Here is a 54638-nt window from a genome sequence, read left to right on the forward strand (position 1 = left end):
TTGACCCGTACTCCGTCACCGGACCTCAGCCCTGCGAGCGATCTCGCAAAGGCGTCTGAAGTTAATCACCCGGTCGAGGTGCTCCCGGACTGCCTCGAGCGGCGGACCTTTGCGGATGTCTTTCCACAGAGTGGATGTCGGGGTTGCATAGATACCGAATGAGATGTTCATAAAGTTGGCTCCTTCGTTTGCAGCGGACCATTCCGCTAAGTTCCTCGAACATGCGTTCTGCCCGTTGGAGACAGCGTGTGGGAGAACATGGAAATGCGGAGCCGCCCGGCAGCCTATGGCGGCTAATCGAGCGGCACAGTGTAGGTTGTTGCGGTGCCGGACAGGCAAATCTCGCCTGCCGAGTTTGCGACGGTGGTTGACAGTGTGCAGATCGGCTTGTCTTCCCGCACGCTAAGCACCTCCGCGCGTGCGACGATCTCCTCGCCGATACCGACGGCCTTGAGGAACTTCCACTCGACGCCAAGAAAGACGCTGCCGGGTCCCGGTAAGTCCTCGGCCACCAGAGCATTGAGAAGGCCGGAAGTGACACCGCCCTGAACTATGAGACGGCCGAATACGGTGCGGGCGGATAGGACATCATCGAAGTGGAGTGGGTTTCTGTCGCCGGTCATGTCGCTGAACGCAATGATGTCGCTAGCCCGAGTGATGCGCCTTCGCTCTGCACTGGCCCCGACTTCCGGTTGTCCGAACCGGACTCCGGACCATCCGGATCGTATGGTCGTTTGCATAGCCTTGCTCCTTGTTTTGTGTTTCAGATTGCCTCTAGCTGCGACGTCGCTAGCCCTTGCGGGAGAGGCGGAACCTCGCGATCGCGCGCCGCCCGGGCCAAGAGCACAGCGACTTCGGATTTCATCGCCTCGCTGAAGCGCTTGTGGCGTTCAGGTAGCTCTTCGATGGACCAGTCGAAGGCACTGATGGCGTCCGTGGCCTCAAGGATGGGCAGCGCGAGGCTGTCGCGTACTTCCTGGAACTCCCGCAATGCGGACTCGCGACAGGAAAGTATTGCCGTCGCGGCCCCTTCGGCATCACGCAGGGCGTCGGAAATACCATGCGAGGTCAGCGGATCGCGGAAGAAGCCGGCATCGCCGACCAGCATCCAGCCAGGGCCGTATGCCTGCCGCAATCGGCCGGGCGTGCCGCGGAAGGCCTTCAGACGTTCGCCACCATTGCCGAAGACCCGCGGTTCCAATCCGGGTGCCAGCGCTGCCAGGGCAAGCTGTGCGGCGGAAAGATCGAAACGGAACTCCGCGTCAAACCGCTCGGTCGGAACGGATGCGACGATACAGGCAAGCCCGTCATTCGTCGGTATCACGCCGCCGGATAAGTTCCGGCCGAAATACCAGTGGTATCCAGAGAACGCCGGCGCGGGGGCGTAGCCGAAGACATGTGCCACCGAGCACCGCCCCTGCACCAGCGTCCGTGCCTCGACCTTGCGAGCGATAAACGAGCCGAGCCCGTCTGCTCCAACCACGATATCGGCGCTTATCTCGCGAGTTTGGCCGCCGGCATCTCTCAATGTGACGCCGCGAACACGGCGATGTGCGTCGAACATGAGATCATGGACCGGAGTGTCGTGCATAATCGTAGCTCCAGCGGCTCGTGCTGCATCGACCAACATGCGATCAAGCACCGTGCGGCGTGGAGCGATCAGGCCCGGAATATCTGGCTCGGGCCGAATGGGCACCGTGACCTCCTGCTCGCCATAGTGAAAAGTGGTAGACCTGATCACCGGGGCACCGCTTTGGACCAACGGTTGAAGCAGGCCCCAACGCGAAAGCTGCATGACGGCTGGTCGCATCAGCGCGTGTGTAGACAGAGTGTCAGATCCATAGGACTGGCGGTCGACTGCCAGCACCCGCAATCCTGCCCGGGAGAGCAGCATTGCCGTCGAGGCTCCGGCGCTGCGCGCGCCGACGATGATGGCGTCGTAGTGAGAATGTGCAGGGACGACATTGGAAAGCATCGGAATGTCCTTATGCTGCCTTGAGGCCGCTCTGACCGAGATAGTGTGAGACATGGTCGGCGATCGCTTGCGCGTCCGGCCCAACGCCTCCAATGAAATTGGAATCGCGCTTGCGCAGAAAGCGAAAGCCAAGCGCATAGAGGCCGGCGACGGTCGTTATCCCGCCCTTGTGGGCCAGTTCGCCATTGGCGGTGATGGCGGGCAGTTTCAGCCATGAAAACGAGCGGCTGTAGCCGGTCGCCCATATGATGGTGCCGATGTCGTCGTTCGCGAACGACAGGCGCTTGAGGCAATTCGTCGGCAGCTCGATCGGGGCGGGGGCGCCGGCCATGGATTCGTGACCCGCGAACTGGTCGACCTGGCGAAGGAGCCGGTCCTGCTTGGCGTCCGCCGCCGTGATGCTATCTTTGAGATCATAGGCAAAGCCAATTGTCCCGTTCGAGATGCCTTTCAACCGCCCGGTGAGTTCGACCCCGATGCCCTGAAGGGTCGCCAGATCGACATTGGAGCGATCCGCCCGACCGGCAAGTTGAAGTGAAGGCTGTCGTCTGGCGCTGTCGGGATCTGTCAAATCCTCCAGCCGCTGGGACATGAATCCCATATGGTAGAGCCACCAGAAGATATCCTTGTCTCGCCAGATGCGCGGCAAACGCGTGTGCTTGCCGACGGACAGGATTACGCGTCTGCCACTGCGTCGCAGCTCGTCGGCAATCTGGACGCCCGACGACGATGCGCCGACAACCAGCACGCCGCCTGACGCAAGCTGGTCGGGACTTCGGTACTGCGAAGCGTGGACGCTGACCGGTGGGTCCGCGCTGGTATGCAGCGGGAAGGGTATGCTCGGCACGTCGCAATGACCGGTGGCCACAACGACGACTTTCGCCGACCAGTCGCCGGCGGTCGTCCGCAGCCTGAAGCCCTGCCCATCCTGTTCGCACGACAAGACATCGACGTACGAGCGCACCGGCGCTTGCGATCGATGGGCATAGCCAACCAGGGTTTCCACAAACGCGTCGCGGCTCATGTAGCCGTCGGGTTCGGAGCCACAATATGGGGAGCCTGGCAGCGCGTTCAGCCAATTGGGCGTCAAAAGGCGGAGCGAACGCCATGTCGAGGACCGCCACCGTTCGCCAATGCGCCCGCGTTCCAGAACGACATGCGAGATCCCGCGTTTTCGAAGGCAGTGGCTCAAGGCGATGCCCGCCTGGCCAGCGCCGACGATGACAACGTCAGCCTGTTCCATATTGTTTCCATCAGTTTTGGAGGGCGACGGTTCAGATACCCGTCCGAACCGCCTTTCCGGGTGGATCACTGGATGGTTTTGACACCGACCGAAACGGAAACACCGTTCGTCAGCACGTCGAAGACCGCGGACCGTGCCCGTGCCTGCTCGACCAGTTGCTGGAGCTTCTCGGACGGCGCATCGCCCTCGATTTCGAACGCCACCGTGATGTTCTGAAAGCCGTTTCGGACCTCGTCGGAAATCCCGAGGATGCCGCGCAGATCGATGTCGCCATCGACCGAGCACTGCACCTTGGTCAGCTTGATGCCGCGCGCCGCGGCGATGTTGGCGACGCCCGCCATCAGGCAGCTGGCGAGCGCATGCAGCAGCCATTCGACCGGGGTGGGGCCGTGATCGGCGCCGCACAGCACGGCCGGGTGGTCGCTGTCGGCGTAATAGGCTTTGGCATGCTTCTGTTCCTGGCCGGCGCCGTGGAAGCCGAGCATGACGCTCTTGCTGTGGGTGCCTTCGACCCACTCGTTGTGGGCGCGGAACTGGAACTTGGCCAGTTCAGGCTGGCCGGCGACAAAGTTGATCGTTGCCAGAAGGTTCGGCGTGTCGACGCCGTTCAACGGTGGCCTTGAGGCCTTGGTGGTGTGTTGCATCGTCTTCTCCAAGTGAATAGTGCGGCGAATTTGCCGGACCGCTTCCTTGTGACGGCGCTGCGTTTGAACGAGGGTGGTTGCGTTCGTGGAATTTGCCATGGAATTGCTTGATCCACATGCTTCCACGCTACGAAACGATCTGCGAGACGTGGGCCTTGTTCAAAGCGCCAAAACCCCGGCGAGGTGATCACCAGGGATTGCGCAGTTGAGTAATTCTTGTGTTGAAGGCCTGGCCCGACTTCGGGGCGTCCTCTCGTGCCCGTCGAGCCGAGCCTGTTCAGCAGGCCGGGTCAATGTGGATCAGCATCATTTCGCGTTCAAGCGACCGCGTTGAGCGCTGTTGGCAATTGTAAACCGCATGGACGTGACGTGATTGATCTCCGAGCGGCCGATGCTCATGTCGTTGAGCAGATAGTCGGGCATTGAATCTAGCGCGACTCGCCCGCTGCGCATCTTCAATGCACGGAAGGCCAGGCGGATCGCGGATTTGGCGAAGCCGATAGCGTCGAGCCTGTCTCTCGAAGCGGAATAGTTTGCGTGATCGATAGTGGTCATTTTTGTCTCCATCCTCGCGACGCGACCATTCGCGCCGTCGATTAGAGGAGGTTGCGATAAGACCAGCGGCTTGAGCGTTTGAGCCTCGGTCGAATTATGGTCGAATTCGAGGGAATGGATCTGTTAAACTGCGTATGCAACCAGGGGAATCGACAGCCACTGTCAATCGCGGCCGCCGGGCTGGGCCACGGGCGCGTTTGGTTTCAAAGCGCGAACATCGCTAACTTAAGTGCCGATTGTTCCGGCATCGGATGCCTCACGCTGCGAGCTGATCCTCGCGGGCAGCCGCGATCATCACACTTGCGAGCAACGCATAGGCTGCCTCCCAAGCCTCGCGGACCGCCGGCGTGAAGGCCGTGCCGAGGCCGGCCGCCATCGTGTCGATGAGCGCTTGCCCGACGATCGGGTAATGATGCTCCTTGAAACCGCAGGCCACATGACGCTTGGCGAGCTCGCGTACGGTCGGAAGGACGGTGTTGGCACGATCCAGTCCGCGCACGACGGAGCCCAAGCTCGCCATCAGCTCTGCGCCTTGCTTGGGCATGTCGCTCGCCAGAAACAGTGCGCGAAGATCCGAGTCGATCGCGAACAGGCGTTCATAGAACAGAGCCGCGGCTGCCACGCGTATCGGGAGGACCTCGTGGAAACTATCCTGGACAAGTCGAATCTGGTCGGGTGTCATTGGCGACGCTCCTGCGCTCCTGGCCTGCGTGCGGCTCGACCATCCGCCCAAAACGTTTCGCATGCATGTCGCCCGGCGCGTCGATTTGTTTCAGTTGTGTCTCAATTGGGGGTTCGGTTTGCGCTCAGTTGTATTCAGATTTCTTCTGTGTCCTGACGGTGCCCCGAAACCTCTCAATATGACCAAGCGTCTAGGAACATTCCTGAACAGTCCTCGGATCACAGATCATCGCCTGGTAGCTCACGGCCGAAGCTTATTGCGCCGGTGAATTTGTCGCAATCGGACCAATGTCCGCACCGGTCGTCTCCCGCCATTCCCAACGCGCAGGTAGGATTTGTCACCACCAGGATCCCAGTACCGCTTGAAAAAAAGTGGAGCCGGCCCGGGGACGGGGCCGGCTCCTAAAACCCGGTCGTTGGGGACGGGGAGGTGGGGCTCGACCGGGTTTTTGCGTCGCGTCCTTAGCGGACGCTGGCAACCGCGCCGGAGCGGCCGTCGTTGATCGTCACCCAGGCGCCCGAATTCTGGCTCGATTGGCGCTTCAGGTAGGTGTAGTCGGTGTTGGTCCAGGACAGCACCCTGGTTTCGAGGTTGTCGAGGATGAACTCTCCGAGGCTGGTGCGCACGGTCAGCACCGCGTGGCCGTCTCCGTTCGGCTGGCGCGCAACCGTCATCAGCAGGTCGCCGGCCGGAACGCCGATGTTCATCAACGCGCGGCGCTTTTCCAGCGCATAGTCCTCGCAGTCGCCGAATTCGCTGTTGGAATAGGACCAGACCTCTTCCTTGCCCCACAGTTCCATATCGGTGCGCGGCGCGATCCTGCTGTTGACCGAATTGTTGATGCTCACGATCTTCGCCCACAGCTTGCGGGTCAGCTCGATCGGCGCCTGCTTCGGCGTCCGCTGATTGCATTCCTGCGGAATCTTCTGGCAGAACGCGTAATGGCCGACCGGCTGTGTGGTGCGGCTGCCGGTGTGCATGAAAGCAGGTCCCGCTGCATACGCTGTTCCCCAGGCGGTAAGCTGCGTCGCCATTGCCAAGAGCAACAGCTTGCCCCTCGTCTTTTTCATCGTCCAGTCTCCCCGTTTGAGGAGACAATGACACGATTGGATTTATTCGACGCAAAGGCTCGAAGTAGACATTAAGTAAAACGCCCATAGAATAAACATAAAATTTGAATCATTTCAGTATAAAATTGTTGAGGCGTTTTCGCCGGGATCACATCGGCGCGGCGCGGCGCCTTGGCGCGGCATCGGTGGCAGGCTGCGTTGACCGGCGCACCAACAAAAAACCGGCCGAAATGGGCCGTCGATTGCGGGAATGTTTGTTGTTTGTCAGGCGCCGGATGCGTTGAATTCGGAATCGAGCGTTTCTGGCCTCTGGACGACCGCGAACTCGATGGCGATGCCGTCCTCGAAATGGCGCACCACCTGGCCGCGCATGGTGCCCAGCATGACCTGGATGCCGATTGCCGGCTTGACGTCGATCTCGACCGCGGCGCCCGAAAGCGACAGGTCGATGATGCGGCACTGGTACTGGCGGCCGTCGCCGAGCTGAAGCACGCTGCTCGGATTGCGCGGCGCCACGCGTTCGTGGCGGCGGTCTTCCGGCAGATCAAGCTCGTGCTTGTTGGCAAGCCAGGTCAATTGCGCTGCAAGCTTGTCCTTCTTGCGTTCCGACGCGATGACCGTCATCGCGAAACCGTCCTGCAAGATACGGGTGACGACGCCTTCGATGCGGCCGATGTGATCGATATAGGCGATGACTTTCTCGCCCGGCATGCCGATGCGCTCGGTGCGAAGCGCTACATTGCCCGGCGACATGTCGACCACCTGGCACGGATGTTCGGTGCGGTCCTCCAGCATGAAGCGCCCATAGATCTTCACGCGGACGCGCTGAAAGTTGCGCCTTTCAGCTTGGGACGGTGCGGTGTCGACCGCCGCTGACCTCATGTCTGCCTACACCCCGTTTGGCATTCCGCGCGTTGATGCGAGGAACTTCGCCGGAAAGCTACAGCGAAGTGGGTTAACAAAGGGGAAAGCCTGATACCGCTACTTTAGGATTTTGGGCTACTTTAGGTTTTTGGATTATTCCCCGCGCCCGCCGTCTAATACGACCAGATGACGGATGCGGCGCGCCTGGCCGAGCGCCGAAATCGTCTGGGACGGATCGAGTTCCGACGGGACGAGCGAGGGAACGTCGATGGCCGGCCGGTTCTTGAAGAATTTCGGTTCGTTCTCCGGATCGACGACACGGATCGAATCGATCAGGGCGTCGGCGATCGGATCCGCGCCCAGCCAGAAGGGTTTTTCAGCGGCGCTTATCACGCCGAGGCAGCGCGGATTGTCGACGCCGCCGTCGAGCGGCAGGGCGAGCAGCTCGAACTTGCTGGAACGGTCGGTGCGGCTGAAACCTTCATAGGTGATGAGCACTACGGATTTCTGATCGAAGACGCCTTGGATCAGTTTCGAGATGAGCCGCTGGTCCTTCTCGCGCCACAGCGAGGGAAAGGAAAACCCCTTGAGTTCACGGCCATAGAATGCGCAAAGCCTGGTGCCGGCGAGCCGGAATACCGCTTCGCCGCGCGTGTCCTTTTCCAGGATGAATGTGTCGGCCAGCAGCGACTTGATATCGGCCGGCTCGACTTCCGAACGCTTCGGGGCAGGGCGCCCGTCACGCAGCCGGTTCCAATAATGGAACAGCGTGATCGATCCGTTCTGGTTCATGTTATGCTGCTCCGCGCAATCTGTCGTCTGATGTCCCATCGGTGAACAGAAGGGCGCCCTCCGAGGACCTACATGCGTTGCGGAGCAGGATGCGTGCCAGCATCGTTAACACTTGTTCACGGGTCGGGGCCGTTAAGGTTAACAAGTGGTTTACGTTGCGCTCCGCCCAGGCCCGTGGCACGTTAAAACCACTCCAGAAGCGGTCGTTTCGCAGCGATCGGCAGCATTTCAGTCAAGAGTTTGGGGGAGCATGGGGGCTCGACCAGCCGTTCGAGGGCAACCTTGGACGGCTTCTTTTTGATTCGCGCCAATTTTGATTCGCGCCATTTTGAGTTGCGTGGGGCGATTCGCCCCTTTGTGAATCGGGTGACCGTGATCTACATGCTCGCGAAGTCGAATCCAGCGACTGAGTGCGAGCCATATGAGCGAACCAGCAAGCCCCTCGGAAATCGAACAGGGCGAGGGCGGACCTGTCAGCCGCGAGCCGGAGCCGCGCCGCGAGCCGGTATTCAACATGCCGCCCGTCGTGCTGGCGCTGATCGGCATCTGCGTCGCCGTTCACCTGGTCCGGTTCTACTGGCTCACCGACGACCAGGATTTTTCCCTGCTGATCCGAACCGCCTTCATTCCGATCCGCTATTCCGGTCGCTTCGACCTCGATTTCTACGCGTTTTCGAGCCCCTTCACCTATGCCTTCCTGCATGGCGGCTTTGCACATCTGGCCATCAACATGGTGTGGCTGGCGGCTTTCGGCTCACCGCTGGCGAACCGCTTCGGCGCGCTTCGTTTCAGCCTGTTCTTCGCGGCGACGGGGCTGGCGGCGGTATTGCTGTTCTGGGCCGTGCATCCGCTCGGCCAGACGCCGCTGGTCGGCGCATCGGGGGCGATTTCCGGCATGATGGGGGCCGCCGCGCGCTTCGGCTTCCGCACCGACCGCTCGTCCGGCAAAGCCGCCTTCGCCGGCGCGCCGCTGCCGATGGCGGCGGTGTTCCGCTCGCGCGGCGTTGTGACCTTTCTTGCCATCTGGATGGTGATCAATCTCGCCACCGGCCTCGTTGCCTTCGCGCCCGGCATCGACAGCCAGATCGCCTGGGAGGCCCATATTGGCGGTTTCGTCGCCGGCTTCTTCGGCCTGCGGGCTTTCGATCGGCGCCAGCAGGCGGATGAGTTCAGGGCCTGAAGCATGTCGCCCAAAAGCATGCCCCCGGTCTTGAACCGAGGCTGCGCCGCGGTTTTGCGACAACGGCATGCGATGCGCATTAAGGCGCCGCACTTGAAAACCAATCGATCGCGGCGCACGATGTCTGGCACTAGGGAAAGCCGGTCAGGGCAGGAACCGGCAAGGTAAACTGAGGAGGACGCCATGACTGTTAAGGCAATTCTCGAGCAGAAAGGCCACGACGTGCTGACGCTCGGGCCGAACGAAAAACTGAGCGGGGCCATTCGCATCCTGGCCGAGCACAGGATCGGTGCGCTGGTCATCACCAATGGCGATCACAAGATCGTCGGCATTCTTTCCGAGCGCGACGTCGTGCGGGTCCTCGCCAGGGAAGGGGCCGCCGCATTGGATATCGCGGTGCGTTCGGCGATGACCCCCAAGGTAAAGATCTGCAATGAGAACCATACCGTCAACGAGGTCATGGAGATCATGACCAGTGGCCGTTTCCGCCACCTGCCGGTGGAAAAGGACGGCCTGCTCGACGGCATCGTGTCGATCGGCGACGTGGTCAAGCGGCGCATCGAGGATGTCGAGCGCGAGGCCGCGGAGATCAGGGCCTACATCGCGACGGCGTGACGGCTAGTCTCTTCAGCCCGCCCGCTGGCATAGGCCGCCCGCACGTTGCAGCCGTGCGATCAGGTCACGGTTGCGGCAATAATCAGGCGGATCGTCCGGTTGCTCGTTTTCGTCGAGCCAATCCGTGCATTCGTCCTGATGGCCGCACGAACGGCAGCGGTCGACAGCGCGACGGGTGACCGCTGCTTGGTCGGGTACGGTTTTCAATTGCCGGTCGACGCCCAGCTTCTGCATCATGCGGCCCGTCAGTGCGGTCCGGACGTCGACTGAAATCAAATAGTCGAAAAAACTCATGTCGGTCTCTCCTGCCTCTTGGCGATCATGCCATAGTGGCAACCGACGACATTGATCTCGGTCAACAGGGGGATCTCAGTCAACAAGAGGTTCTCGATCAACAAGGGGAGTCTCTGTCAGCAGGGGCACTCCCTTGCCAGTTCCGGCCGATTGATCTAGCGAACAGTTGATTTTGTCGGCCGTCAACGCCAGACAATTTGAACAACAATTATCTGGATCGCCATGACCCTTATCGACACCCGCACACCCGACGCCAAGCGCCTGATATCAGGCGCCACCGGCGACTGGGAAATCATCATCGGCCTCGAGGTTCATGCGCAGGTGACCTCGCAAGCAAAACTGTTCTCCGGCGCCTCGACGGCTTTCGGTGCGCCGCCCAACGCCAATGTCAGCCTCGTCGATGCGGCGATGCCGGGCATGCTGCCGGTCATCAACGAGGAATGCGTCAAGCAGGCGATCCGCACCGGCCTCGGGCTGAAGGCCGAGATCAACCACAAATCGGTCTTCGACCGGAAAAACTATTTTTATCCCGATCTGCCGCAGGGCTATCAGATCTCGCAGTTCAAGCAGCCGATCGTCGGCGAGGGCAAGGTGATCGTCTCCGTCGGCCCGGACCGGCACGGCGAGTTCGAGGACATCGAGGTCGGCATCGAGCGCCTGCACCTGGAGCAGGATGCCGGCAAGTCGATGCACGACCAGCATGCAACCATGTCTTACGTCGATCTCAACCGCTCCGGCGTGGCGCTGATGGAGATCGTCTCCAAACCCGATATGCGCTCCGCCGACGAGGCCAAGGCCTATGTCACCAAGCTGCGCACCATCGTGCGCTATCTCGGCACTTGCGACGGCAACATGGACGAAGGCTCGCTGCGCGCCGACGTCAACGTCTCGGTGCGCCGGCCCGGCGGCGAATTCGGCACGCGTTGTGAGATCAAGAACGTCAACTCGATCCGCTTCATCGGCCAGGCCATCGACTACGAGGCGCGCCGCCAAATCGCCATTCTGGAGGACGGCGGCAAGATCGATCAGGAAACGCGGCTGTTCGATCCTAACAAGGGCGAGACGCGCTCGATGCGTTCCAAGGAAGAAGCGCACGACTACCGCTATTTCCCGGATCCCGACCTGCTGCCGCTGGAATTCGACCAGGCCTATGTCGATGCGTTGGCAAAGGATCTGCCTGAATTGCCCGACGCCAAGAAGGCGCGGTTGATCTCCTCGCTCGGCCTGTCGACCTACGACGCCTCGATCCTGGTATCGGAAAAGGCGGTCGCCGACTATTTCGAGAAGGTGGCCGCTGGTCGCGACGGCAAGCTTGCCGCCAACTGGGTCATCAACGATCTGCTCGGTGCCTTGAACAGAGCCGGCAAGGGTATTGAAAATGCTCCGGTTTCGCCCGATCAGCTCGGCGCGGTCATCGACCTGATCAAAGAGGGCACCATCTCCGGCAAGATCGCCAAGGATCTGTTCGAGATCGTCTGGAACGAAGGCGGCGATCCGCGCCAGCTGGTCGAAAGCCGCGGCATGAAACAGGTCACCGACACCGGCGCCATCGAAAAGGCGGTCGATGAGGTGATATCAGCCAATCCCCACAAGGTCGAGCAGGCGCGCGCCAAGCCGAGCATGGCCGGCTGGTTCGTCGGCCAGGTGATGAAGGCGACAGGCGGCAAGGCCAACCCGCAGGCCGTCAACGACCTCGTCAAGGCCAAGCTCGGGATCGAATAGGATGATGTTCGTGCGCACCGCCGGCGAGCGCGATCTTGCCGCGGTCCGCGCGCTGCTGGTCGAAACCTGGCATGCAACCTACGATAGTATTTATGGTGCTGCCAAAGTCATCGAGATCACTGATGAATGGCATTCGATCGCCTCGCTCAAGGCGCGGCTGACACGGCCGAACTCCGAATTCCTGGTCGCAGACGACGGCAAGCGCATTGGCGGCATGGCTTTCGCCGCAGCCACCACGGATGCGAAGATCGTCATGCTGAACCAGCTCTACGTGCATCCGGCCTGCCAGAGGCAAGGGATCGGCCAGGCGCTGCTGGAAGAGGTCGAGGCCAGCTTTCCGGAGGCGCGGACGCTGCGCGTCGAAGTGGAAGAGGCAAACGCTCTCGCCGTCGCCTTCTATCGCTCGAAAGGGTTTTTGCCCGCCACTGCCGACTGTGGCGTTGCCGGCGCTGATTTTGGAAAAGGCGATCGGATAGAATTGCCTGGCCTGACAGGTCGCAGTCAGTTGCGTTTTACGGGCTGCGCCGGTCGGTTGCGGGCTGAATTGCGGAATCGCGGTCAGCAAAAAACACGCCCGCAGGTAGAAATTCACCTGTGGCTAGCGCGAGGCAAAAAAGCATGGTGCGACGCACAAAAATGTTGCAATGCACTGCGGATGCCGTAACGTCAGGGCCCTAGATGAACGAGACGGCTTTTCTACAAAGGTCGCCCGCCGCAAAGGATGGAAACTATGACCAAGACCTCTGATAAACCTGCTGAAAACGTCGAAACCGCAGAAGTCCCGACCGAGGTAACCGATCAGTTCCGTGCCGTCGCCGAAAAGGGCGTCGAGCAGTCGAAAGAAGCCTTATCGAAATTGGCGACCGGCGCCGAGGTGACCCAGAAGGCTCTCAAATCGTCCTTTGAAACAGCCAAGACCGCCAGCAATGAACTGTCGCTGAAGACGATCGCCGCTGTGCGCGCAAATGTTGAGGCGAGCTTTTCTCACCTTGAAGCCCTGGTTGCCGTGAAATCGCCCTCCGAGTTCATCGAACTGCAGACGGCTTTCTTGCGCCAGCAGGTGGAAAAGTCGGTCGAGCAGAGCAAGGAGCTTCAGGTGGCGGCGACAAAAGCCGCAGAAGACGTATCCAAGCCGATCAAGGATGTCTACGAGAACGCGATGAAGGATCTCAAGGTCGCCTGATTGGCCTAATGCACGGTCGCGCAAAAGCACGCCCTCGGGCTTGAACCGAGGGTGCGAGGCGGTTTTGCGAAAGCGACATGCATCAAACAAGAACTAAAGCGCGTCGCATGAATCCATCCAAACGGCACGCGCTTTAGGCGGAGGGAACTTCCAAATTGTCGATCAGCCTGGTCTTGCCCAGCCAAGCGGCAGCGAGCAGGCGTCCGTCGCGGTTTGGCCGCCACGGCGCGAGCGTCAGGCTCTCGCGCGCCGCGACATAGTCGACTTTGTCGAAGCCAGCCTCGACCAGCGCGCGGCTGGCCTCCGCGGTCACGCTGCCTTCATCGGCGCCTGCCGCGAGTGCCGCCGCCGCCCGGCGCAAGATGGCGTTGAACTGGCGTGCCACCGCAAGTTCGGCATCGCCGAGATAGGCGTTGCGTGACGACATGGCGAGCCCATGCGCGTCGCGTATTGTTGGCGCGCCGATGATGTCCACCGGCAGATCAAGATCGCTGCAGAGCCGCCTGACGACGCAAAGCTGCTGATAATCCTTTTCGCCAAAGACCGCGCAGTCGGGCGATGCCTGCAGGAAGAGCTTTGCCACGACCGTTGCGACGCCGTCGAAGAACGTCGGCCGGAAATCCGATTCCAGCCCCGCGGCTGGCCCGCCAACCGAGATCCTGGTGGCGAAGCCGGCCGGGTACATCTGCGCCGCACCAGGGGTGAAGGCAAGTTGTGCGCCGGCCTCGGCTAGCCGATCGAGGTCGCGGCCGAGCTGGCGCGGATATTTGTCGAGGTCTTCACTCGGCGCGAACTGGGTCGGGTTGACGAAGATCGAGACGACGCAGCGATCGGCCTTTCCCAGCGCGATCCTGATCAGCGAGATATGACCATCATGCAGCGCACCCATGGTCGGCACCATGGCAAGGCTGAGGCCATCGCGACGCCAGTCGCGGATTTGCGCGCGAAGGGCGGCGACGCTGTCGACGACGAGGGGCCGGCTCATGCTTCGCCCCGGTTCATGGTTCGCTCTTGTCGGCTGCGGCCGAAAAAACGTGGCTTGGGCCGGGGAATGTCCGGCTGCGCACCTCCGCCGCATAGCTGGCTGCCGCCTGCGATATGACGCTGCGCAGGTCGGCATATTGCTTGACGAATTTCGGCACCCGGTCGACGGTCAGGCCGACCATGTCGTCGATGACAAGGATCTGGCCGTCGCAGTCGCCGCTGGCGCCGATGCCGATGGTTGGAATGGAAATGTGCCGGGTGAGGTCGGCGGCGACGGTCTCGACGGTGCCTTCGATGACCACCGAGAACGCGCCGGCCTTTTCGACCGCTTCGGCGTCGCGATAAAGGGCAGCCACGTTCTCGTCGGTCCGGCCCTTGATCCTGTAGCCGCCGTCGCTTTCCACCGATTGCGGCTGCAAGCCGATATGTCCCATGACCGGAATGCCGGCAGCGACAATCGCCGCAATCTGCCGGGCAACCGTGACGCCGCCCTCCAGCTTGACCGCCTGGCAACCGGTTTCGTCGACGACCCGCCGCGCCGAGGCGACGGCTTGGCGCGGCGTTGCCTCATAGCACCCGGCCGGCATGTCGACCACCACACAGGCCCTGGCTGACCCTCGCATCACCGCTTGTCCGTGGGCGATCATCATCGCCAGCGAGGCGCCCAGCGTGGTCTTGTGGCCATGGAGAACCATGGCGACGCTGTCGCCGACCAGAAGCAGGTCGACATGATCGTCGAGCAGGCGAGCGACGGGGTAGGTATAAGCGGTGAGGCAGACGACCGGCTCGCCGCCCTTGCGCAGGCGAATGGAGCTGGCACTGATCCGCGGATCCGCGCCGGATGCATCTGGGGCCATCGTTACCTCCCTCGACCGTCAATCAGGCTGGGTACCTGCATGCCGCGCGCAGAGCTTTAGAAAGACCGGGCAGCCTTGGCAAGGCATGCCTCGACAGGTCGCGAAAGGCTTGCCACGGTGCGTCGGTTTTCCGACGGCCATTTGCGCGGCTCATGCGGCAAAACCCTTGCCTTGGCGACGGCCTGACGCCATAAGCAGGAAACAGGCGCCGCCGCTGCCGCCGCGAGGATCTGGGCCGCGAGGATCTGGGCCACGGGGATTTGCCACGGGGATTTGGATGAAGACTTTCCTTCTGCAGTTTTTCACCTGGTGGAATAGCCAGACGCTGGGCACGCGCTTCCACACCTGGCGGCATGGCAAGAAAGTCGGGCAGGACGAGGCCGGCAACGTCTATTACGAGGGTGGTGTCGATTCGGAAGGCCGCACCCGCCGCTGGGTCATCTATCGCGACTATTCGGAAGCCTCGATGATTCCGCCCGGCTGGCATGGCTGGATGCATCACCGCGTCGATGTCCCGCCGCCGAGCGACACCTACAAGCCACGCGACTGGCAGAAACCGCATCAGCCGAACCTCACCGGAAGTGCCGCCGCCTATCGCCCCAAAGGCTCCATACTCAGCAATCAGCACCGCCCGCAGGTGACCGGCGATTACGACGCCTGGACGCCAGGGTCGTAACCGCTCGCCAGGCGCGGATCGGTCCTTTATCGCCACAATTGGCGTTTAGCTGCTTGTCGATCTGACAGCAGCGACTAGCCTTGGGCGCGACAGAATCGCCCCGGGCGCAAACCACCGGATCCCTACATGAGCATTTTCAGCCGAATTTCGATGGGCGGACTGACGGTGGCCGCCGCTTTTGTCGCCTGCGCCATGGCCGCCGCACAGACGCTGGAGCCGCCAGTGGAACCGGGGGCGCCGATGGAGCTGGAGCCGCCAATGAAACCGGGGGCGCCGATGGAGTTGGAGCCGCCAATGGAACCGGGGGCGCCGATGGAGCCGGAGGCGCAGATGGAACCGGATGCAACAGTGGACCCGGATGCGCCAGTGGAACCGGATGCGACAGTGGCGCCAGTGGCACCGGTGGCGCCGCAACGCATCACCAATCCCGTCGCCGAATTCGCCGGCATCGACAAGATCACCGGCCGCATCATCACCTTCGATGTCTATATCGACGAGACGGTGCAGTTCGGCGCTTTGCAGGTGACGCCGCGCATCTGCTATTCGCGGCCGCAGACCGAAGAACCGAAAACCGATTCCTTCGTCGAGGTCGACGAGATCACGCTGGATCGCAAGATCCGCCGCATCTTCACCGGCTGGATGTTTGCCGAAAGCCCCGGCCTCAACGCCGTCGAGCACGCGGTCTACGACGTCTGGCTGAAGGGCTGCAAGCAGAAGTCGCAGGTGCCGGCACCCGACGCGGCCAAAACCAATTAGCCAAGACCAGCTATAATGGCTGGCGTGCGGGACCGCCTGTTCGCAATCACCTACTGAGCCTTCCGGAACCGCCTTATTCTCCGTGCGTTGGTCATGGCTGGCGTACGGAGATGTTCCCATGAGGGCTATGATGGCTAATAAGAGCGAGCTTCTCGAACTCGAAAAAGGGTTCTGGACCGGCGATGCCGCCTATTTCAAAGCCAACGCCGACACCGAATGCCTCGTGGCTTTCCCAAACATGGCGCAAACGATGAGCAACGCCGATCTGGCCGAAACCGCGACGGACCCGAATCGCTGGCGCGATCTCGACATCGACCTCAAAGGCATCATCGAGCCGGGCAGCGACATTGTCATGCTGACCTATGAGGCCCATGCCACGCGCGAGAATGGCGAGCCTTATGCGGCGCTGGTCAGCACCGGCTATGTCCATCGCGTCAATGGCTGGAAGATGATGTTCCACGCGCAGACGCCTCTTGAGCCTGGCGCAAAAACCTGACCCTGGCGCAGGTCACGGGAAAAAGACCGCCTCGCCCTTCAGCGCGTCGGCCAGCATCTTTTCGTATTTGCCCCTTGGCACGTCGACCGCGCCGAAGCGTTTGAGGTGCTCGGTGGTGAACTGCGTGTCGAGCAAGGCGAAGTGTCGTTGCTTGAGGCGTTCGACCAAGTGCACCAGGCAGACCTTCGACGCGTCCGTTTCCCTGGCGAACATGCTTTCGCCGAAGAACACCCGGCCGAGAGACACGCCGTAGAGGCCGCCAACCAGCCGACCCTCGCGCCAGGCTTCGACCGAATGGCAATGGCCCATCCGATGGAGTTCGACATAGGCCTCGCGGATCGGCGCATTGATCCAGGTCGACCGGCGTTCCTCGCGCCTCTCGGCGCAGCCGTCGATGGTCGCCTCGAAATCAAAATCGAAACGGATATCGACCAGGTTTTTGCGGATCGCCTTCCTCAGGCTTTTGGGCGTGTGAAAACCATCCAGCGGGATGATGCCGCGCGTCTCCGGCCGCACCCAGAACACTTCGGGATCGGTGGCGCTTTCGGCCATCGGAAAGACGCCCGAGGCGTAGGCCTTGAGCAACAGGTCGGTCGGGATGCGATAGCCTGGCGCGTAGGGACGGGTCATCGCGCCATTATATTCTATAAGTTCACGTCCTAATCCTCATCGGCCAGATATTTTTCCAGCCAGTGGATGTCATACTCGCCATTGGCGATATCGGCATTGCCGACGAGATCGCGAAACAGCGGCAGCGTCGTCTTGATGCCGTCGACGACGAATTCGTCGAGCGCCCGCCGCAACCGCATCATGCATTCGACGCGATTGCGGCCGTGCACGATCAGCTTGCCGATCAAACTGTCGTAGTAGGGCGGGATCTTGTAGCCAGAATAGACGCCGGAATCGACACGGATGCCGAGGCCGCCCGGCGTGTGGAAGTGGGTGATCGTGCCGGGCGAGGGGGTGAAGGTGCGCGGATCCTCGGCATTGATGCGGCATTCGATGGCGTGGCCCTGAAAGCGGATCTCTTCCTGGCGCATGGAAAGCCCGCCGCCTGAGGCGACGCGGATCTGCTCGTGCACGAGGTCGATGCCGGTGATTGCCTCCGTCACCGGATGCTCGACCTGCAGGCGCGTGTTCATCTCGATGAAATAGAACTCGCCGTTCTCATAGAGGAATTCGATGGTGCCGGCGCCGGAGTAGCCGAGATCGGCGATCGCCCTGGCACAGACGCCGCCGATATGCGCGCGCTCCTCGGCATTGAGCGCCGGGGAGGGCGCCTCTTCCCAGACTTTTTGGTGGCGGCGCTGCAGCGAGCAGTCGCGTTCGCCGAAATGCACGCCGCGCCCGGCACCGTCGCCGAACACCTGGACCTCGATGTGGCGCGGCTTTTCGAGATACTTCTCGATGTAGACGGCGTCGTCGCCGAAGGCGGCACCGGCCTCCGAGCGTGCCGTCTGCAGTGCGACCACAAGATCGGCTTCGCTGCGCGCCACCTTCATGCCGCGTCCGCCGCCGCCGGCCGACGCCTTGATGATCACGGGATAACCGATCTCGGCGGCGATGCGTCTGGCTTCCTTTTCCTCGGTGACCGCTCCGTCGGAGCCGGGCACCACCGGAATGCCAAGGCGCTTTGCGGTGCGCTTGGCCTCGATCTTGTCGCCCATGACGCGGATGTGATCGCCGGACGGGCCGATGAAGGTGATGTTGTGAGCGGCGAGGATATCGGCGAATTTGGCATTCTCCGACAGGAACCCGTAGCCCGGATGCACCGCGTCGGCGCCGGTGATCTCGCACGCCGCGACGATCTGGTGGATGTTGAGATAGCTGTCGCGCGACGGCGGCGGGCCGATGCAGACGCTCTCGTCGGCGAGCCGCACATGCATGGCGTCGGCGTCGGCGGTGGAATGCACCACCACCGTCTGGATGCCGAGCTCCTTGCAGGCGCGCAGCACCCTCAGAGCGATTTCGCCGCGATTGGCGATGAGGATTTTCTGGAACATTTTTCGGCTGTTCCCGGCTCTACTCGATCACGACGAGCGGCATGCCATATTCGACCGGCTGCGCATCCTCGAACAGGATCGCCGTCACCGTTCCGGCACGGGGCGAGGGGATCTGGTTCATCGTCTTCATCGCCTCGATAATCAGCAGCGTCTGGCCTTCCTTGACCTGTTGGCCGACTTCGATGAACGCCTTGGCGTCCGGCGATGGCGCCAGGTAGGCGGTGCCGACCATCGGCGAGGCCACTGCGTTCTTGGACACATCGGCCGCTGCCGGGGCGGCTGCGCCAGCCGGCTGCGCTGCCGGCGGCGCATAGGCGGGCTGCGCTGCGGCGACCGCATGGACGGCCGGCGCCTGTCGCGACACGCGCACCTTCAAGTCGCCCAGCTCGACCTCGATCTCGGTGAGGTTGGTGTCGTTCAGTATGCCCGCCAGATCGCGGATAAGCTGCTGGTCAACACCATTCTTCTTTATCGACATTTTCGAGCCTTCTGTTTGTTGGCCGGTCATATGCGCGCGGCCAGCGCCTGCAGCGCCAGTGTGTAGCCGAGCGGCCCGAACCCGCAGATCACGCCGACGGCGACCGGCGAGACCATGGAGAGGTGGCGGAATGCTTCCCGCGCATGGATGTTGGAAAGATGCACTTCGGCGACGGGCAATGGCGCGACGGAGCGGATGGCGTCGTGAATGGCGATCGAGGTGTGGCTGTACGCGCCCGGATTGATGACGATGCCTGCAGCCTTGTCGGCGGCTTCCTGTATCCAGTCGACGAGGTCGCCCTCATGGTTCGACTGACGGAAATCGATCTCGAGCCCAAGTGCCGCACCTGCCTGCTTGCAATCGTCGGCGATCGCGGCCAGCGTCTTGCCGCCATAGATGCCTGGCTCGCGCTTGCCGAGCGCGTTGAGGTTGGGACCGTTCAGGACGAAAACCGTTTTCAAAATGCCGACCTTTTCCCACGCCGGCATCAGTCGGCGCGCCGGACCTCTATAATGGGCTTAAACGCCTGCGAAAAGAGCGCAAGTGGGTTCTTTCGCTGTCCACAACAGCTGGAAAATGGCTTTTTCCGAAGCCGATCAGAGTGCGGCCTTGGCCGCCTCGATCTTCTCCGCCAGCACGTTCTGGCCGAGCGCACCGAACACCACCTCGTTGCCGACCACATAGGAGGGCGTTCCTGTGATGGCCAGCTTGTTGGCAAGATCATAGGTCTTGGAGAGGGCCTCGGCGATCGACGGATCCTTCATCTTCTCGCGCAGCGTCGCTTCGTTGGCGCCGAGCGAAAGCGCTACCTTGATGGCCGCTGCTTCGGTGGCGCGTCCCTGGGCGCCGAGCAACGCGTTGTGGAACTCGCCGTATTTCTCCGGCATCATCAGGTGGAAGGCCATCGAGACGACGCTCGCCTTCTGCGAATCCGGGCCGAGGATCGGGAACTCCTTGAGCACGAAGCGCAGCTCCGGATCGGCTGTCGTCAGCGTCTGCATGTCCTCCATGGCGCGTTTGCAGTAGCCGCAATTGTAGTCGTAGAATTCGACGATGGTGACCTTGCCGTTCGGATTGCCGACGACGCCGTCGAAGGCCGAGTTGAAGATCTGGTCCTTGGCATCTTTGATGACCTCGAGACTGGCGACGCGCTGCGCCTCCTTCTGCTTGGCCTCGAGCGCTTCCTGAGCTTCCAGCAGCACTTCCGGGTTCTTCAGGAGATAGTCGCGGATGATGCCTTCGACTTCAGCCCGGTCGATCTTGGTGTCGGCGGAGGCTGCCTGGGCGATCTGCGCGGCATCGGCCTTTGCCGTCTGCGGACTTCCGGTCACGAACCCGAAACCCAGCATGGCGAGAGCGACTGCCACGCCCGTGGTGCCCAGCAGAATTGCCTTCTTCATCATCCCTAATCCTCTTGCCTGGTTTCCGGCCCGGTTGCCCGACCCGATTGGTTTGACGACCCGATTGGTCCGACTACCCGATTGGTTCGACTACTTGTCGCCGCGCACGGCCGGAAGGTTCACTTTTTCTTGCCTGATGGTGCGTAGTTTATGATGTCCTGCGCGCGGATCCAGCCCGGCTCGCCGCGCTTCATTTTCATCTGCGCGCGCATTGCGAAGATCTTGGCATCCTTGTAGGCGCCGGAATAGAAATGGCCTTCGGCGGTCGCAAGGTCGGCGGCCGGAATGTTGCCAAGCTCGCCATAGGCCTGCGCAAGATGGCGGTAACCGACGGCGTTTTCTCGGTCGCGCGCGAGACCCTTGTTGATCTGCACCACCGCTTTCTCCAGGGAATCGGGCGTGCCGACGGCCATCAGCGCCTGGCCGTAGGAAACCGGCAGCAGCCCGGATCGCGCTGGGTCGAGGCTGACCGCCTTGGCATAGGCTTCAGCGGCAGCCTTCGGTTTGTTCGCCTTCATCAGGATATCGCCGCGCAACTCCTGGAAATAGGGGTTCTTCGGCTGTGCCTTGATCAGCGCGTTGGTCTTGGCGAGCGCCCCGGCCAGATCGCCGAAAAGATAGCTCGTCTGCGCGGCGCCATATTGCGAGGCGAGGCTGCCCGGCATCTTGCGCATCAGCCGCGATGCGGCGGCCTGACCTCCCATATAGGCGGCGATCTTGATGCGCATCATGTCGTGCCGCTGCTGCAGCGCCGGCGGATCGACCTTTTCGACGTAGGGGCTTTTTTTGACCAGGACTTCGAGGTTGGCGATGCGTTCCCGCGGCAGCGGATGGCTGATCCGGTAGGGGTCGACCTGCGCCCCCGACAGCGAGAGCGCGCTCTGAAAGCGGCCGAAGGTCTTCAGCATGCCCAGGCCGGACTGGCCGGTGGCATTGAGATAGGTTATCGCCGAGCGGTCGGCGGTCATCTCTTCGGTGCGCTGATAAGCGAGGATACTGCGCTGCGCCATCTCGCCGCCGCCAGCTGCAACCCCCATGCCGGCGCCGGCCAGGCCTCGGCTTTTGCTGGTGGCGCCGGCAACCATGGCACCGGCGCCAAGCAGCGTCGCGATGATGGCCATCGTCTTGGCGCGTTCGAGCTGGTTGCGCAATTTTTGCTGGTGGCCGCCGGCGATGTGGCCGGCTTCATGGGCGATGACGCCAATGATCTCGTTGGGCGTCTCCGCCGACATCAGGGCGCCGGTGTTGATGAACAAGCGGGACCCGGCAACGAAGGCGTTGAAACTCTGGTCGTTGACCAGGACGATGTCGACGCCGTCTTCCGGCAGGCCCGCGGCCCTGAAGATCGGCCGCGCATAGGCGCGCACCAGCGCCTCGATCTCGGCATCGCGCACCACCGGCACGTTTTGCGCGAAGGCGCTGACGATGCTGGTCACAGCGACCGTCGCGGCAAGCGAAAGCGTCGCGAAGGCGCGCGCTGCCCTGGCTATCGTCGATTTGGGTCGGCTCAACATGGCAGGTCCACTGGTAGACGAGCGGGTGAAGGATGAAAAGTCGGCACTGAAACTTTACTGAACTTGTGAACCTCACATCAATCGGGCATTTGTGCGGCGCGGGACGCCAAAGCTCGGCGCCGGCAGCCGGCAAGCGCCGACCCGAGGGCCGATCTCAAAGGGCTGACCTAGAGGGCCGACCTAAAGGGCTGAGCCAAACGGCGAACAAGGAAATGAGGTCAAATGGTTGTATCGCTTTCGCGTCGCGGCGACGTCGAGCCGTTCCACGCCATGGACGTTCTGGCGGAAGCGAATCGGCTGAAGGCCAAGGGAGTGCCGGTCGTTTCCATGGCCGTTGGCCAGCCGTCCGATCCGGCGCCGACCGGAGTCAGGCAAGCGGCGACGCACGCATTGAAGATGGGGCGCATCGGCTACACCGACGCATTGGGTCTTGCGGGCCTGCGCGAGGCAATCGCCCAGCACTATGCCGACCACTACGGGCTGGCCGTTTCACCCGGCCGGATCGCCGTCACCACCGGATCGTCGGCCGCCTTCAACCTGGCATTTCTGGCGATGTTCGATCCAGGCGACCGTGTCGCCATCGCCGCACCCGGCTATCCGGCCTATCGCAACATCATGGCCGCGCTCGGCATCGAGATCGTCGAGATCGAGCTCGACGGTGATGCCTATCTCCACGCCGAACATCTGAAGGCTGCACATCGCGAAAAGAAGCTGAAGGGCGTGTTGTTTGCCAGCCCCGCCAATCCGACCGGGGCGATTATCCCCGCCGACGAGCTGTCGGCGCTGGTGACGACGGCACAAGAGCTCGGCATCGCCGTGATCTCCGACGAGATCTACCACCGGCTGGCTTACGCTGCGCCGGACACCACAGCACTTGCCTACGGCCTTGACGTGACGGTGATCAATTCCTTCTCGAAATACTACTGCATGACCGGTTGGCGCATCGGCTGGATGGTGCTGCCGGAACCATTGGTGCGGCCGGTCGAGCGCATCGCCCAGAGTCTCTACATCTCACCGCCGGAACTGTCCCAGATCGCCGCGATCGAGGCATTCAAGGCAACCGCGGAATTGGAGGCGGTGAAGGCGCGCTACGCGGGCAATCGCCAGCTTTTGATGAAACGCCTGCCCGAACTCGGCTTTACCCTGGCGGCACCGATGGACGGGGCGTTCTACGCCTTCTGCGATGTCACCAGGCACACCAACGACAGCATGGCCTTCGCGCGCAAGATGCTGGCCGAGGCGTATGTGGCGGCGACGCCCGGCCGCGATTTCGATCCGCTTCAAGGCCATCGAGCCATGCGCTTTTCCTACGCTGGCAGCCACGACGAAATGGTCGAGGCGATGATGCGCATCGAGCGCTGGCTGAGGTAGCGCGATGCCGGACCTCGAGCAGGCTTTGACCGAGATTGCCGCCGAAATGGCGGAGCGCACGGATCGCGGCGACGTTGCGACCTACATTCCGCAACTCGGCAAGGTCGATCCGAAAAAGTTCGGCATTGCCGCGGTGACCAATGACGGTCGCGTGCTGATGGCGGGCGACGCCGATGAGCCGTTTTCGATCCAGAGCATTTCGAAGGTGTTCACGCTGACACTGGCGCTCGGCAATGTCGGCGACGCGCTGTGGCGGCGTGTCGGGCGCGAGCCTTCGGGCAACCCGTTCAACTCGATCGTCCAGCTCGAGCACGAGAACGGCATCCCGCGCAATCCGTTCATCAATGCCGGCGCCATCGTCATTTCCGACATTCTGATCGCCGGCCACCAGCCGCGCGAGGCGATCGGCGAGATCCTGCGCTTCATCCAGTTCCTGGCCGACGACGAGACCATCATCATCGACCGCGAAGTCGCGGCTTCGGAACGAGCCACCGGTTTTCGCAATTTGGCGCTCGCCAACTACATGAAATCCTTTGGCAATCTCACCCACGCGCCGGATCTGGCGCTGGGCGTCTATTTCCACCATTGCGCCATCGCGATGAGCTGCCGGCAGCTTGCTCTGGCCGGCCGCTTCCTCGCGAATGGCGGCAAGAACCCGGCGACTGGCCATTCCGTGGTGTCGGCCGAGCGCGCGCGCCGCATCGGCGCGATGATGCTGACCTGCGGTCACTATGACGGCTCCGGCGATTTTGCCTTTCGCGTCGGCATCCCGGGCAAGAGCGGCGTTGGCGGCGGCATTTTAGCGATCGTGCCGGGCGTGGCCTCGCTCGCCGTCTGGTCGCCCGGCCTCAACGCCAACGGCAATTCCCGGCTGGGGTCGATTGCGCTGGAAAGACTGGCGAAGATGATGAACTGGTCGGTCTTTGCGCCATAAGGATTTGGGGCGCCATTAAGATTTGGGGCGGGCGCTTCAGACAAGAAAAATCCCGCGCTGTCGACAGGACAGCGCGGGATTCTTTTGGTCAAAAGATCAGGCTAAACTACCAAAAAGCCTAGAAAAAGCCTTTCCGCTGCCACCAGCCGGCACGCTTCGGCTTCTCCTCGGTCTTTTCCTCTTCGGCAACAGTCGAAGACACGATCGGCTCAACCGGAGCATCGACCGCTACGGGCTTGCGTCGCGATGGGCGGACCTTCGGTTTTTCGTCGACGGCGGCCACGGCTGTTTCCTCCGAAACAGGTGCGGGAGCCTCGGCAGAAATTTCAGACTCGGCTACCGGCGTCTCGGCAACGACGTCCGCCGCAGCCTTCTTCGGCTTGGCGGCGCGGCGCGGCTTCTTCGGCTTTTCGGCGCTTGGCATGTCGTCATTGGCCGGAGCAAGGTCCACAAGCTCTTCGACCGGCTTTGCTTCGACCGACGTTGCTGCTGCCGGTTCGCCGGGAACGGCTACGCCCTCCAGGACCTCGGGACGGTCAGTCGACCCGGCAGTGCCTGCATCGAACTCGCCTTCGCCGTCTTCACGGCGATTGCGCTTGCCGCCGCGCTTGCCGCGCCGACGCTTCTTGCCCAGACCTTCGTCCTGCTCCTGACCTTCATCAGGCTCCCGACCTTCCGCTTGGCCGTCATCGGACGCTTCCATCACATCAGCGACGCCGACCTGGTCCTCGCGGTCTGCTTCGGCGCCTTCATTGCTTGAGGCTTCTGAGATGCCATCGGCAGTGGCCGAGATGGACGCGCCTTCCACTGGGGCGCCATGCTCGCGGTCGCGATCCTTGCCGCCGCGCCGTCTGCGGCGCTTGCGGCGCTTGCGATCGCGGCCTTCGCCATCCTCACTGGGCCTTGGCTGCTGCGGCTGCTGGGCCTGGCGCGGTTGTTCCGCCGGTGCAACGACCTCGTCGTCCTCCTCCTCGATGACGATTTCGTCGGCGGGCTCTTCCGGTTCGACATAGGCGGGCAAGGTCCGCACCTCGACGAAGCCTTCAGGTTTTTCAGCCAGCGCGCCGCGGAAGATCGCATAGTGCTGGGCGCCGACCGTGTCGTCGGCCTCGACGGTGATGGTCAGGCCGAAGCGGTTTTCGAGCTCCACCAGCGTGCCGCGCTTGTGGTTGAGCACATAGAGCGCGGTCGCCGCCGGCGTCCGCACCGTGATGTGGCTGCGCGAATCCTTGAGCAGGAATTCCTCGATCGCCCGCACCACCATCAGCGCGACAGACGAATCGGACCGCACATGGCCGGTGCCGCCGCAATGCGGGCAAGGCTTCATCGTCGATTCCAGCACGCTGGCGCGGATACGCTGGCGCGACATCTCCATCAGGCCGAAATGCGAGATGCGGCCGACCTGGATGCGGGCGCGGTCGTTCTTGAGGTGATCCTTCAGCCGCTTCTCGACGGAGCGGTTGTTGCGGTTCTCCTCCATGTCGATGAAGTCGATGACGATCAGGCCGGCGAGATCGCGCAGCCTCAGCTGCCGTGCGACCTCCTCGGCCGCTTCCAGATTGGTGTGAAGGGCTGTGTCCTCGATCGAGTGCTCCTTGGTGGAGCGGCCCGAATTGACGTCGATGGCGACCAGCGCTTCGGTCTGGTTGATGATGATGTAGCCGCCGCTCTTCAGCGTCACCTGCGGCTGCAGCATGCGGTCGAGCTGCGCCTCGATGCCGTTGCGCACGAAGATCGGCGTCGTGTCGCGGAACGGCTGCACGACCTTGGCGTGGCTCGGCATCAGCATGCGCATGAAGTCCTTGGCCTCGCGATAGCCCTCTTCGCCGGAGACCAGGATCTCGTCTATGTCCTTGTTGTAGAGGTCGCGCACCGAGCGCTTGATCAGGCTGCCTTCCTCGTAGACCAGGGCAGGGGCCGTCGACTGCAGCGTCAGGTTGCGGACGTTTTCCCAAAGCCGCATCAGATATTCGTAGTCGCGCTTGATCTCGGCTTTGGTACGGCTTTCGCCGGCCGTGCGCAGGATGACGCCCATGCCCTGCGGCACTTCGAGATCGGCGACGACCTCCTTCAGCCGCTTGCGGTCCTGCGCGTTGGTGATCTTGCGCGAGATGCCGCCGCCGCGCGCCGTGTTCGGCATCAGCACCGAATAGCGGCCGGCAAGCGACAGGTAGGTGGTGAGCGCCGCGCCCTTGTTGCCGCGCTCTTCCTTGACGACCTGGACCAGAAGGATCTGCCGGCGCTTGATCACTTCCTGGATCTTGTACTGGCGGCGCACCGGCTTACGGCGGTTGCGCGCTTCTTCCAGCGCATCCTCGGCGCCGACCGATTCGACCTCATGGTCGTCCGGATGCGATGACTGCACCTCTTCCAGCATGCCGCGATCATTGTCGGTGGAGGTGGCTTCGCCGGCGGCATCAGCCTGCGGCACGGCTTCGGAAATCACATCCGATTCGATGCTGGCGGCGATGGAATTCGGACCGCCTTCGGAAGGCCCAGTCTCGTCGCGGCCAGTCTTCTCGTCATGACTCGTCTCGTCATGACTCGCCTCGCTATGACTGGCGACATCCTCGCCATGCTCCGAAGGTGCGGACAGCGTGTCGACTTTTTCGGAAACGGCATCGACGTTCTGCGCGACCGCATCCTCGCCGTGTTCGCCGCCCTCATTGGAACGGCTGTCGTTGGAGCCGCTGTCATTGGAATCCACAGAATCGTCCGAATCGGCCGCACCAGCATCACGCTTGTGCTCGCCTCGGTCGCGGCTCTTGCCGCCGCGGCGGCGTCCGCGCCGGCCGCGATCACGGTTCTGGCGATCGTCGCCATCGCCGTCCTCATCGTCCTCGTCTTCAGCCTCCTGCGCTTCCGCGCGCAGCAGCGCCTGACGGTCGGCGACCGGAATCTGGTAGTAGTCGGGATGAATTTCACTGAAGGCGAGGAAACCGTGACGGTTGCCGCCATATTCGACAAAGGCTGCCTGAAGCGAGGGTTCGACGCGGGTTACGCGGGCGAGGTAGATATTTCCTTTGAGCTGCTTCTTGTCCTGGGATTCAAAGTCAAATTCTTCAATACGGTTACCGCGAACGACGACAACTCGTGTTTCCTCCGGGTGGGAGGCGTCTATCAGCATTTTGTTGGGCATTATTTCGTTTCCCCCCGGCAGCCGTCATCGCTTGCAGCTTGCGGGGCAAGGCCCGCTGCTGTGGATGAACATGGGTGCCGGGCAATTGAATGTCCGCCGGCCGCTGCCTGAGCGCCATGGCGGTGCCGCCCGCAGCCATAATGGCGCGGTTTGCTGCGGACCTTTCCATGATTGCGCTTGAAGCCATCGTAACCAGCAGAACCTTTTTGAACCAAAGCCCGGGAAAACCGGACCAGCTTGTTTGCTCGTACAGAGCCGGCGCGGGACAATCCCGGCCGTTTTCCTCACGCAGGCGCTTCCCCCGCCACGGGCTCACACCTGCGAAATTCGTCGCGATCACCTGTTGCCTTTTTCGCCTGACGCGAGAGGAGCCGTCGTTCATCTCACCTGTAGCAGGAAGCTGCGGAGAAGGACGGTTCCAGGATTGCAGTGATCCACCATCGCTTTTATGATTTGGCGGGTTGGAAGGCAACCCCGATTTCCGATGCCGGCAAAATGCAGTTCCGCAACGGAAGCACGTCTTTAAGCGTTGCATGAAAAGGCTTGGTTAACCTTCTCTGTATACCAACGGTTAATCGAGTTCGCGGCCTGACCGGCGTTTCTACAAGACGACGACACTCCGACAAGCAATTGGCCGACAACAGGATTGGGCGCCTGGCGCCAAACCGGAGCGACTGGAAGAGATGGCGCTGGCAGTCTTCACGCACAACAGTGGTCGCGCCGGAGGCATTTTTTTCTACGCCGCCCGCTTCCGCACTGCTAGTCTGCTGTTGCTGGTTGTCGCTTGCCTGGTTTTTTCGCCGATTTCCTTTGCCGCCGATGCGCCGCTGGCAGTGACGAGCTACAAAATGGCCGGCGACGCCACCAAGATGCGCATCGTCGTGAATTTCGATCGCGAGCCCGACGTCAAATGGTTCCTGCTGCGCGGCCCCCACCGTCTGGTCATCGACCTGCCAAGCACGAGATTCGCCATCAATGCCAAGGACGTGAAGGCGCGCGGCCTGGTCAGGAGCGTGCGCTACGGCGATCTCGGCGAGGGGGTGTCGCGGCTGATTCTCACCGGCAAGGGCTCATTCGCCGTCGACAGGTTCGACGTGCTCAAGAACGATGACGACAACGGCTACCGCATCGCCATCGACATGTCGGCGGCGTCCGTGCGGGAGTTCGACGCCGCTCTTGCCAATCAGGCGTTGACCACCGGCTCGACGGTATCCTCCGACAAGGGCGGCAGGGTCGGCACCGGCCCGGTCTCCAATCCAGGCCATCGCTTTACCGTCGTCATCGATCCAGGCCATGGCGGCATCGACGGCGGCGCCGCGGGCATGAACGGCACCGTCGAGAAGAACGTCACGCTCGCTTTCGCCACCGAATTGCGGGACAAACTCGCCGCAGTCGGCAAATACGACGTGTTTTTGACGCGCGAGACGGACCAATTCCTGCGGCTGGACGACCGCGTGCGCATTGCCCGCCAGCACGAGGCCGATCTGCTCATTTCGATCCACGCCGACACGATCCGGGTCAAGGGCCTTCGCGGCGCAACCGTCTATACCGTCTCCGATAAGGCTTCCGATCCCGAAGCGCAGGCGCTCGCCGACCGAGAAAACCTTTCCGACCAATTCGCCGGCATGGAAATCAAGGACGACAACAAGGAAGTAACCGACATCCTGATCGACCTGATTCGCCGCGAGACGCACAGTTTCTCGATGAGTTTTGCCCAAACGCTGGTCGGCCAGCTTTCCACCAGTGTCGGCCTCATCAACAATCCGCAGCGTTCGGCCAGCTTCAAGGTGTTGAAGGCGCCGGATGTTCCCTCCGTGCTGGTCGAACTCGGCTATCTGTCGAATGCCAAGGACGAGGCACAACTGCTCAGCGCCGATTGGCGCAGCAAGGCGGCCCAGAGCATAACCAATGCCATCGCCCTGTTCGCTTCAGCCAAGGCCGGAGCCGGAACCGGAGGCTGAGACGCTCGCGCCGCCCACAACCAGAGGCAGCGTTGCACGGCGACAACACTTTGCACTTATATTTCCGCCATTCGAGGCCGAAATTCCATGCTGCCGCATTTTGCCCACATGGTGGCGACATGGATTTTCGATTACCGGTCGGGATCGTCTCGAAAGCTTGCGCGAAAGGCGGCTTCGTTTAGGCAATTCCCGAACCAAGGACTGGAGCGGGCATGATTCGTCTTATTGGCTATTTCTTCGGCATCGGCACCGCGCTGGCCCTTTTGGTCGCGGCCGGCGTGGCGATCTATATCAGCCATCTGTCGAAGGATTTGCCCGACTACGAGGTCCTGGCCAAGTATGAACCGCCGGTGACGACCCGCATCCATGCGTCCGACGGTGCGCTGATGGCCGAATATGCGCGCGAGCGGCGCCTGTATTTGCCGATCCAGGCGGTGCCGGATCGTGTCAAGGCGGCCTTCCTGTCTGCCGAGGACAAGAACTTCTACAATCACCCCGGCATCGATATGACCGGCCTTGGCCGCGCAGTCATGGTCAATCTGCAGAATGCCGGCTCGGGCAAGCGCCAGGTCGGCGCCTCGACGATCACCCAGCAGGTGGCAAAAAACTTCCTGTTGTCCTCGGACCAGACCTACGAGCGCAAGATCAAGGAGATGATCCTGGCCTTCCGCATCGAGCAAGCCTATTCGAAGGACCGCATTCTCGAGCTCTACCTCAACGAGATTTTCTTCGGGCTCGGCGCCTATGGCGTCGCCGGCGCGGCGCTCACCTATTTCGACAAGGCGGTGAATGAACTCACCGTGGCGGAGGCGGCCTATCTGGCGGCTTTGCCGAAGGGCCCCTCCAACTATCATCCCTTCAAATATGCCGACCGCGCCATCGAGCGCCGCAACTGGGTGATCGACCAGATGGTCGGCAACGGCTACGTCACGCAAGAGGAAGGCGCCAAGGCCAAGGCCGAGCCGCTCGGCGTCAAGCCACGCCGCTCCGGCACCTATCTGTTCGCTGGCGAATATTTCACCGAGGAAGTGCGTCGCCAGATCAGCGCGCGCTACGGCGAGAATGCGCTCTACGAGGGCGGCCTGTCCGTCCGTACGACGCTCGATCCCAAGATGCAGCTCATCGCCCGCAAAGCCATGCAGAACGGCCTGATGAAGTTCGATACGCTGCGCGGCTATCGTGGGCCGGTGAAGACCATCGACGTATCCGGCGACTGGGGCGTGCCTTTGAGCGAAGTCAAAGGATTGGACGACGTGCCCGAATGGTCGCTCGCCGTCGTGCTCGACAGTTCGGAGAACGGCCTGTCGATCGGCCTTCGGCCGACCCGGCAGGTCTCGGGCGATCTCGTCAAGGATCGCGTCGAAGGCACCGTCAGCCGCGAGGACATGAGCTTCGCCATGCGTCATGTGGTCGGCGGCAGGACCGTCAAGGCCAAATCGCCGGCGGACGTGCTGAAGCCTGGCGACGCCATCTTCGTGCAGAAGAAAGAAGGTACGGATGGGGCCTATATCTTGCGCCAGGCCCCCGAAGTGGAGGGCGGCCTGATCGCCATGGATCCGCATACCGGGCGCGTTCTGGCCATGGTCGGCGGGTTCTCCTATTCGCTATCCGAATTCAACCGTACCACACAGGCCATGCGGCAGCCGGGTTCATCGTTCAAGCCGATCGTCTATGCCGCCGCTCTCGACAATGGCTATACGCCAGCTTCGGTGATCATGGACGGCCCGATCACCATCAAGAGCGGCAACACGACCTGGACACCGAAAAACTACGATGGAAGGACAGCGGGCCCGGCGACCTTGCGGTCCGGCATCGAGAGGTCGCGCAATCTAATGACTGTGCGCCTGGCCAACGACATGGGCATGAAACTGGTCGCCGAATATGCCGAGCGCTTCGGCGTCTATGATCGACTGGCGCCGTATCTGCCGATGGCGCTGGGGTCGGGCGAGACGACCGTGATGCGCATGGTATCGGCTTATTCGATCATGGCCAACGGCGGCAAGTCGATCAAGCCGACGCTGATCGACCGGATCCAGGATCGCTACGGCAAGACGGTATACAGGCAGGACGAACGCGGCTGCGAAAATTGCAATGCGGCCGAATGGCAGAACCAGCCTGAGCCGGAACTGGTCGACAATTCCGAGCAGGTGCTCGATCCGATGACCGCCTATCAGATCACCTCGATGATGGAGGGCGTCGTCGAGCGCGGCACCGGCGCTACCGTCGCCGAACTCGGTCGCCACATCGCCGGCAAGACCGGAACGACAAACGACGAGAAGGATACCTGGTTCATCGGCTACACGCCCAACCTCGTTGTCGGCCTTTATATGGGCTATGATCAGCCGAAAGGTCTTGGCAAGGGCGCGACCGGCGGCGGCCTCGCCGCGCCGATCTTCAAGGACTTCATGCGAGTGGCGCTGGACGGCACGCCCAATGTCGATTTCCAGGTTCCCGAAGGCATGAAGCTGATCGCCATCAATCGCAAAACCGGCATGCGGGCCAACCCGGACGACGCCGGCGCCTTTATCGAAGCCTTCAAGCCGGGCACCGGCCCAGCCGACAGCTATTGGGTGATTGGCATGGGTGCGGACGGCTCCAACGCCTCCGGCGGCGCGCTGTCGCCACAGGCCAACCAAGCCATCCAGTCCGGCGGCGGCGGGCTCTACTGACATGGGATAGGGTATTTGGGCCGGCTTTCGAGCCGGCCCATTTCGCTTTACAGGCGGCGGTGCCGTCCCTATGTATCGCGCCAACCCAGCTCTGTTAAGCAACAGGGCACCATTCAGCACAGGACAGAACGGCCTGCCATGCGCGCGGAAACGCAGAATATTGTCGACGAAATCAGGCAGGCGATAACCCTGCTGAGGAGGCATCTTTGACTGGGATCAAGCCATAAAGCGGCTTGAATACCTGAATGTGCGTGCCGAGGATTCGAGCCTCTGGAACGAGCCGCTGGAGGCGCAGAAGCTGATGCGTGAGCGCCAGGGCCTCGAGGAAGGCATCGCCGCGGTCAAAGGCCTAACCCAGGCGCTGGAAGACAATATCGGCTTGATCGAGCTTGGCGAGGAAGAGGGCGATGAGAGCGTCGTCGCCGAGGCGGAAGCGGCGATCCGCTCGATGCGCGGCGAAGCAAAGGCCCGCCAGATCGAGACGCTGCTTTCGGGCGAGGCGGACGCCAACGACAGCTATCTCGAAATCCATGCCGGCGCCGGCGGCACCGAAAGCCAGGACTGGGCCTCGATGCTCCTGCGCATGTACACGCGTTGGGCCGAGCGGCGCCGCTTCAAGGTCGAGGTGCTGGAAGTGCATGACGGCGAAGAGGCCGGCATCAAGTCCGCCACGCTGCTGATCAAGGGCCACAATGCCTATGGCTGGCTGAAGACGGAATCCGGCGTTCACCGTCTCGTGCGTATTTCGCCCTATGACAGCAATGCGCGCCGCCACACGTCCTTCGCCAGCGTCTGGGTCTATCCCGTGATCGACGATACGATCGAGATCGACGTTTCCGAATCGGATGTCCGCATCGACACCTATCGTTCGTCCGGATCGGGTGGCCAGCACGTCAACACCACCGATTCAGCGGTCCGCATCACCCATCTCGCCACCGGCATCGCGGTCGCCTGCCAGGCCGAGCGCTCCCAGCACAAGAACAAGGCGAAGGCCTGGGAGATGCTGCGTTCGCGGCTCTACGAGGAAGAGCTGAAGAAGCGCGAGGCGGTGGCGAACGCCACCGAAGCGTCGAAGAGCGATATCGGCTGGGGCCATCAGATCCGCTCCTACGTTCTGCAGCCCTATCAGCTGGTGAAGGATCTGCGCACGGGTGTCGAGAGCACAAGCCCGTCGAGCGTGCTGGACGGCGACCTCGACGATTTCATGGAGGCCTCGCTGTCGCAGCGCATCGAGGGCGGCGCCGGCGAAGTGGTGGCCGATATCGACTGAAGCTCCAGCAGGAACATCACGCTAGAGTAACAGGCTCTTCACTGTAATTGAGCGGGTGCTTTATGGCTTTGTTTTTTCATCGAATTTTCGACAATTACTTCTGCCTCCGGGTTAGATGTTGCAGGCCTGCCGGGCCTGGCCCGGAACCACTGCGAGTTCAATCTCGTTATCCGCGCGATCCCACTGCCGGGGTTGATGAAGTCACTCTCGTCAACCCCGGCAGGCTGGTTCTGGCTGCAGATGTCGGCGCTCGGTTGCAAAGCAATTTCTTGCGCCAGCAAAGGAATCAGCCCAGCATCCGAACGCTGGGAGAAAAAGCATTTATGGCCGGACGCGGCGTATCTGCGACCTGACGAGCCGGCCACTGGGAAGTTACGTTCCAAGAACGGGCAAGCGAAACGCTTGATAACTCGGTGATAGGAATTGCGCCCATGCCTGCTTCCACAACCCGACTGGCCTCAGCCGTCAAGACGGCGCGCCGCCTCCTGAATTCGATCATTGCGGTGGTGGCTCTGACGGCCGCCGTCACTACATTTGCAGCATCCGCCTTGGCGCACGACGCCACGCCGACTGCAGCGAAGCCGCAAGGCTGGAGTTACCCATTCTCCTGTTGTTCCGGCTATGATTGCCGCGCGGTCTCGCAGACGTTGATCAGCGAGCGTCCGGAGGGCTATGTCATCAAGGGAACAGGCGAGGTCGTGGGCTACAGCGATGCACGGATCAAGAATTCGCCCGACGGCGAGTATCACTGGTGTTCGGTCGCCGGCGCCAATGACGGAAAGACCATCTGCCTGTTCGTGCCACCGTCGTCGTTTTGATGCATGTCGCCCAAAAGCTTGCTCCGAGGGCCATGGCCTGACTCGAGGGTGCGCAGCGGTTTGGGATAACGACATGCATCAAAAGGATTGAAGCGCGGCGCCACGCGTCCGACGCAGGCAAGCCGAGTCTGCTGACAGGCGGTTGTCAACAGCGCCTCTTTATGTTGCCTTACCGCATGTTGCCTTACAGCGCGGGCGGGAAGCAATCGCGAGGGAGGCGTTATGACCATAAAGGCAAGCTGCCACTGCAGGGCGACGACGTTCGAGGTTTCGGAAACGCCGCTAACCGTGACGCAATGCACCTGCTCCTTCTGCTCGAAACGCGGCTCGTTGTGGGCCTATTACATTCCGTCGCAATTCAAGCTCACCAGCCCGCTCAAGAATGTCTCTTTCTATCAATGGGGCTCGAAAACGGTAAAACATGGTTTCTGCGCCACCTGCGGCTGCGGCACCTTCACCGAAACGCCCGACTGGTCGACCGGCAAGCCGAACTTCGACAATCCGAAAATCAGCGTGAATTCTCGCCTGTTCGACGATTTCGACCTTGATCAGGTCGAGGTCGTCGTCATCGACGGCAAGAATCTCTGGTAGCCGACAGTCTCTGCTAGCGGATCGGAATTTGCGCAACAGCGGCCGTTGAATTGACCGGGAAAAGCCATGGCCAGCCGCTTTTCCCCTTCCATTTTTCGCCGCATTTCATGTTACAAGCATAGAGCGACTTGCGTCCACTTGGACGCACAAAGTACGCTCTAAGACTTTGAATCTATGCATCGTGCTTTCCGAAAATCGATGATTTTCGGGCCGATGCAACGGAAGGGCTGATGCGGCGCGCCACTGGTGGGACCGCGGACTGGAGAGGGACTACCTGATGAAAAAGACTGTGCTCGTCGCCGTGGCGACGGCTGTGCTCGTGAGTGCCTGCACCACCACCGATCCGTATACCGGACAACAGAAAGTTTCCAATACTGCGGCCGGCGCCGGCATCGGCGCGCTGGCGGGTGCGGGGCTCGGCCTGCTTGCCGGTGGCAACGATCGCCGCAATGCGCTGATCGGCGCTGGCGTCGGCGCGCTCGCTGGCGGCGCCATCGGCGCCACGATGGACCAGAACGAGGCCGAACTGCGCCGGCAGCTTCAGGGTTCCGGCGTCAGCGTCACCCGCAGCGGCGACCAGATCATCCTCAACATGCCGTCCGACATCACCTTCAACGTCGACCAGGACGCGGTGAAGCCCGGCTTCTATCAAGTGCTGAATTCGGTCGCACTTGTGCTGAACAAGTTCCGCCGGACCACCGTCGACGTGTTCGGCCACACCGACTCGACCGGTGGCGACGAACACAATTTCGACCTGTCGCAGCGTCGCGCGCTGGCAGTCGCCAATTATCTGTCCGGGCAGGGCGTCGATACCCGCCGCTTCGCCGTCACCGGCTTCGGCAAGACGCGTCCGATCGCCTCCAATGCAACGGCCGCCGGCCGCGCCCAGAACCGCCGCGTCGAGATCCAGCTCTCACCGCTCACCTGAGCAAGACAAATAAGAAGACGGCTTTGCACATGAAAACGGCCCCGCAAGGGGCCGTTTTTGCTAGCCTTTGAGAATTTCTGCTGTGATCAGCCCAATTTTTGTTGTTAGCCCTTGGCGACGATGCGCATGAACGCGGGCATGTCGTCACCGAATCCGACGGTCCCATCGTTGTCTTCCTGGCGATGGCGGGCCGGGCGATTGCCGTCGCGCTGCGGCCTGGTGTCGCCACGTTCCGGCGCGCGCTGTTCGTTGCGATTGCGATCGGGCGAAGGCTTGCGTTCGGGGGAAGCTTGGCGTTCGGGGGAAGCTTGGCGCTCGGTGTTTTCCGAGCGGATCGCTTCTTTGCGCGCGCGCCGTTCACCGACATCGGAGACCGCGGTCTCGGCCGCCACTGGCTGTTCCTCGCGCGCCGCATCCGGTGCTGCAGCTTCGCTTTGCCTGGCGTGGCGTTCGCGTGGTCTGCGTTCGCCCCTCTCCTTGCCATCGTCCTTGCGGCCGGCGCGGCGGGGGGCGCCGCGGCCACGGCGGGGAGCATCGTCGTCTCCGCCCTCGCTGGCGACGACCGTCGACAGATCACCGTCATGCCACTCGATCTTGTTGCCAATCAGCCGCTCGATCGCGTCGATGTATTTGGTGTCGGACTTGGTGGCGATGGTGAAGGATTTGCCCGAGCGGCCGGCGCGGCCGGTGCGGCCGATGCGATGGACATAGTCCTCGGCATGGATCGGCACGTCGTAATTGAAGACGTGGCTGACATCGGGGATGTCGAGTCCGCGCGCCGCGACGTCCGACGCAACGAGATAGCGCAGTTTGCCGTCACGGAAATTGGCCAGCATCTGCATGCGCGCGCGCTGGTCCATGTCGCCATGCAGCGCGCCGGCGTCGAAATCATATTTCAGCAGCGAGCGGAAAAGCTCCGAGACCTCGATCTTGCGGTTGCAGAAGATGATGGCGTTCTTCAGCTCCGCATCCTCGGCCCTTATCAGATTGCGCAGCGTCTCGCGCTTGTCCCAAGGTTTCGAGCCGGATTTCACCAACCGCTGGATGATGTTGGTCGCGGCGGACGCCGCCTTCGAAACCTCGACGCGCACCGGCGCGTGCAGGAATTTCTCGGTGAGCTTGGTGATCTCAGGCGGCATCGTCGCCGAGAAGAACAGCGTCTGCCTGGTGAACGGGATCATCTCGCAGATGCGCTCGATGTCGGGAATGAAGCCCATGTCGAGCATGCGGTCGGCCTCATCGATGACCAGGATCTCGACGCCGTTGAGCAGAAGCTTTCCGCGCTCCCGATGATCGAGCAGGCGGCCTGGCGTCGCGATCAGCACGTCGGCGCCACGCTCCAGCTTCTTGTCCTGCTCGTCGAAGGATACGCCGCCGATCAGCAGCGCGATGTTGAGCTTGTGGTTCTTGCCGTATCTGATGAAGTTCTCTTCAACCTGCGCGGCAAGCTCGCGCGTTGGCTCGAGGATCAGCGTGCGCGGCATGCGGGCGCGTGCCCGGCCTTTTTCGAGGCGGGTCAGCATCGGCAGCACGAACGAGGCCGTCTTGCCGGTGCCGGTCTGGGCGATGCCCAAAATATCCTTGCCGAGCAAGGCGTGCGGAATGGCGCCGGCCTGGATCGGTGTCGGTTCGGTGTAACCGGCGTCGGTAACTGCGGAAAGGACCTTCGGCGACAGGCCGAGGTCTGCGAAGGTCAACACTTCTTGAGCGATCTGGGTGTCTGAGGACAAGTTTGGCTGTCTTTGGCTGGTTCGGGGGCGCAACGCAAGCGGTCGCGGCAAGCGCCGCGCGCCTGCAAGATTGGTATTGCAGGTAGGCGCAAGCCCACGATTTGTCAACACAAACAGGCGGGGGACGGCACGATTGTGAAGTCGTAACCTTAATCGCGATGCTTAATTGAACTGCCGTCGCTGCGCCGGCTCAATAACGGAACTGTTCGGCGAGAATGCGCTCGTTCCACGAGTGGCTCGGATCGAACAGCAGCGTCGCCGTTACCGTTGGCGATTCTTGCACCGTAACCGAGGTTACGGCCTTCACCTCGGTGTGGTCGGCGGCGGCGTTCACCGGCCGCTTTCCCGGCTCCAGAATGTCGAAGCGAACGGTCGCCTTGTTGGAGAGCAGCGCGCCGCGCCAGCGGCGCGGGCGGAACGGACTGACCGGGGTAAGCGCCAGCAGCGGCGCGTCGAGCGGCAGGATCGGTCCGTGCGCGGATAGGTTGTAGGCGGTCGAGCCGGCCGGTGTCGCGACCATCACACCGTCGCAGTTCAATTCCTCCAGCCGCACTTGCCCGTCCACGGTGATGCGGATCTTGGCCGTCTGGTAGGACTGGCGCCACAGCGCAACCTCGTTGATCGCCAACGCCGAGATCGTTTCGCCCGCTGCGGTGACCGCCTGCATCTCCAGCGGACGGATCGTTTCGGCAACGGCCGCCGCGATGCGCCCGGTCAAACCGCTGGCGCGATATTCGTTCATCAGAAAGCCGATGGTGCCACGGTTCATGCCGTAGACCTTTTTTCCCGTGCTCATCGTGTCGCGCAAGGTCTGCAACAGGAAGCCGTCGCCGCCCAGAGCGACGACGATCTCTGCATCCTCGATGGAGGCCTGGCCATAGCGCGCCGAAAGGCTCTCCAGCGCCGCCTTGGCGTCGGCGGTGTCGGACGAGACGAAGGCGAAGCGGCTGGCGGCTTTGTTCATGGCTCCCAATGGCGATGTTGATGGCGGCCGGTTGGTGGCGACCGGTTGCTTGGGCCGCGCCAGCGCCGGGTTAGCATGGGCGGGCAGATCTGCAAAGCGAGACATGTGGCGCTCATGTAGCGCCCCCAGTGGCGCCCCTTGGCACAGCGCCGGGAGAGCCGCCGGTCTGGTGCTCGCGCATCGTGTCGAGTGACAAGCGAATGTGATGGTTAAGACGGGGATTAAACTCTCGTAAAGCCAGATCGGCCATGTTAGCCGGCAGTGGATGGGCGGCGTGGGGGCCAGCTAGTCGGACCGATTTATTGCCGGTAACACGCCTGATTGTCATCGTCTTGATGCTGGGAAGTTTCGCTCTTGCCTTTGCCCAACTGGTGCGCCAGTCGGAACAGACGAGTTTGAGACCCCAGCCAACGGCTTCACGCTGCGGCGATGCCGCCGGCACGCCGTGCCCGCAAAGGGCGTTGTGAATTCGCCAAGCACTTCCACCGATACTAAAGACCGCGCTTAGCGGGCCTGCAGCAGATGGCAGCCGGCCTGCCGCTTTTGTGCGAGATACTCGTCGATAAGCTGGCGGTAGCGCACCTTGCCGAAGCTCGGGAAGTGCCCGCCATGCACGACCGCAACATCGAGTTCGCGCATCCGCAGCAGCGTCTCGACATAGTCGTCGACAGCGGAATGATAGACATCGTCGATCAGCGGGCCGTCATAGACGATGTCGCCGGAAAGCAGGATGCCGGTCTTCCTCTCGTAGAGCGCGATGCCGCCGGGTGAATGGCCCGGCGTGTGGATCACCTCGAAGACACGGTCGCCGAGATCGACGAAATCGCCTTCTCCGAGCAAACGAACGGCCGGCGCCGGCTGGATCCGGTAGCGCGTGGCATCCCAGCCCAGCGGCATTCCGTCGAACATGGCGTCGGTCGCGTAGCGGTCGGCGACCGTCCATTCATTGCGCGGGTCCGCGAGGATTTCTGCTTCGGCCGCATGCACGCAACGGTCCGGAAATTCGTGATGGCAGCCGATATGGTCGAAATGCGTGTGGCTGGCCACGCAAACGAGTTTTCGCTCCGTTACCAGCGGGACGTGGCGCCGCAGGCTGAAATGGCCGAGGCCGGTGTCGAACAGAAGATCGCGATCGCGGCCGCGCACATGCCAAATGTTGCAGCGGAAAAACGGCTTGATCCACGGCTCGTGGATCAGCGTCACGTCATCGCCCATACGGAAGGCTTCATACCAGTTAGGAGCGTCGATGACCGGAAGCGTGCCCATGGCTCAGCCCGTCAGAAGGATGATGTCGCCAGCCTCGCACGAAACCGCAACGATGTCGCCCGGCTGGACGGCCGCTGCTGCGGGAACCCTGGCGATAAATTGCAGCGCCGGGTCTTTCTCGGAGACAGCCAGCACGCGCTTGAAGCTGCCTTGAAACACCACATCGCTCACCTTGGCCGTGCCGAGGCTTACCGCGCCGCCGGTTGCGCCGAGGACAAGGTGCTCCGGACGGACGGCGAGGGCGACAGAAGCGCCAGCAGGCACTGGACCGGGCAGCGAAAACGCTCCGACCTGGGTCGCGACAGTGATTGTTCCGTGCTTCGCCGCCGTCACCGTTCCCGATATCAGCGTGCTCTCACCCATGAAGGTCGCGGAAAAGCGCGTCGCCGGCCGCGCATAGACGCGCTCCGGCGGACCTTCGTCCTCGATGCGCCCGTCATTCATCACCACGCAATGGTCGGCCAGGGCCATCGCCTCTTCCTGGTCGTGGGTGACGTGGATGAAGGCGGTGCCGACGCGTTTCTGGATCGCTTTCAGCTCGTCCTGCATCTGCCGGCGCAGTTTTAGGTCGAGCGCGCCGAGTGGTTCGTCGAGCAACAGCACCGCAGGTTCGACGACAAGCGCGCGGGCCAGCGCGACGCGCTGCCGCTGGCCGCCGGAAAGCTGGTGCGGCTTCTTGTCGAAGGCGGTGGCAAGCCCGACCAGCGCCAGCGCCTCGCGCGCCCGCGCGGTCCGTGTCGCGGCATCGACGCCTTGCATGCGCAGGCCGAAGCCGACATTGCTGCCGACGCTCATATGCGGAAACAGCGCATAGTCCTGGAACACCGTCGTCGTCGGGCGCTTCGCCGGCGGCACCGCGGTGCAGTCCTCGCCGCGGATCAGCACCTTGCCTTGGCTCGGCGTGACGAAGCCGCCGAGAATCGACAAAAGCGTCGTCTTGCCGGAGCCCGACGGGCCGAGCAGGATGGTGTAGCTGCCCGGCTCGATTTGCAGCGACACATTCTTCAGCACGGTGTGCTGGCCGAAGCGATGCGAGACAGCGCGGACATCGACCAGTGGCGCGGTCATGCTGGTTTCCTCCGCAACAGCATCAGCTCAAAAAACACCACCAGCACGATGGAGACGGCGAAGACCAGCGAGCCGACGGCGTTGGTCTTGGGATTGAGGCCGGAGCGCAGCAGGTTCCAGATCTCGACCGGCAGCGTCGTGTCGAAGCGCGTCAGCAGGAACGAGATCACGAATTCGTCCCAGGAGAAGGTCATCGACAGGAAGAAACCGGCAAAGATCGCCGGCGCCATGACCGGCACCGTGATCAGCAGCAGCACCTTCCATTCGGGCGCGCCGAGGTCGCGCGCGGCACGCTCGATGTTGATCTGGTGGTCGCCCATCTGGCTGTAGATAATGGCAAAGCAGAGCGGCAGGTTGATCACCACATGGCCGATGCCGGCAGCAAGCAGCGACTTCGGTATGCCGACCCAGTTGAACAGCACCAGCAGCCCCATGCCGATGATGAGATAGCTCACGGTCAGCGGCAAGGTGATCAGCCCGCGCAGCAGGGCCGAGCCCGGCAGGGCGAAACGCGCAAAACCCCAGGCAGAGAGGAAACCGAGTGCGACGGCGGCAGCCGAGGAGAGAGCCGCCACCAGAAGCGAATTTACCAGCGCCGAGGTCAGCCGCGTGTCGGCGAGCACGGCGTCGTACCAGCGCAGCGACGGCCCGGTGAAGGGCGGGATCGGAAACGACGTCGCCTGCAGCGAAAACAGCACCAGCACGACCACCGGCAGGAAGATGAAGCCATAGATGGCGACGGCGTAGAGCCAGGAGACGATGCGGACGAGGGCGCGCACGGTCAGGCCCGCTCGATCTTGAGCCAGCGGGCGCAGGCGAGATAGGCAATGGTGACGACTGCCATCAGGATGATCGACAGCGCCGAGGCGAGCGGAAAGTCACCGCGCCGGCCGATCTGCATCATCACCAGCTGCGGCATCAAAAGCTCGTTGTTGCCGCCGAGGATCTGCGGCGTGATGTAGTCGCCGATGCACAGGACGAAGGTGAGGAAGGCGCCGACCATGATGCCCGGCAAAGTCAGCGGCAGGACGACATGCAGGAACGCGCGCACCGGCCCGGCGCCGAGATCGGCGGCTGCCTTGCGGTAGCTCGGGCTGAGCTGCTTCAGATTGGCGAAGATCGTCAGCGTCAAAAGCATGACGAAGAAATGTACAAAGCCGATGACTGTGGCCAGCCGCGTGTTGGCGAGCTGTAGCGGCTCACTGAACAGGCCGGAGCCGGTCAGCGCGCGGTTGATCACGCCGTTCTGCGCCAGCACCAGCAGCCAGGAGTAGGAGCGCACGACATAGGAGGTCCAGAACGGCAGCACCGCCAGCATCAGCGCCAGCCGCTGCCAGCGTTCCGGCACCTGTTCGGCCAGGATCCAGGCGAAGGGGTAGGCGAGCAGCACCGAAATTACTGTGACGATCGCTGTAACCTGCAGCGAGTTCACCATCGCCTGCCAATAGGCCGGATTGTTGAAGAACTGGCTGTAGTTGGCGAGTGTAAAGCCGCCGCCGTCATGCGCCGTCAGGCTGGAAAACCCCATGGCGACGAACGGCAGCACGAAGAACAGCAGCGTCCAGCCGAGCGCCGGCGTGACCAGCGCCCAGGGCAGGGCGCAGCCCGCCCGGGGCAGGGCACGCCCGCTGTTTGTGGCAGAGTTCACGACCGGCGACCGGTCACTGCGCCTGCAGCATTTCGGTCCAGACGTCCTGCATCTTCTTGTCGAGATCGGCATCCGGCGCCGGGTAGGGCTGGGCGCGGGCGAGGAAATCCTGCTGCTCGTCGAAGCGCAGGATCTTCTTCTGCTCATCGCTCAGAGCCGCCTTGGTATTCGCCGGCATGCCCCAATAGCAGGCAGAGGTCGCAAGCCGCGCCTGGCCTTCAGGGCTCATAATGTACTGGATGAACTTCAGCGCCGTGTCCTTGTTTTTAGAATCCTTGAACATGGCCAGCGACTGCGACCACAGCACAGCACCTTCTTTCGGAATCGAGAAGTCGAGGGCAGGGTTCTCCTTGGCCAGCCCGGCCGTCACCCATTCACCGCCGCCGACCAGAATGTCGACCTCGCCGGTCGCCAGCGCGGTCTGGCTGGCGGTCACCTCGCCGACCAGCTTGGCGTTGGCCTTCATCTTGAGCAGCTCTTGCTTGATGGCCGGAAGGTCGGCTTCGGTCAGCTCGGCGGTCTTTTTGCCGATCGCCAGCGCTGCCATGCCGATGACCGGCAGGTAGTAGTCATAGATGGCGATCTTGCCCTTGTATTTGTCGCCGGTCAGCGCGGCCAGCGACTGCATGTCGGCCGGATCGACCTTGGTCTTGTTGTAGCCGATCGTGTTGTAGCCGAATTTTTCGGTGATGCCGTAGCGCTTACCGTCGACCACGGTGGAGCTGTCCATCTTCACCTGGGGAAAGAGGTCGGCCAGCGGCAGCTTGTCTTCCGGCAGCGGTTCGAACAGGCCCTTTTCGACGCCGCGCGGTATATCGATGCTGTCGATCACCATCACGTCCCAGTCGCCGGGCTGCGACTGCTCGACAATGGCCATGCCGGCGCCGGTGCCTTCGAATTCCTTGACATTGACCTTGACGCCATTGGCCTCCTCGAAGGGCTGCAGCAGCGCCGGGTCGGCGTGATCGCACCAGATCAGAGCGTTGAGATCCGCAGCCTGAGCGAGGCTGCCCGTCGCCAGCAGCAGCGCTGTCGCAGCACACGCGGCATAGAGGTGGCTCTTCAAAACGGAAGGCGGCTTCCTGGTCGTTGGATTCGGGGTGTTTGGATTGATGGTCATCGAGTGTTCTCCCTTGCCTTTCTGGCTTCTGGCAAAAAATTGAACCAATTCTAAAATTGAGTCAATTCCGTTTTTATGGCAGATAGCCGTCATGAGCGGATTGCGGGCAAGGCAAAAGGCGGATCGGCATCGCCGCATCATCGAGGCGGCGGCGGCGCTTTTTCGCGACACCGGCTATGAAGGCGCCAAGATCGAGACGATCGCGGCGCAGGCCGAAGTCTCGGTCGGCACCATCTACAACTATTACCAGAACAAGGGCGACATCCTCGGCGCCATCGTCTCGATGGAGGTCAATGAGGTGCTCAATGCCGGGCGCGGCGTGGTCGCCAACCCGCCGGCCAATGTCGGCGATGCGCTCGATACGCTGCTCGGCATCTATATCGAGCATTCGCTGCATTATCTCAGCAAGGAGATGTGGCGGCAGGCGATGGCGATCTCGACACAACTGCCCGACAGCCCCTTCGGCCAGGCTTACACGGCGCTCGACCGGGCGCTGACCGAACAGATCCGCGCGCTGATCGCCCGGCTGCAGGCGATCGGCCTGGTCCGCCGGGATATCGACGGGCAGGCGCTCGGTGAACTGGTGTTCAACAATATGAACATGATGTTCATCGAATTCGTAAAGCGCGACGAGGCCAGGATTGCCGAACTGCGCGCCGCGATACGAAGGCAGAACCGGATTCTGGTGGCGGCGATCGCGGTGTGAGGGACTCCCGATGGGATTTCTGGTGGCCCGGACGCCGCTAAGCCGCAATCGCGCAGGTCAATTCCGCTGGTGGCGCGTCGAGCACTTCCGCTGTCGACCACATCGGCAAGATCGGCGCTTTACCGAGCATGCCTGGGCGGCCGCGCGCGTGGAAACGGCACGACGGTCAAGGGCGCCTTGCGGAATTCCGCGATGGCTATTTCTTCAATCAGCGAGTCGAGTGCCTCGCTGACGCGTTGGCTCGTTTCGTCCATGCCGCAGAGCCGGTTTTGGGCACACTCCAAGAGCTCGCGCGCTGCAGCGAAGTCACTTCGCATGACACCACCCGTTGTTCAGCCCACCGCCCGGACATTGTCGGTGCGCTAAATTGAGCGATTGCTAATATACACAGGGGCATTTTAATCGAATGGCATTAAATGGCCGGGAGCAGGAGATGCCGGCCGGTCGCATCCCTGTTGCATCCATTGGTTCTGATGCCCCGGACCAGAGGCATGGGCGCTTTGCTTTGCAAAACGCAGGGGATTAGTCCTGATACGATCTTGGGCGGCTTAGAAATTCCCTGGCGGCAGCAATCTGGCGTCGATGCTCGCGCAGGAAGGCCAGGCTGAAACAGATCGAAAAGGCCAATCCCGCAACGGCTATCGTTGCTTGCGAGGTCGGATCGGGATCGGGAATCATCAGGAAGCGGAAACCGAACGCCAACGCGAGGGCAGCAAGGCTGCCATACATGCCGCCAACAAAGGGGGCGATCGTGCGTTTCTGCTCCAACGGCGACTCCTATTGTTTCCGCCAGGGAATACCTGTGGTTTCCACAAGGGGAATACCTGTGGTCCGCTAGCGAATATATGCGTTGAAGATGATGGGCCATGGCCCCGGCCTGTGGAAATCGGGGAATGAGCAGATTTCGACCGACCCTGACGATCACTAGGGCGTCGTCTGGTGCCGCGCGTTGTAACATCTTCGCCTCTGACCACGGCGCGGCAACGGGTTCGCGTTCGCCGGTCAAAAGACGAACGGCAGTAGTGGCAGGACGGGCCATATGGCTTGCTCGTTAAAGACTCCCGGCAGATCGGGCTTGAAAGGTAGAGAAATTTCGGTTTGTGTAGCCCCGCTTGGGGGCTGCAATGAAGCGTTTTTTACTCGCCACACTAGTGGGACTTACGATTTTTACTGCTGACGCCCGAGCAGCAGTCGATCCGAGGTACAGGGCCGAACAGAGCGCATTGATTAAATGCAATCAGTTGTGGTCGGCAAAGCTGTCAGTTCAGCCCGGCGATCCGTATTCGTTAGCGAGAAAAGCGCAGCAATTGTGCGCCGGACAAGAAGCAGCATACGAGCGAGCGATGCGGCCGATCCTTTACTACAAGGAGGTAGCCGATCGACACATGCGAAAGATCCGTGCCTTTCAGCTGAAGTCCAATGCTGCGATGATCGTCAAAGTCCGCGCACTCATGACAAAGAGAAAGCGATGACCAAGCCAGGCCGTGCCGTTCGCTCCAGCGGCGTCGGCATCCCCCAAAGCTGATTGGTGACCTCGCGCTCCCCATCCGGCGCATTGCGCACCACCCGGACCGGGCTGATTGGGTAGACGTCTACGGACGGCTCAAGGTTGCCTAAGATGTCCCCGCAAGGGCGCGGGTCCATTGGCGGATGGCTTCTTGCGACGTGGTGATGTTGTAGAGGTTGCACATGCGTGCAAATGTGCATCAGGTCGGAGATAGGCGCTAGATGCCGGGCAGCAAATGACCGGGACCCAATCCGTCAGCAATCAGCACACCACTACGTGCCCAAGTTCCTCCTCCGAGAGTGGAAGCTCGGCAACGAGTTGCACGGCTATTGGTGGAATACCCGGCAAGACCGGCTTCGTTGCTATCGCAAAGGGATGAATTTCTTTTGCCAAAAGCCTGGGCTCTTCAAGCTGAAGTCGGCGCGCGGCTGGACATGCCCCAGTGTCATTTTCATCCTTGGTGAACTCCTCGGCGTACCTTTTGGTGTACCTCGGGGGACGTTGGGGATTGTCGGGTGGAAACTGGTGCCCCGGACGGACTACCTGAAATAGGGAATTTCAATGCGTTAGCGAAAAGTGGGCAGAGCAGCTTTGTGAAATTCCATTATGTTTTTCGGCGGACTTGTCCCACTTTTTAAGTCTCGCCCGCGGTCGATGCTGTACCAAGATGAATTTAACCCGACCTTTAAGGTAAGTGGTTGATTGGGTTAGGGACGTTACCGCATCTCAAGCGGGAGGCAGCGAGAGAACTCATGGACTGGCGCTGCCCTCGAAATGTATTGCTTTTTGGAAGGCGTCTATTACGCGCCGTTTCATTTTGGAAGTGTATAGCACCTCGCATGGACGACCGAATGGGATGAAACCAAATCGATATTCCTCTTCAACTGAAAACCTCTGTGGTTTGGTAAAAGCGATTTCAAATGCCTGTCGAGCATGATTCATTCCAGAAAATACCTCGCGGATTTTAGATGGAGAGTATTGTGCCTCTCGCCCGCCATATCGGACGGCCCGGTCGTGTGCAAAGCACGTCACAGGAATCTCCGTAACGGCGAGTAGTCTCAAGGCTTCGCGCAGACGAGTAACATCGATTTCTAAGAATGCCGGAATGTCGGCATTGGCGGGGTAATCACCAACGCCATTTATCAAATCGACGTGTCGCAAGCGATTGTATGGTCCGTTTGATGAACAGAACAGACAGGCATCTATCTCGATCTCGGACTGAACCGAAGTCCCGCAGTCTATTATTGAGCCAACATGGATGGTGGGCCCGGTGTCTCCGATTCGAAATGAGCGGTTTGTCACATCTCCTATGATTGATATTGAGCCTTTTCCTTCTTCACGGTCTGACATTAAGCCGCCACCCTCCGACCGCGAATATTCACGCAAGGTGCCCAGCTTGAAGTGCCCCCTCAACATTTCCGACCGTGCAAAAGCAGAGCAATGCTTTGTGACAATCACTATGAGGTTCCCCTATTTTTTTGTTGTTTATGCTGCTGAACCTATTTCATCGCGTTCTGCTTTGGGAAGCTAGCCCTTTCGACCGGATTCCAATGGCTTTAGGCGGTCGATCATCCCCGGAACCGCTCTGTCGTCCAGTGGATCTTGCCGCCGATCTTCATCGGCTTGTGGATCACCAGGCGCTTGGGCAGGTGCTCGGGATGGACCTCGAGCAAGGTGATCTTCACCGTTGGCTTGCAGGGCCTGCAGTCGAATTTGAGCTTCAGCGGATCGGCACCGCCGCCATAGACCATTCATCAGGTCGGCCGAACGGCAGTATCGGACATTGCCGCAACTGCATTCCGCCTTGACGAGCATGTTGTGCCGAGTCGCCTTGCTCAGCGTGTCGATCAGATCGTGCGCTATGAGAACAGAAAAGGAACATTTTCCTTGTTCGTCAAGACTCGCTGTGGAATCTTTCCACTAATCTGAAGTGAGAATACATCCCCGATGCGCGACGATCTGATCCGCCTTCCCGGAGCAATGGAGCCCGTTACGCGCCCCGGCATCCAGCACCACAGGTGCGGGCATCCGGGCTGCGGACGCCGGGCTATGGTCCATGACGCAGTAAGACTGAAGTCTTTGCGTTAAAGACAGAGGGCTGAGGCTGGCAACCAAGATCTTGGCAAAGGATTGGTATTTGGCCGCCGAGCAAAGTCCCTTCATCGGCGGTTCGGGGTGCCCGCTGTATACTCATCGGCGGGCACCCGATGTGGCACCCTAACGGCGGGAAAGAACTGTGACCATTATCCAGAGCAAACAGAATGTCGATGCGGTCGCAAGCCGACCCGCCAATGACAATCAAACTCCTGACCCAACAGATTGCTCGGCGGTTGATCTTGTTTCGTCGAGCGACGACGACGTCGTTGCAATCGTCAGGCGAACAGAGCGCCTGGCCCTCGCCGTGATTATAGTAATGGCGATCTTCCTGATCTTTGCACCGGTATTCTTCATTGCCCTGATGTATGGGATCTAGAGGTCCCGATTAGCCCTCGTCCCCTTGCGCAGCGCGGCAAAATCCGAAAGGCCGGCCTCATTCAAGACGACAGGCTTTGGGGCGCCCAGAGGGCCTGCGCACGGGCTGTACAAGCATGGTCGTTTCACGTGTGAGGCGATCGAACAGCGCAAAGAGATTTCCGCGCTGATTGCGGATGCGCGGCGAGCTGCGGCCGCGGTGATATAAGCATGAACCTACTTCGCCAATCCGCCAGTGAGGTTATCGCCTTGCCTTCCGCCAGCCTGCCGCCTGAGCATCGGCCTCAGAACAAAACCAGCGCTCCCCACTCACTTGGCTGATACGGGTTTGCGAATAGTATTTCTGCCCGGGCACGTGATAGATGCGCTCGCCTTTGGCCGAGATGTTGCCCTTGATGCTGCAGCCACCAAGAAGGCCGAAGCCGGTCGATTGCTCGCTGACTGTCTCGACCTTATCGGCATTGGCATCCCGCCAGTCCCATGGTTGATCGAAGCGGCCCTGCCAAAAGCCGCGATGCGCGGCCTTGGCGGCCCGTTGTTCGGCGGCGAATGCCCCGTTCGAGTAGCGAGGCCAGTCTAGAGCGAGGCCTTGTTCAACGAGCCATTTCTGAACGCTTCGGCCGTCGGCGCGATTGCAGTTCCCGACGAGACGCCCGTACCGATCCCGGTCGATAAAACTGCAATGCAGCGGTCGCGAAGCTGCCAGGAACTTGTCCAAGGCTTGGGCGGCGCGGCGCCCGCATGGGTAATCAAAGCCCTTTGCGTCGTCGCAGTGCTGACGGCTCTCGGGTGCGTCGATGCCATTGAAGCGGACGCGCTGACCGGCAATCTCGACGGTGTCGCCGTCGATGACAGATGCCCGGCCTTGCAGCGGCCCAGGCAGCGGCCTCTGTCCAATTTGTTATCGTGCTCTGGAGGCCTGAGGTGCTCTGTTGGCCGGCGGTGCTCTGGATCGCGAATTGGGTGACTGCGGCAGCAAGCGTGCCAACGCCGAGGAAGATCAGCCCCAAGAGCGGTCGCGGCAGCCGCCGTGACGGCCTTCTTCTGCCGGCGTGCCTTCGCCAGCGGCTAGCCTGATTGGCGCCTTGATAACGATGGCCTTTGCCCACGCCCGCTCTCCCCGAAAAGAGAATGCCGCCATTCCGGGCGAGAGTCCAGAAGCTGCCCTAGTCGGTCGGCAGCGGAATCTTGGCAGAGGGTATGGGCGACCGGGAAACCTTCCTCTCGTTAAAGGCATAGCGCCGCAATAAGCCGCCGTGCCGAGGTCCTAGTGAGGGTGGAACTTTAGAGAGTTCTAAAAATTGTCTGTGACCAGTGGGCATGGCCCTCCGCTTGCCCGCTGCAGGTCGGGGCCCTTAACCCGATCGGGCCCGCGCTCTCCGCCAGAGGCGCGGGCTTCTCTCGTTTTCTCCATGAAAAGCGGGGCAGGGACGTCGCGCGAACAGACATTGGATCAAAAGCCGGCTCACTGGAAATCGAAATGCTGCCATTCCACGCATCGATGGACCCGACATTGACCGTCAAGCGTCCGGACATAGGAGGCGACGGGCACGGCGGGCCGGTAGCACTCATTGCCAAATTGGCGGACATATCGATCATAGGTGTTGCGGCCGGTGGTCAGGACGACCGCGCGCCGGCTCTGGATCAGCTGCTGCGTCTGTTCGCAAGTCATGGTGCGCGCATCCGGTCGGGCGTAAGCTATGCTTGGGGCGGCGACCAGGATCGCTGCGGCTGTCGAGACGATTGGGCGAGCTGGCATGGTACATCCTCACAAGGGTCGTGCCTAACGCGCACCGTCGCCCGTGGTTCCCGCACCTTCCCCGGAGTAGGGCTCATTCTCCTCTGTGGAGCGCGGGCTTTTCAATCCACAGGCTGCAGCGGTTGATGCTCCGGCTTCGCATGGTGAAGCACCTGGCCGAGATCGCGCATGTCGAAATCCTGTCCACAAACGGGGCAATGCTCGAAATGCTCCGCCTCGGGCTTGATAGGCTGGTCGTGGTCCTTGCCTCGATATCCCGTGCCTTCGTTGTTGGTTCGATATCTCATCTCCGCTCCCGCAATGCTCTCGCGGCTTCTGCCAAAGTGGCTCGGTCGTTGCCCTTGCTTTTGATAAGCTGGCGGACTTGGTCCGCCGAGACGCCGTTCTGCTGGGCAAAATATTCGATCTCGTAGTCGTCACCGGCGGACACACGGTCGCGGTCGCGGAAGTCACGCTTGCTCTTGTCGTCGGCCATGTCGTTCTCCTGATGAAAGATCAATGGCAACGCCGGTATGCAGAATTCGTTGCCGCCAGCCGCGCTTTCGCCTCTTAAGTTCACCACGCGTCCTAATCGGCGCCGAGTGTCGCGCCAGATCAAAGGGGCCGAGGTGGACGAAAGCGGTCCGTCCATGCGTTGACGCATTCGAGGGCAGAGTGTCCCCCAACAGGCCGTGGAGCCTTTGAGGCGGCGGCCAAGGAGGCGAGCGTATATCTCTCGCCTGAGTAGGAGATATCATCCCAACCCTTTGGTTAGTCCCTCCGGTGTTCGTGAAGACTTTCTGTACGAAATCGTACATTGATTTTGTCCGGGAAAGTGCAACAAATGGTCGTTTGGGGCAGCGGCTCGGGGAGACCCTCGGGTGAACGTTAAGACGACCAACGGGCGAATAGTCGAGGACCTTGTTAAAGAGGTCATCGTGGCAGCGCCATACGGCGGAATCGTCTCTGTTAAGGCCACCATAGCAGCGGTGCGCGAAGATGGCCCCATTGGGAAGTGACCGACTGTGATCTGATCGAGTTTATCGTGGAAGCGGCTCCGGCATTTGGGCGCGCGGTAGCCTTCGACCAACGCGAATGAACCTCTAATGGCTCCCGGTTGATCAGCCAGTCCTTCGCGCTCAGAAATTTCTACCATTACTGACCACTAAAGGAACCATTCCTTACTTCGCGAGTTGCGGCTGGGGCGGGGTTGGGACATGCAGACATGGCAAAGCGTGACAAGGCTGGGCACACGCTCCCCCCCCCCACTTGCCGAGGCCATTCGGCAGTTCATCAGTGCTGAAGACAATCGTCATCACTTACACAAGCTGCTTGGGCTGGAGGTCGAACAGGAGCTGACGCCAACGCTGGCATCATTGCTTGAGGCGATCGGCAAGGCCGGTCGGGACGAAACTCCTTAGCTGGCGCTCCGGCCGGACCAAGACGTGAACGTCATGCCGTCCACCTCGATCCGCAAAACGGAATACGATCCGGAACGCAGAACCCTCTCTGTGTGGTTCGTGGTCAGCGGTAAATGCTACCAGTTCGAGGACGTGCCGCCGGAGACCTTCGCCGAGTTCCGAGCCGCCTTCGCCAAGGGTCGCTTCTTCAACGACCACATTCGCAATCACTTCCGGTACCGTCTGGTTGGGACCGGTCACGATCCTGGATGAGCTAATCCGTGCGAACGGCGGCTCACTTATCCATCGAGTTTCAACGGATGATGCAGCACCTCACCAAGGTTCCGCTTGTCGAACGCTTGGCCACAAATGGGGCAGAACTCGAAATGCTCCGCTTCGTCGTTGGCAGGCGGCCCGTGGCGCTTGCCCTTGATCCCGGTTGCGGGGTTGTTGGTTCTATCTCGGCTCACGTTGGTCTCGACCGTGCATACTCTGATAGGGGACGGCCCGACAGCCACTTGGGGGGCGACTATCGGGCCGCCGGGCCTAGCCAGCGGGGGGGCGTTTCGTTTGGCCGGCTGGGGCGAAATTGTATGCCGCTTCATGCATCGTTGCTAATTTAGTAAAATGGTCATGGTCCGTTCCCCTAGCCATCAAATCGGATGAACCTAGACTAGAACCTGTGCGTAAACGAGTGACTGCCGGTGCTGGCCGGCTTGAGTTCATTCCTCCGATGATGCCTACCTTGGTCGCAAAGCCGCCCCAAGGCGATGACTGGATGCATGAAGCCAAATTCGAAGCTACCGTTCCCAGATCATCATCGACGCCGGCTGCGCTCGGATTTTCACCCGCCGCGGTCTCGACTGGACCTCCAAATACCGCGACCTAGCTGCGGCGGCGCGAACGCTGGACGTCGAGAATGCCATCATCGACGGCGAAGTCGTCGTTCTGAATGAGGCTGGCCTTTCGGATTTTGCCGCGCTGCGCAAGGCAATCACCAGGCGCCAGCACGACCTCTATTTCGTCGCGTTCGATCTGCTGCATCTCAATGGCCACGACTTGCGCGACATGGTACTTGAGGATCGGCGGGAAATCCTGGCCGGCCTTATAGGGTCCGACAGCCGAATCCAATTCAGCGAGACGATGCCGGGCGAGGCAAATGCGATCTATCATCTGATCGACGCGGCCGGGCTGGAAGGGATGGTATCGAAGCGTCGAGACAGCAAATATCGCAGCGGCCCGACGACCAACTGGCTGAAGACAAAATCCTTCACCGAAAGCGAGTTTGAACTTCTCGGAGTTGAACGCGAGAGGGGCAAGCCCGCATTCGCCCTGATGGCCGAACCTGGGACCCGCAAATACGTCGGCAGTGCCGGAGCCGGAAAACGTGTTTGAAGACCAGTCATTTAGCATCCCGGTTGATCGGATCGAATGACTCGTCGCCGGGAGCTTTCAGGTTTCTGAAGCGGTCGAGGAGCAGAGGAAAGTAACTTGGGACGCTCTCCGTAAGAAGCGCCCGCGACCACCTTGGAGGTCCGGGCGAAACTGCCGGCATCCGAAGAGGTGGAGGAACTTCGAACCTACGCGTCCGTTTACCGAATGTCGTGGATGGAAGGTTCCGCCAATGAATGTCAGCAGCGAAAGGACTGTATCCCTCTGGGCGGCGACCGAAGTAGTCCCCGATGCGGTGCCGCTCGGGCAGAGCGAACAAGTCGACGTCGTGGTCGTCGGGTCTGGAATTGCCGGACTGTCGGTCGCCTACGAACTGGCCGTCGCCGGGCAAAAGGTGGCTGTCCTCGATCGCGGCCGGATTGGAAGCGGCATGACGGCTCGCACCACTGCGCATCTTTCATCCGTCTGCGACGACTATTTCTCGGAACTGATCAAATTGCGCGGTGAGGACCTGGCGCGGATTTTTTATCAAAGCCAATCGGCCGCTATCGACCGCATCCAATCGATCCAGGAGACGGAGCATATCGCGTGCGATTTCCGGCGCCTCGACGGCTTTCTCTTCCCGGCTTCCGGCAGGCAGGAATCCGATATCAAGCGCGAACTGGACGCCGCTCTGAAAATCGGGGTCGACGTCAAGGAGACCAAGGGCGTGCCGTTTGCAGGCTTTTCGGACGCGCTGGCCCTTCGATACGCCAATCAGGCGACCTTTCACCCGCTCAAATATCTCCGCGGGCTGGCCGCAGGCATCCGCGCGCACCGCGGCGCGCTTTATGCCGATACCATCGTCGAAAAAGTCGGGGAGACTGACGGCGGCGTGCGCGTAACCACGGTTTCGGGCTTTACCGTGTCTGCCAAATCGGCCGTTGTCGCCACCAACTCGCCGATCAACGATCGGGTCGCCCTCCATACCAAGCAAGCGCCCTATCGGACCTACGCGATGTCGTTCGAGGTCGCGCGCGATACCATACCGGATGCGCTGTATTGGGATACCGAAGAGCCTTATCACTACGTTCGGCTTCAGCCTGGCAAAGGTCGGACCGGCTTCCTGATCGTCGGAGGTGAAGACCACAAAACCGGACAGGCTGATGATGCCGGCAAACGCTTCGCGGCCCTCGCGGCCTGGACCAAAAGGCTGGTGCCCGATGTCGGCATGGAAACGAACCGGTGGTCCGGGCAGGTGATGGAGACCGTCGATTATGCGGGGTTCATCGGCCGCAATCCTGGGAACCAGCGTGTCTTTGTAGCGACTGGGGATTCGGGCCAGGGCATTACCCATGGCGTCGTCGCCGGCCTATTGATCTCCGACCTGATTCTGAAGGGGGAAAGCCCCTGGCGCGAACTTTACGAGCCGTCTCGCAAGACGGCAGGCGCGATCGGCGATTACCTGTCGGAGAATGCGACGGCGATCAAGAGTTTTGCTGAGTACATCGCTCCTGGCGAAATCGATTCCGCCGACAAGCTGCGACCGGGAGAAGGTGCCATCGTTCGCGAAGGGCTCACCAAAGTCGCCGCGTTTCGCGATGACGACGGCAAGCTCTACAAGCGCTCGGCCGCATGCACGCATGTCGGCTGCCATGTCCACTGGAACTCCCTCGAGCGCTGCTGGGACTGCCCCTGCCATGGCTCGCATTTTGCCATCGATGGCACGGCTTTGAACGGACCGGCCGTGTCGCCGTTGGCGGGGGTGGAATAGCCCATGGCAATACCCGCTTAAAGGCGGGATGCCGCGATACGACGGTGATGAAGCTATCAACTGCCCGTCCAGCGCAGGCAAAAATGCTGCTTGGTAGCCGCTCGACGCAGATCTCGAAGGAGATAGTGTCCTGAAGGTTCTGCAAAAAAGCTTTGGAGAGGGAACGGCCCATGCTCTGAGGCGAGGGGCGGCCATGGCACGCTGGTGACG

Annotated in this window: 57 protein-coding genes and 1 pseudogene; 23 read left to right on the forward strand and 35 right to left on the reverse strand. The window is 61.6% G+C overall.

Going from position 1 to position 54638, the window contains the following annotated elements; genetic code table 11:
- Nucleotides 1-293 precede the first annotated feature (293 nt).
- The 9 genes from AC0L16_RS08740 to AC0L16_RS08780 all read right to left on the reverse strand — a co-directional run bounded on the left by AC0L16_RS08740 (nt 294) and on the right by AC0L16_RS08780 (nt 7825).
- Nucleotides 294-740 carry a MaoC family dehydratase gene (locus AC0L16_RS08740; protein ID WP_473620182.1) on the reverse strand — a complete coding sequence of 149 codons (447 nt, stop codon included), beginning with the start codon at nt 738-740 and terminating at the stop codon, nt 294-296.
- A gap of 23 nt (nt 741-763) precedes the next feature.
- Complete coding sequence (locus AC0L16_RS08745; protein WP_473620183.1) at nt 764-1975, reverse strand: NAD(P)/FAD-dependent oxidoreductase; 1212 nt, start codon at nt 1973-1975, stop codon at nt 764-766.
- A 10-nt stretch (nt 1976-1985) separates the two neighbouring features.
- Nucleotides 1986-3218, reverse strand: a complete 1233-nt coding sequence (locus AC0L16_RS08750; protein ID WP_473620184.1) for a flavin-containing monooxygenase — start codon at nt 3216-3218, stop codon at nt 1986-1988.
- Nucleotides 3219-3283: 65 nt separating this feature from the next.
- Entirely contained in the window at nt 3284-3862 is a 579-nt protein-coding gene (locus tag AC0L16_RS08755; RefSeq protein ID WP_258117479.1) for an OsmC family protein, read from the reverse strand.
- A 306-nt stretch (nt 3863-4168) separates the two neighbouring features.
- Nucleotides 4169-4417 (reverse strand): hypothetical protein, encoded by a 249-nt coding sequence (locus AC0L16_RS08760; protein WP_473620186.1) that lies wholly within the window; start codon nt 4415-4417, stop codon nt 4169-4171.
- Nucleotides 4418-4673: 256 nt separating this feature from the next.
- Nucleotides 4674-5099: a globin family protein gene (locus AC0L16_RS08765; RefSeq protein WP_135937609.1), complete on the reverse strand. Its 426-nt coding sequence runs from the start codon at nt 5097-5099 to the stop codon at nt 4674-4676.
- A 461-nt stretch (nt 5100-5560) separates the two neighbouring features.
- Entirely contained in the window at nt 5561-6169 is a 609-nt protein-coding gene (locus AC0L16_RS08770; RefSeq protein ID WP_473620187.1) for a transglutaminase-like cysteine peptidase, read from the reverse strand.
- A 264-nt stretch (nt 6170-6433) separates the two neighbouring features.
- Entirely contained in the window at nt 6434-7051 is a 618-nt protein-coding gene (locus tag AC0L16_RS08775) for a PilZ domain-containing protein (RefSeq protein WP_473620189.1), read from the reverse strand.
- A gap of 135 nt (nt 7052-7186) precedes the next feature.
- Nucleotides 7187-7825, reverse strand: coding sequence for a PAS domain-containing protein (locus AC0L16_RS08780; RefSeq protein ID WP_473620190.1), 639 nt, complete (start codon nt 7823-7825; stop codon nt 7187-7189).
- A gap of 421 nt (nt 7826-8246) precedes the next feature.
- Here AC0L16_RS08780 and AC0L16_RS08785 point away from each other — a divergent pair, with 421 nt between their 5' ends.
- Nucleotides 8247-9005 carry a rhomboid family intramembrane serine protease gene (locus AC0L16_RS08785; protein ID WP_473620192.1) on the forward strand — a complete coding sequence of 253 codons (759 nt, stop codon included), beginning with the start codon at nt 8247-8249 and terminating at the stop codon, nt 9003-9005.
- Nucleotides 9006-9188: 183 nt separating this feature from the next.
- A complete protein-coding gene (locus AC0L16_RS08790) occupies nt 9189-9620 on the forward strand; it encodes a CBS domain-containing protein (RefSeq protein ID WP_473620193.1) in 432 nt (143 codons plus the stop codon).
- A 12-nt stretch (nt 9621-9632) separates the two neighbouring features.
- Here the strand turns inward: AC0L16_RS08790 and AC0L16_RS08795 are convergent, their stop codons facing one another.
- Nucleotides 9633-9914, reverse strand: a complete 282-nt coding sequence (locus tag AC0L16_RS08795) for a DUF6455 family protein (RefSeq protein ID WP_473620194.1) — start codon at nt 9912-9914, stop codon at nt 9633-9635.
- 222 nt (nt 9915-10136) lie between these two features.
- Here AC0L16_RS08795 and gatB point away from each other — a divergent pair, with 222 nt between their 5' ends.
- The 3 genes from gatB (at nt 10137) to AC0L16_RS08810 (ending at nt 12819) form a co-directional block, all read left to right on the forward strand.
- Entirely contained in the window at nt 10137-11636 is a 1500-nt protein-coding gene (gene gatB / locus AC0L16_RS08800) for an Asp-tRNA(Asn)/Glu-tRNA(Gln) amidotransferase subunit GatB (protein WP_473620196.1), read from the forward strand.
- A 10-nt stretch (nt 11637-11646) separates the two neighbouring features.
- On the forward strand, nt 11647-12300 hold the full coding sequence (locus AC0L16_RS08805) for a GNAT family N-acetyltransferase (RefSeq protein WP_473620197.1): 654 nt from the start codon (nt 11647-11649) through the stop codon (nt 12298-12300).
- Nucleotides 12301-12366: 66 nt separating this feature from the next.
- The gene (locus AC0L16_RS08810; protein ID WP_473620198.1) at nt 12367-12819 is read left to right on the forward strand and encodes a phasin; all 453 of its coding nucleotides are present in this window, start codon (nt 12367-12369) and stop codon (nt 12817-12819) included.
- Nucleotides 12820-12952: 133 nt separating this feature from the next.
- Here AC0L16_RS08810 and panC read toward each other — a convergent pair whose 3' ends face one another.
- The gene (gene panC / locus AC0L16_RS08815; RefSeq protein WP_473620199.1) at nt 12953-13804 is read right to left on the reverse strand and encodes a pantoate--beta-alanine ligase; all 852 of its coding nucleotides are present in this window, start codon (nt 13802-13804) and stop codon (nt 12953-12955) included.
- Nucleotides 13805-13817: 13 nt separating this feature from the next.
- On the reverse strand, nt 13818-14660 hold the full coding sequence (gene panB / locus AC0L16_RS08820; RefSeq protein ID WP_473620200.1) for a 3-methyl-2-oxobutanoate hydroxymethyltransferase: 843 nt from the start codon (nt 14658-14660) through the stop codon (nt 13818-13820).
- A 277-nt stretch (nt 14661-14937) separates the two neighbouring features.
- Here panB and AC0L16_RS08825 point away from each other — a divergent pair, with 277 nt between their 5' ends.
- The 3 genes from AC0L16_RS08825 to AC0L16_RS08835 all read left to right on the forward strand — a co-directional run bounded on the left by AC0L16_RS08825 (nt 14938) and on the right by AC0L16_RS08835 (nt 16588).
- The gene (locus AC0L16_RS08825; RefSeq protein WP_077379234.1) at nt 14938-15336 is read left to right on the forward strand and encodes an NADH:ubiquinone oxidoreductase subunit NDUFA12; all 399 of its coding nucleotides are present in this window, start codon (nt 14938-14940) and stop codon (nt 15334-15336) included.
- A 330-nt stretch (nt 15337-15666) separates the two neighbouring features.
- Complete coding sequence (locus AC0L16_RS08830) at nt 15667-16092, forward strand: DUF2155 domain-containing protein (protein ID WP_473620268.1); 426 nt, start codon at nt 15667-15669, stop codon at nt 16090-16092.
- A gap of 127 nt (nt 16093-16219) precedes the next feature.
- On the forward strand, nt 16220-16588 hold the full coding sequence (locus AC0L16_RS08835; protein WP_473620269.1) for a hypothetical protein: 369 nt from the start codon (nt 16220-16222) through the stop codon (nt 16586-16588).
- 12 nt (nt 16589-16600) lie between these two features.
- On the opposite strand, the gene aat is transcribed toward AC0L16_RS08835, so the two are convergent.
- The 6 genes from aat to AC0L16_RS08865 form a co-directional block, all read right to left on the reverse strand.
- Nucleotides 16601-17218: a leucyl/phenylalanyl-tRNA--protein transferase gene (gene aat / locus AC0L16_RS08840; protein WP_473620201.1), complete on the reverse strand. Its 618-nt coding sequence runs from the start codon at nt 17216-17218 to the stop codon at nt 16601-16603.
- A 29-nt stretch (nt 17219-17247) separates the two neighbouring features.
- Entirely contained in the window at nt 17248-18591 is a 1344-nt protein-coding gene (accC, locus tag AC0L16_RS08845) for an acetyl-CoA carboxylase biotin carboxylase subunit (protein ID WP_292598582.1), read from the reverse strand.
- Between the two features lie 19 nt (nt 18592-18610).
- On the reverse strand, nt 18611-19069 hold the full coding sequence (accB, locus tag AC0L16_RS08850) for an acetyl-CoA carboxylase biotin carboxyl carrier protein (protein WP_023798158.1): 459 nt from the start codon (nt 19067-19069) through the stop codon (nt 18611-18613).
- A 26-nt stretch (nt 19070-19095) separates the two neighbouring features.
- Entirely contained in the window at nt 19096-19530 is a 435-nt protein-coding gene (gene aroQ, locus AC0L16_RS08855) for a type II 3-dehydroquinate dehydratase (protein WP_473620271.1), read from the reverse strand.
- A gap of 135 nt (nt 19531-19665) precedes the next feature.
- Entirely contained in the window at nt 19666-20469 is an 804-nt protein-coding gene (locus AC0L16_RS08860; protein WP_473620202.1) for a DsbA family protein, read from the reverse strand.
- Nucleotides 20470-20588: 119 nt separating this feature from the next.
- A complete protein-coding gene (locus AC0L16_RS08865; protein WP_473620204.1) occupies nt 20589-21983 on the reverse strand; it encodes a M48 family metalloprotease in 1395 nt (464 codons plus the stop codon).
- A 222-nt stretch (nt 21984-22205) separates the two neighbouring features.
- Here AC0L16_RS08865 and AC0L16_RS08870 point away from each other — a divergent pair, with 222 nt between their 5' ends.
- On the forward strand, nt 22206-23354 hold the full coding sequence (locus tag AC0L16_RS08870; RefSeq protein WP_473620205.1) for a pyridoxal phosphate-dependent aminotransferase: 1149 nt from the start codon (nt 22206-22208) through the stop codon (nt 23352-23354).
- Between the two features lie 4 nt (nt 23355-23358).
- On the forward strand, nt 23359-24288 hold the full coding sequence (locus tag AC0L16_RS08875) for a glutaminase (RefSeq protein WP_473620206.1): 930 nt from the start codon (nt 23359-23361) through the stop codon (nt 24286-24288).
- Nucleotides 24289-24406: 118 nt separating this feature from the next.
- Here AC0L16_RS08875 and AC0L16_RS08880 read toward each other — a convergent pair whose 3' ends face one another.
- A complete protein-coding gene (locus AC0L16_RS08880) occupies nt 24407-27427 on the reverse strand; it encodes an Rne/Rng family ribonuclease (protein ID WP_473620207.1) in 3021 nt (1006 codons plus the stop codon).
- A 683-nt stretch (nt 27428-28110) separates the two neighbouring features.
- Here AC0L16_RS08880 and AC0L16_RS08885 point away from each other — a divergent pair.
- The 3 genes from AC0L16_RS08885 to prfB all read left to right on the forward strand — a co-directional run bounded on the left by AC0L16_RS08885 (nt 28111) and on the right by prfB (nt 33327).
- On the forward strand, nt 28111-29388 hold the full coding sequence (locus AC0L16_RS08885; RefSeq protein ID WP_473620208.1) for an N-acetylmuramoyl-L-alanine amidase: 1278 nt from the start codon (nt 28111-28113) through the stop codon (nt 29386-29388).
- 212 nt (nt 29389-29600) lie between these two features.
- On the forward strand, nt 29601-32057 hold the full coding sequence (locus AC0L16_RS08890) for a penicillin-binding protein 1A (RefSeq protein ID WP_473620210.1): 2457 nt from the start codon (nt 29601-29603) through the stop codon (nt 32055-32057).
- 138 nt (nt 32058-32195) lie between these two features.
- Nucleotides 32196-33327, forward strand: a protein-coding gene (gene prfB / locus AC0L16_RS08895; RefSeq protein WP_143744589.1) for a peptide chain release factor 2 whose coding sequence is annotated in 2 segments (ribosomal slippage) — nt 32196-32261 and nt 32263-33327 — 1131 coding nt in all. Because the reading frame shifts where the segments join, the coding sequence is not laid out codon by codon here.
- A 38-nt stretch (nt 33328-33365) separates the two neighbouring features.
- Here prfB and AC0L16_RS08900 read toward each other — a convergent pair.
- Complete coding sequence (locus tag AC0L16_RS08900; RefSeq protein WP_473620211.1) at nt 33366-33692, reverse strand: hypothetical protein; 327 nt, start codon at nt 33690-33692, stop codon at nt 33366-33368.
- Between the two features lie 66 nt (nt 33693-33758).
- Here AC0L16_RS08900 and AC0L16_RS08905 point away from each other — a divergent pair, with 66 nt between their 5' ends.
- From AC0L16_RS08905 to AC0L16_RS08915, 3 genes are all read left to right on the forward strand, one after another.
- Nucleotides 33759-34145 (forward strand): hypothetical protein, encoded by a 387-nt coding sequence (locus tag AC0L16_RS08905; protein ID WP_473620213.1) that lies wholly within the window; start codon nt 33759-33761, stop codon nt 34143-34145.
- Nucleotides 34146-34367: 222 nt separating this feature from the next.
- Complete coding sequence (locus AC0L16_RS08910; protein WP_473620214.1) at nt 34368-34736, forward strand: GFA family protein; 369 nt, start codon at nt 34368-34370, stop codon at nt 34734-34736.
- Between the two features lie 277 nt (nt 34737-35013).
- Entirely contained in the window at nt 35014-35664 is a 651-nt protein-coding gene (locus tag AC0L16_RS08915; RefSeq protein ID WP_473620215.1) for a YiaD family glycine zipper/OmpA-like lipoprotein, read from the forward strand.
- A 104-nt stretch (nt 35665-35768) separates the two neighbouring features.
- On the opposite strand, the gene AC0L16_RS08920 is transcribed toward AC0L16_RS08915, so the two are convergent.
- From AC0L16_RS08920 to AC0L16_RS08950, 7 genes are all read right to left on the reverse strand, one after another.
- On the reverse strand, nt 35769-37394 hold the full coding sequence (locus tag AC0L16_RS08920; RefSeq protein ID WP_473620217.1) for a DEAD/DEAH box helicase: 1626 nt from the start codon (nt 37392-37394) through the stop codon (nt 35769-35771).
- A gap of 190 nt (nt 37395-37584) precedes the next feature.
- Nucleotides 37585-38358 carry an NAD kinase gene (locus AC0L16_RS08925; RefSeq protein ID WP_473620272.1) on the reverse strand — a complete coding sequence of 258 codons (774 nt, stop codon included), beginning with the start codon at nt 38356-38358 and terminating at the stop codon, nt 37585-37587.
- 504 nt (nt 38359-38862) lie between these two features.
- The gene (locus AC0L16_RS08930) at nt 38863-39624 is read right to left on the reverse strand and encodes an MBL fold metallo-hydrolase (protein ID WP_473620218.1); all 762 of its coding nucleotides are present in this window, start codon (nt 39622-39624) and stop codon (nt 38863-38865) included.
- A 3-nt stretch (nt 39625-39627) separates the two neighbouring features.
- On the reverse strand, nt 39628-40692 hold the full coding sequence (locus tag AC0L16_RS08935; protein WP_473620220.1) for an ABC transporter ATP-binding protein: 1065 nt from the start codon (nt 40690-40692) through the stop codon (nt 39628-39630).
- Entirely contained in the window at nt 40689-41471 is a 783-nt protein-coding gene (locus AC0L16_RS08940; protein ID WP_473620221.1) for an ABC transporter permease, read from the reverse strand. The genes AC0L16_RS08935 and AC0L16_RS08940 overlap by 4 nt, the downstream gene beginning before the upstream one ends.
- Before the next feature lie 2 nt (nt 41472-41473).
- Nucleotides 41474-42340: an ABC transporter permease gene (locus AC0L16_RS08945; protein WP_473620222.1), complete on the reverse strand. Its 867-nt coding sequence runs from the start codon at nt 42338-42340 to the stop codon at nt 41474-41476.
- Between the two features lie 13 nt (nt 42341-42353).
- On the reverse strand, nt 42354-43460 hold the full coding sequence (locus AC0L16_RS08950) for a polyamine ABC transporter substrate-binding protein (RefSeq protein ID WP_473620224.1): 1107 nt from the start codon (nt 43458-43460) through the stop codon (nt 42354-42356).
- A gap of 91 nt (nt 43461-43551) precedes the next feature.
- Between AC0L16_RS08950 and AC0L16_RS08955 the strand changes: the two genes are divergently transcribed.
- A complete protein-coding gene (locus AC0L16_RS08955; protein ID WP_292407273.1) occupies nt 43552-44166 on the forward strand; it encodes a TetR/AcrR family transcriptional regulator in 615 nt (204 codons plus the stop codon).
- Between the two features lie 522 nt (nt 44167-44688).
- On the opposite strand, the gene AC0L16_RS08960 is transcribed toward AC0L16_RS08955, so the two are convergent.
- Nucleotides 44689-44934 carry a hypothetical protein gene (locus tag AC0L16_RS08960; protein ID WP_473620225.1) on the reverse strand — a complete coding sequence of 82 codons (246 nt, stop codon included), beginning with the start codon at nt 44932-44934 and terminating at the stop codon, nt 44689-44691.
- 356 nt (nt 44935-45290) lie between these two features.
- On the opposite strand from AC0L16_RS08960, the gene AC0L16_RS08965 reads away from it, so the two are divergent.
- On the forward strand, nt 45291-45638 hold the full coding sequence (locus AC0L16_RS08965; RefSeq protein ID WP_473620226.1) for a hypothetical protein: 348 nt from the start codon (nt 45291-45293) through the stop codon (nt 45636-45638).
- Between the two features lie 19 nt (nt 45639-45657).
- Here AC0L16_RS08965 and AC0L16_RS08970 read toward each other — a convergent pair.
- From AC0L16_RS08970 to AC0L16_RS08980, 3 genes and pseudogenes are all read right to left on the reverse strand, one after another.
- Nucleotides 45658-45857: pseudogene (locus AC0L16_RS08970) on the reverse strand (SOS response-associated peptidase); the annotation flags it as partial.
- 566 nt (nt 45858-46423) lie between these two features.
- The gene (locus tag AC0L16_RS08975; RefSeq protein ID WP_473620227.1) at nt 46424-47023 is read right to left on the reverse strand and encodes a hypothetical protein; all 600 of its coding nucleotides are present in this window, start codon (nt 47021-47023) and stop codon (nt 46424-46426) included.
- A 218-nt stretch (nt 47024-47241) separates the two neighbouring features.
- A complete protein-coding gene (locus tag AC0L16_RS08980; protein WP_473620228.1) occupies nt 47242-47424 on the reverse strand; it encodes a hypothetical protein in 183 nt (60 codons plus the stop codon).
- 485 nt (nt 47425-47909) lie between these two features.
- Here AC0L16_RS08980 and AC0L16_RS08985 point away from each other — a divergent pair, with 485 nt between their 5' ends.
- A complete protein-coding gene (locus AC0L16_RS08985; protein ID WP_473620230.1) occupies nt 47910-48146 on the forward strand; it encodes a hypothetical protein in 237 nt (78 codons plus the stop codon).
- A gap of 240 nt (nt 48147-48386) precedes the next feature.
- Here AC0L16_RS08985 and AC0L16_RS08990 read toward each other — a convergent pair whose 3' ends face one another.
- The 4 genes from AC0L16_RS08990 to AC0L16_RS09005 all read right to left on the reverse strand — a co-directional run bounded on the left by AC0L16_RS08990 (nt 48387) and on the right by AC0L16_RS09005 (nt 50379).
- The gene (locus AC0L16_RS08990; protein WP_473620274.1) at nt 48387-49043 is read right to left on the reverse strand and encodes a thermonuclease family protein; all 657 of its coding nucleotides are present in this window, start codon (nt 49041-49043) and stop codon (nt 48387-48389) included.
- A 567-nt stretch (nt 49044-49610) separates the two neighbouring features.
- Nucleotides 49611-49904, reverse strand: coding sequence for a hypothetical protein (locus AC0L16_RS08995; protein ID WP_473620231.1), 294 nt, complete (start codon nt 49902-49904; stop codon nt 49611-49613).
- Nucleotides 49905-50005: 101 nt separating this feature from the next.
- Nucleotides 50006-50191, reverse strand: a complete 186-nt coding sequence (locus AC0L16_RS09000) for a hypothetical protein (RefSeq protein ID WP_473620233.1) — start codon at nt 50189-50191, stop codon at nt 50006-50008.
- Nucleotides 50188-50379 (reverse strand): DUF3606 domain-containing protein, encoded by a 192-nt coding sequence (locus AC0L16_RS09005; protein ID WP_473620234.1) that lies wholly within the window; start codon nt 50377-50379, stop codon nt 50188-50190. The genes AC0L16_RS09000 and AC0L16_RS09005 overlap by 4 nt, the downstream gene beginning before the upstream one ends.
- 721 nt (nt 50380-51100) lie before the next feature.
- On the opposite strand from AC0L16_RS09005, the gene AC0L16_RS09010 reads away from it, so the two are divergent.
- The 4 genes from AC0L16_RS09010 to AC0L16_RS09025 all read left to right on the forward strand — a co-directional run bounded on the left by AC0L16_RS09010 (nt 51101) and on the right by AC0L16_RS09025 (nt 54428).
- Nucleotides 51101-51304 (forward strand): hypothetical protein, encoded by a 204-nt coding sequence (locus tag AC0L16_RS09010; RefSeq protein ID WP_473620235.1) that lies wholly within the window; start codon nt 51101-51103, stop codon nt 51302-51304.
- 33 nt (nt 51305-51337) lie between these two features.
- Nucleotides 51338-51556 carry a KTSC domain-containing protein gene (locus tag AC0L16_RS09015; RefSeq protein ID WP_473620276.1) on the forward strand — a complete coding sequence of 73 codons (219 nt, stop codon included), beginning with the start codon at nt 51338-51340 and terminating at the stop codon, nt 51554-51556.
- A gap of 567 nt (nt 51557-52123) precedes the next feature.
- Nucleotides 52124-52678 (forward strand): ATP-dependent DNA ligase, encoded by a 555-nt coding sequence (locus tag AC0L16_RS09020; RefSeq protein ID WP_473620278.1) that lies wholly within the window; start codon nt 52124-52126, stop codon nt 52676-52678.
- 229 nt (nt 52679-52907) lie between these two features.
- Nucleotides 52908-54428: an FAD-dependent oxidoreductase gene (locus AC0L16_RS09025; protein ID WP_473620237.1), complete on the forward strand. Its 1521-nt coding sequence runs from the start codon at nt 52908-52910 to the stop codon at nt 54426-54428.
- The last annotated feature ends 210 nt before the right edge of the window (nt 54429-54638 follow it).

The organism is Mesorhizobium sp. WSM4848, assembly GCF_055811375.1.

What these genes read in the sequence shown, in the direction of transcription:
- AC0L16_RS08925 (WP_473620272.1), bottom strand. Translation starts at nt 38,358, where the DNA reads ATGAACAAAGCCGCCAGCCGCTTCGCCTTCGTCTCGTCCGACACCGCC.
- AC0L16_RS08885 (WP_473620208.1), top strand. Translation starts at nt 28,111, where the DNA reads ATGGCGCTGGCAGTCTTCACGCACAACAGTGGTCGCGCCGGAGGCATT.
- AC0L16_RS08745 (WP_473620183.1), bottom strand. Translation starts at nt 1,975, where the DNA reads ATGCTTTCCAATGTCGTCCCTGCACATTCTCACTACGACGCCATCATC.
- accC (WP_292598582.1), bottom strand. Translation starts at nt 18,591, where the DNA reads ATGTTCCAGAAAATCCTCATCGCCAATCGCGGCGAAATCGCTCTGAGG.
- AC0L16_RS08755 (WP_258117479.1), bottom strand. Translation starts at nt 3,862, where the DNA reads ATGCAACACACCACCAAGGCCTCAAGGCCACCGTTGAACGGCGTCGAC.
- AC0L16_RS08980 (WP_473620228.1), bottom strand. Translation starts at nt 47,424, where the DNA reads ATGGTCTATGGCGGCGGTGCCGATCCGCTGAAGCTCAAATTCGACTGC.
- AC0L16_RS08950 (WP_473620224.1), bottom strand. Translation starts at nt 43,460, where the DNA reads ATGACCATCAATCCAAACACCCCGAATCCAACGACCAGGAAGCCGCCT.
- gatB (WP_473620196.1), top strand. Translation starts at nt 10,137, where the DNA reads ATGACCCTTATCGACACCCGCACACCCGACGCCAAGCGCCTGATATCA.
- AC0L16_RS08760 (WP_473620186.1), bottom strand. Translation starts at nt 4,417, where the DNA reads ATGACCACTATCGATCACGCAAACTATTCCGCTTCGAGAGACAGGCTC.
- AC0L16_RS08780 (WP_473620190.1), bottom strand. Translation starts at nt 7,825, where the DNA reads ATGAACCAGAACGGATCGATCACGCTGTTCCATTATTGGAACCGGCTG.
- panC (WP_473620199.1), bottom strand. Translation starts at nt 13,804, where the DNA reads ATGAGCCGGCCCCTCGTCGTCGACAGCGTCGCCGCCCTTCGCGCGCAA.
- AC0L16_RS08740 (WP_473620182.1), bottom strand. Translation starts at nt 740, where the DNA reads ATGCAAACGACCATACGATCCGGATGGTCCGGAGTCCGGTTCGGACAA.
- AC0L16_RS08890 (WP_473620210.1), top strand. Translation starts at nt 29,601, where the DNA reads ATGATTCGTCTTATTGGCTATTTCTTCGGCATCGGCACCGCGCTGGCC.
- AC0L16_RS09010 (WP_473620235.1), top strand. Translation starts at nt 51,101, where the DNA reads ATGCAGACATGGCAAAGCGTGACAAGGCTGGGCACACGCTCCCCCCCC.
- AC0L16_RS08825 (WP_077379234.1), top strand. Translation starts at nt 14,938, where the DNA reads ATGAAGACTTTCCTTCTGCAGTTTTTCACCTGGTGGAATAGCCAGACG.
- AC0L16_RS08930 (WP_473620218.1), bottom strand. Translation starts at nt 39,624, where the DNA reads ATGGGCACGCTTCCGGTCATCGACGCTCCTAACTGGTATGAAGCCTTC.
- AC0L16_RS08770 (WP_473620187.1), bottom strand. Translation starts at nt 6,169, where the DNA reads ATGAAAAAGACGAGGGGCAAGCTGTTGCTCTTGGCAATGGCGACGCAG.
- AC0L16_RS08955 (WP_292407273.1), top strand. Translation starts at nt 43,552, where the DNA reads ATGAGCGGATTGCGGGCAAGGCAAAAGGCGGATCGGCATCGCCGCATC.
- AC0L16_RS08935 (WP_473620220.1), bottom strand. Translation starts at nt 40,692, where the DNA reads ATGACCGCGCCACTGGTCGATGTCCGCGCTGTCTCGCATCGCTTCGGC.
- AC0L16_RS08995 (WP_473620231.1), bottom strand. Translation starts at nt 49,904, where the DNA reads ATGCCAGCTCGCCCAATCGTCTCGACAGCCGCAGCGATCCTGGTCGCC.
- AC0L16_RS09015 (WP_473620276.1), top strand. Translation starts at nt 51,338, where the DNA reads ATGCCGTCCACCTCGATCCGCAAAACGGAATACGATCCGGAACGCAGA.
- AC0L16_RS08835 (WP_473620269.1), top strand. Translation starts at nt 16,220, where the DNA reads ATGATGGCTAATAAGAGCGAGCTTCTCGAACTCGAAAAAGGGTTCTGG.
- AC0L16_RS08915 (WP_473620215.1), top strand. Translation starts at nt 35,014, where the DNA reads ATGAAAAAGACTGTGCTCGTCGCCGTGGCGACGGCTGTGCTCGTGAGT.
- AC0L16_RS08860 (WP_473620202.1), bottom strand. Translation starts at nt 20,469, where the DNA reads ATGAAGAAGGCAATTCTGCTGGGCACCACGGGCGTGGCAGTCGCTCTC.
- AC0L16_RS08810 (WP_473620198.1), top strand. Translation starts at nt 12,367, where the DNA reads ATGACCAAGACCTCTGATAAACCTGCTGAAAACGTCGAAACCGCAGAA.
- AC0L16_RS08790 (WP_473620193.1), top strand. Translation starts at nt 9,189, where the DNA reads ATGACTGTTAAGGCAATTCTCGAGCAGAAAGGCCACGACGTGCTGACG.
- AC0L16_RS08765 (WP_135937609.1), bottom strand. Translation starts at nt 5,099, where the DNA reads ATGACACCCGACCAGATTCGACTTGTCCAGGATAGTTTCCACGAGGTC.
- AC0L16_RS08830 (WP_473620268.1), top strand. Translation starts at nt 15,667, where the DNA reads ATGGAACCGGATGCAACAGTGGACCCGGATGCGCCAGTGGAACCGGAT.
- AC0L16_RS08865 (WP_473620204.1), bottom strand. Translation starts at nt 21,983, where the DNA reads ATGTTGAGCCGACCCAAATCGACGATAGCCAGGGCAGCGCGCGCCTTC.
- AC0L16_RS08775 (WP_473620189.1), bottom strand. Translation starts at nt 7,051, where the DNA reads ATGAGGTCAGCGGCGGTCGACACCGCACCGTCCCAAGCTGAAAGGCGC.
- AC0L16_RS08975 (WP_473620227.1), bottom strand. Translation starts at nt 47,023, where the DNA reads ATGTCAGACCGTGAAGAAGGAAAAGGCTCAATATCAATCATAGGAGAT.
- AC0L16_RS08910 (WP_473620214.1), top strand. Translation starts at nt 34,368, where the DNA reads ATGACCATAAAGGCAAGCTGCCACTGCAGGGCGACGACGTTCGAGGTT.
- AC0L16_RS09000 (WP_473620233.1), bottom strand. Translation starts at nt 50,191, where the DNA reads ATGAGATATCGAACCAACAACGAAGGCACGGGATATCGAGGCAAGGAC.
- AC0L16_RS09025 (WP_473620237.1), top strand. Translation starts at nt 52,908, where the DNA reads ATGAATGTCAGCAGCGAAAGGACTGTATCCCTCTGGGCGGCGACCGAA.
- AC0L16_RS08880 (WP_473620207.1), bottom strand. Translation starts at nt 27,427, where the DNA reads ATGCCCAACAAAATGCTGATAGACGCCTCCCACCCGGAGGAAACACGA.
- AC0L16_RS08905 (WP_473620213.1), top strand. Translation starts at nt 33,759, where the DNA reads ATGCCTGCTTCCACAACCCGACTGGCCTCAGCCGTCAAGACGGCGCGC.
- AC0L16_RS08795 (WP_473620194.1), bottom strand. Translation starts at nt 9,914, where the DNA reads ATGAGTTTTTTCGACTATTTGATTTCAGTCGACGTCCGGACCGCACTG.
- aat (WP_473620201.1), bottom strand. Translation starts at nt 17,218, where the DNA reads ATGACCCGTCCCTACGCGCCAGGCTATCGCATCCCGACCGACCTGTTG.
- panB (WP_473620200.1), bottom strand. Translation starts at nt 14,660, where the DNA reads ATGGCCCCAGATGCATCCGGCGCGGATCCGCGGATCAGTGCCAGCTCC.
- AC0L16_RS08750 (WP_473620184.1), bottom strand. Translation starts at nt 3,218, where the DNA reads ATGGAACAGGCTGACGTTGTCATCGTCGGCGCTGGCCAGGCGGGCATC.
- accB (WP_023798158.1), bottom strand. Translation starts at nt 19,069, where the DNA reads ATGTCGATAAAGAAGAATGGTGTTGACCAGCAGCTTATCCGCGATCTG.
- AC0L16_RS08785 (WP_473620192.1), top strand. Translation starts at nt 8,247, where the DNA reads ATGAGCGAACCAGCAAGCCCCTCGGAAATCGAACAGGGCGAGGGCGGA.
- AC0L16_RS09005 (WP_473620234.1), bottom strand. Translation starts at nt 50,379, where the DNA reads ATGGCCGACGACAAGAGCAAGCGTGACTTCCGCGACCGCGACCGTGTG.
- AC0L16_RS08870 (WP_473620205.1), top strand. Translation starts at nt 22,206, where the DNA reads ATGGTTGTATCGCTTTCGCGTCGCGGCGACGTCGAGCCGTTCCACGCC.
- AC0L16_RS08875 (WP_473620206.1), top strand. Translation starts at nt 23,359, where the DNA reads ATGCCGGACCTCGAGCAGGCTTTGACCGAGATTGCCGCCGAAATGGCG.
- AC0L16_RS08965 (WP_473620226.1), top strand. Translation starts at nt 45,291, where the DNA reads ATGAAGCGTTTTTTACTCGCCACACTAGTGGGACTTACGATTTTTACT.